Source organism: Delftia sp. WSY_16, from assembly GCF_043104415.1.
GTDB lineage: Bacteria > Pseudomonadota > Gammaproteobacteria > Burkholderiales > Burkholderiaceae_C > Comamonas > Comamonas tsuruhatensis.
The window spans coordinates 57374-113337 of record NZ_JBICKS010000041.1 but is presented as its reverse complement, the minus strand read 5'-3'; the positions used below and the strand labels follow the sequence as shown (position 1 = coordinate 113337).

Below are 55964 nucleotides of genomic sequence, written 5' to 3'. Positions count from 1 at the left end.
TGGCATGCCGCCTGGCTTCGGAAGTGCTGGACTACATCACCCCCCACATCAAGCCCGGCATCACCACGGCCGAGATCGACCGGCTGGGCGCCGAATGCATGGCGCAGCAGGGCACGGTCTCCGCCACCATCGGCTACCAGCCGCCTGGCTACCCGCCCTATCCCGGGCACCTGTGCACCTCGGTCAACCATGTGGTCTGCCACGGCATCCCCAACGACAAGCCGCTCAAGAAGGGCGACATCGTCAATGTGGATGTCACGGTCATCACCAAGGACGGCTGGTACGGCGACAACAGCCGCATGTTCCTGATCGGCGAGTGCTCCATCGCGGCCAAGCGCCTGTCGGCGCTGACCTTCGACGCCATGTGGCTGGGCATCCAGCAGGTCAGGCCCGGCGCCACGCTGGGCGACATCGGCAACGCCATCCAGACCTTTGCCGAAGGCCACGGCCTGTCGGTGGTGCGCGAGTTCTGCGGCCACGGCATCGGCCAGAAGTTCCACGAAGAGCCCCAGATCCTGCACTATGGCCGCCCCGGAACGGGCACCGTTCTCGAAGAGGGCATGGTCTTCACCGTCGAGCCCATGCTCAACCTGGGCAGGCGCGAGATCAAGGAACTGGGCAAGGACGGCTGGACCATCGTGACCAAGGACCACAGCCTCTCGGCCCAGTGGGAACACACCCTGGTGGTGACCAAGACGGGCTACGAAGTCATGACCCTGTCGGCCGGCTCGCCCGCGCTCCCGCCCTTCGTGACTGCCACGAGCTGCTGAGGCTCGGCATGTTTCTTGCGTGATGCGCAGGCAAAATGGCACTGCGCCCAGGGCACCCGCTCCAGGCGCCTCCCCTGCCCTGGCCGCGCATGAAACAGATCACTGACCACACTCCTTCCAACTCTGCGCCCGCAGCCCCGGATTCGCTGGAGCAGTTGCGCGCGCAGTACGCCCTCGATCGCGGACGCTGGATAGGCTCGCTGCTGGCGCCCACCATGGGCCGGCGCGGCGTGCGCCTGGTGCTGCAGCACCTGAGCGATCTGGCCGACACGCTGCTGCGCGCGCTGTGGCACCGCGCCGGCATGCCTGCCGAGGCCTGCCTGGCCGCCGTGGGAGGCTATGGCCGCGCCCAGCTGTTTCCCTACTCCGACATCGACGTGCTGGTGCTGCTGCCGGCCACCGGCACGGCAGCCCCGGAGCTGACCTCGCGCATAGAAAAGTTCATCGGCAGCTGCTGGGACGCGGGCCTGGAGATCGGCTCCAGCGTGCGCACGCTGGCCGAATGCCTGCAAGAGTCCGGGCGTGACCTCACCGTGCAGACCGCCTTGCTGGAGTCGCGCCGCATCTGCGGAAACGAGCCGCTGTTCGGCGAGTTCCAGCAGCGCTACCAGGCACAGATGAATGCGCGCGCCTTTCTGTCCGGCAAGCTGCTGGAAATGCGCCAGCGCCACAACAAGTACGAGAGCACGCCCTACTCGCTGGAGCCCAACTGCAAGGAATCGCCCGGCGGCCTGCGCGATCTGCACACCATGATCTGGCTGGCCCGCGCCGCAGGCCTGGGCCACAGCTGGCAGGCCCTGGCGGAAAAGGGACTGATCACCGATTTCGAGCGCCAGCAGCTCGAAGACAACGAGGCCATGCTCAGCCTGATACGCGCGCGCCTGCACGCCGTGGCGGGCCGGCACGAGGACCGCCTGGTCTTCGACCAGCAGACCGCCGTGGCCGAGGCCTTTGGCTACCGCTCCACCTCGGCCGAGGGCCGCAAGCTGGCCATGCGCGCCAGCGAGACGCTGATGCGCCACTACTACTGGGCAGCCAAGGCCGTGACCCAGCTGTGCCAGATCCTGCGCCTGAACATCGAGGAGCGCCTGAACCCACGCCCCACGCCGCGGATCCGGCTGAACTCCCGCTTCTACGAGAAGGCCGGCACCATCGAAGTGGCCAGCGACGATCTGTACGAGCGCGAGCCGCATGCCATCCTCGAAACCTTCCTGATGTACGAGACCCATGTGGGCCTCACCGACCTGTCGGCACGCACGCTGCGCGCGCTGTACGGCGCGCGTGACCTGATGGATGCGGCCTTCCGGCGCGACCCGGTCAACCGCGCCACGTTCATGAAGATCCTGCAGCAGCCCAGCGGCATCACGCATGCCATGCGGCTGATGAACCAGACCTCGGTGCTGGGGCGCTACCTGTGGCCCTTCCGGCGCATCGTGGGCCAGATGCAGCACGACCTGTTCCACGTCTACACGGTGGACCAGCACATTCTCATGGTGCTGCGCAATGTGCGGCGCTTTTTCATGGCCGAGCATGCGCATGAGTACCCGTTCTGCTCCCAGCTGGCCAGCGGCTGGGACAAGCCCTGGCTGCTGTACGTGGCCGCGCTGTTCCACGACATCGGCAAGGGCCGCGGCGGCGACCACTCCATCATCGGCGCCGTGGAGGCCAAGCGCTTTTGCCGTGCCCACGGCATTGCGCGCGCCGACGCCGAGCTGATCGAGTTCCTCGTGCGCGAGCACCTGACCATGAGCCAGGTCGCGCAAAAGCAGGATCTGTCGGATCCCGAAGTGATCCAGGCCTTTGCCGAGCGCGTGGGCAACGAACGCAACCTCACGGCGCTGTACCTGCTCACCGTGGCCGACATCCGTGGCACCAGCCCCAAGGTGTGGAGCGCCTGGAAGGGCAAGCTGCTGGAGGACACCTATCGCCTGACCCTGCGCGTAATGGGTGGCCGCGCGCCCGACGCGGCCGCCGAGATCGAGGCGCGCCGGCGCGAGGCTCTGGTGCAGCTGGCGCTGACGGCCCAGCCCTTCGAGTCCCACAAGAAGCTCTGGGACACGCTGGGCGTGGACTACTTCATGCGCCATGAGGCCGCCGACATCGCCTGGCACACACGCCACCTGTCGCGCCACGTGGGCACCACCCGCCCCGTGGTGCGTGCGCGCCGCTCACTGGCGGGCGAGGGCCTGCAGGTGCTGGTCTACGCACCCGACCAGCCCGATCTGTTCGCGCGCATCTGCGGCTACTTCGACCGCGCAGCGTTTTCCATCCTGGATGCGCGCGTGCACACGGCCCACAACAGCTATGCGCTGGACACCTTCCAGGTGGTGGCGCCCGCCATGCAGGAGCAGTACCGCGAACTCATGCACATGGTCGAGAACGACCTGGTCGCCGCCTTGATGGAGGGCGGACCGCTGCGCGAGCCCTCGCCCCGGCGCCTGTCGCGCCGCGTCAAGAGCTTCCCCTTCGCGCCGCGCGTCACGCTGCGACCCGACGACAAGGCCCAGCACTGGCTGCTGTCCATCTCGGCCACGGACCGCGCCGGCCTGCTCTACACCGTGGCGCGCATCCTGGCCCAGCACCACCTGAGCGTGCAGTTGGCCAAGGTCAGCACGCTGGGCGAGCGCGTGGAGGACAGCTTCCTCATCGAGGGTGCGGAGCTGCAGAACAACCAGCGCCAGCTGCTCATAGAGACCGAGCTTTTGCAGGCCCTGGCAGTCTGAGCCGATTGCGCAAAAAAAGCCCGCCCTGTTGTGCAGGGCGGGCTCGTCGGGTTCATGCGCTGGCAGGCGGGGATGCAGCCATCAGTGCATGGCGGACGCAGGCGCCGACACCGTGGCCACTTGCTTGCCCTCGCGGTCATAGAGCTTGCCGTCGACCACCCGGTCGCCATCGGCCAGGGCAGACAGCACAGCCTCGCTGAGCACGCGCTCCGATCCGGCGCCGAACACCGATGGCTCTTCGGGGTTGCCCTGCTTGAAGTGATTGAAGACCAGGTTCAGCAGCAGCACGGTCACCGCAGTGGAGCTGATGCCCGAATGGAACATGGTGGCGAACCAGTCCGGGAAGTGGTGATAGAAGTCCGGCTTGACCATGGGCAGCACGCCCATGCCGATGGACGCCGCCACGATGATCAGGTTCATGTTGTTGTGATAGTCCACCTTGGCCAGCGTGCGGATGCCGCTGGCTGCCACCGTGCCAAAGAGCACCAGGCCCGCGCCGCCCAGCACCGAGGGCGGCACGCAGGCCACGATGCGCCCCATGATGGGCAGCAGTCCGAAGGCGATCAGGATCAGCCCGCTGAAGGCCACCACATAGCGGCTCTTGATGCCCGTGACCGCGACCAGGCCCACGTTCTGGGCAAAGGCGCTCTGCGTGAACGAACCGAAGAACGGGGCCACCACGCTGGACAGCATGTCGGCACGCAGGCCGTCGGCCAGGCGGCGCGAATCCACGCGGGTGCCCACGATGTCGCCCACGGCCAGGATGTCGGCCGAGGTCTCCACCAAGGTCACCAGGATCACGATGGACATGGAAAGCGTCGCCGCCAGGCTGAAGGTCGGCCAGCCGAAGTGCAGCGGCATGGGCACGGCGAACCACGCACCGCTGCCCACCTCGGAAAAGTCGGACTTGCCGATCATGGCCGCCACCGCCGTGCCGATGACGATGGCCAGCAGGATGGACAGGCGCGAGATCATGGCGTTGCCCAGCTTGCTCAGCGCCAGCACGATGACCAGGGACAGCCCGGCCAGGCCGATGTTGCCCATGCTTCCGTAGTCGGCCGCCTGGGGATTGCCACCCATGGCCCAGTGGGCGGCCACCGGCATCAGCGACAGGCCGATGATGGTGATCACGCAGCCATTGACCAGCGGAGGAAAAAAGCGCGTGAGCTTGGAGAAGATGGGCGCAATGATCAGGCCGAACACCGAGGCAAAGAGCACAGCGCCCAGCACCCCCTGCATGCCGCCGCCCGTATGTAGGATGCTGACCATGGTGGCCACGCCCGAGAAGGACACGCCCTGCACCAGCGGCAGGCGCGAGCCGAAGAACGGAATGCCCAGCGTCTGCAGCAGCGTGGCCAGCCCGCCCATGAAAAGGCAGGCCGTGATCAGCAGACCTGTGTCGGCCGCCGACATGCCCGCCGCATTGGCCATGACCAGGGGCACGGCCACGATGCCGCCGTACATGGTCAGCACATGCTGCAAACCATAGAGGGTGTTGGCCGTGAGGCCGAGTTGCTCGTCCTCCGGGCGGATGTCTGCGCCCAGGGCCGGCGCATTGCCAGAACTTTTTTCCATCGCTGTCTCCTTGTCCTCTTGTTCACAGAACGCCGGACAAGTACGCGGCAGCCGGATGGCGGCAGGCGCGCCCCCGCGCACCTTTTGCCGCCGACCCGATAGGCCGCGCTCTCCTGCATCCTGCATCGCGAAGCCCGGTGGCTGCTTGGCAGCTCTTGGCGGGCGAACGCACACAATCCCCGCCTTGGCGGGAAGTGCCAATGTACGGCGCCAGCATGGAAAAATTGTCTACCGATTTGTATACAAAGACCTGACCGAAGATCCTTGAATACGGGCAGCGCCCGCCCGCTCAGTCGTCCTCGGCCGCGCTGATGCCAGGGAACAGCACATCGGTGAAACCGAACTGGCTGAAGTCACGCATGCGCATGGGATAGAGCTTTCCCCAAAGGTGATCGCACTCATGCTGGACCACACGCGCATGAAAGCCATCCACCGTGCGGTCGATGGCATCGCCAAACACGTCGAAGCCCGTGTAGCGGATATGGTTCCAGCGCGGCACCATGCCGCGCATTCCGGGCACGGACAGGCAGCCTTCCCAGTCCAGTTGCTCTTCCTCGCCCATGGGCGTGATGACCGGGTTGATGAGCACGGTGCGCGGCACCACGGGCGCATCGGGGTAGCGCGGATTGGGCAGGCCGGAGCCGAACACCACCATCTGCAGGTCCACGCCAATCTGCGGCGCGGCCAGCCCCGCGCCATTGGCGGCATGCATGGTGTCCAGCAGGTCGCTGAGCAGCAGGTGCAGTTCGTCGGTGTCGAATTCGGTCACGGGCTGGGCGACGCGCAGCAGGCGCGGATCACCCATTTTCAATATGGTGCGTACAGTCATGGCAGTGCACGGTGATGCAGGAAATGCGGGTCGCCAAGCATAGCGGGCGCACCGCGCACCTTGACCACACCCACCTGCTTCGCCCCCCCGATCACCCCCTCTCGGCCCCCTTGGCCGCCATGGCCACACCGCGCTGGCACAATCGCAGCATGCCCAGCACCGCCAGAGAGTCAGCCGCCGCGTCCCCAGAGGACCGTGACACAGGCGCGCAGCAAACACCCGCGGCACAGGCCCGGCAGCCGGATGCCACTGCGCAGGCAGGCATGGCGCAGGCGCAGGCGCAGGCCTTCAATGATGATGATCCCCCTCCCCTGCACCGCATGCCGGCCGCGCCGTTGCGCTGGGCGCTGCAGCTGTTTGCCTGCCTGAGCCTGGCGACGGGCATTGCCGGCATCTTCATTCCAGGATTGCCCACCACGGTGTTCGTGCTCATGGCCGGATGGGCCGCGGCGCGCAGCTCGCAGCGCATGCACACCTGGCTGTGGCGCCATCGCCTGTTCGGGCCCATGCTGCGCAATTGGGCGCGGGGTGGCTGCGTGAGCCGGCGCGCCAAATGGAGCGCCAGCGCCATGATGAGCCTGTGCGCCGTCATACTGCTGTGGACACGCCCGCCCGCCTGGGTACAGGCCGTGGCGCTGACGTCCATGGGCTGCGTGCTGGTGTGGCTGTGGTTCAGGCCAGAGCCCTGAGAATGAAGGCCTGCGGCAGGCCTGCTGAAAAAAATTCCCCGAGTTTTCTGTGACGTGTTTTTTACGTCATATAATCTAGGTCTTGTTCCTCAATAGCTCAGTTGGTAGAGCGCCGGACTGTTAATCCGTAGGTCCCTGGTTCGAGCCCAGGTTGAGGAGCCAAAGAATTTCAAGACCCTGCAATCGCACAGGATCTTTGTCGATAGACACGTATTCCTCAATAGCTCAGTTGGTAGAGCGCCGGACTGTTAATCCGTAGGTCCCTGGTTCGAGCCCAGGTTGAGGAGCCAAATTTCAGCGGCCTTGCAATCGCACAGGGCCCAGCACCAACATATTCCTCAATAGCTCAGTTGGTAGAGCGCCGGACTGTTAATCCGTAGGTCCCTGGTTCGAGCCCAGGTTGAGGAGCCAGATGAAAAGCCCGCATGCCAGCGCATGCGGGCTTTTTTGTTTGCTCAGGCTGCGCGCACCATGCCGACAGTCGGCGTGCTCGGCGCTGCGGCAGGGGCGGCCGACTCCACGGTGACAGGCTTGCCGTGCTTGGCATGTGCGCGACGCGCACCGTGCGCAGCGCGCGCTTGCTCCACGCCCTCTTCCCATGCACGCAGCTCTTCTTCCAGCCGCGCAGCCCGCTCCGCATACATGTCCGCAGAGGACTTGTAGTATTCGGCAGCAATGGTGTGCTCCAGCATCGCCATGCGTGCCTCCTGCAGGTAGGCCCGGGTGCGACGGATATAGCGCGGCTCGGCAAGGCTTGCGCCAAAGATTTTGCTGAAAAACATCGCTCATCCTCCTTCGATGTCTTCGCAGCGAAAGCCATGCATCCGCAAGAAGACAAGCCCAGGATAGCCAACCCGGCCTGGCGGCGCTGTCCCCTGGCGGGACAAGGCCGCGTAGGAGGTTCACTTACCCCGGCCAGGCGATGCTCTCGCATCCACGCAACCCTCTTCACCATGGTTTGTGCAAGACTGCGGCTGCAGAGAAGCACGAATCCATTATTTTTCAGTCCGCACCCGATCATGTCCCACCCCCTCCCATGGCTCATTCCCCACCAGGCCTTCCCTCCTGTGGAAACGGCATGGGGCCCCAACGACCCGATTCCGGGCCTGCTGGCCGCAGGCGGCACGCTGGATGCGGCGCACCTGCGCATCGCCTACAGCCAGGGCATTTTTCCCTGGTTCAGCGAAGGCCAGCCCACGCTATGGTGGTCGCCCGATCCACGCATGGTGCTGCAGACATCGCAGTTCCGGCTGCACCGCAGCCTGCGCAAGACATTGCAGCGCTTTCGCTCCACCGCCGGCTGCGAGATCCGCATCGACAGCGCTTTCGAGGCCGTGATGCAGCACTGCGCCCAAACGGTGCGCCGTGATCAGGATGGCACCTGGATCGTGCAGGAAATTCTCGACGCCTATACCGAACTGCACCGCCAGGGTGCAGCCCACAGCGTGGAAACCTGGATCGACGGGCGCCTGGTGGGCGGCCTGTACTGCGTGGCGCTGGGCCGCGCCGTATTCGGCGAGTCCATGTTCGCGCATGCCACAGACGCATCCAAGATCGCACTGTCGGCACTGGTGGCGCTGTGCCGGCACCAAGGCGCCGCACAAATCGATTGCCAGCAGGCCACGCAGCACCTGGCTTCGCTGGGCGCGCGCGAGATGCCCCGCTCCCAGTTCCTGCGCACCGTGGCAGAGCAAAGCCAGCTGTCGCCCATGCACTGGCAATTCGAAAACGTATACTGGAACGAGTTGCTGCCGCCGTCCGGTGACGCCGGCAGCACATCACCGGCTGCCGCCAGCACACCATGACGCACCCGAACGATCTTCCGCTGCAGGCCCTGCAGTTCTACGCCACAGCCGCCTATCCCTGCAGCTACCTGGATGGCCGGCTGGCGCGTTCGCAAGTGGCCACGCCCAGCCACCTGATCCAGAACAGCGCCTATTCGGAGCTGGTCTCCCTGGGTTTTCGCCGCAGCGGAATGTTCACCTACCGGCCGTATTGCGATGGTTGCCGGGCCTGCGTGCCCATGCGCATCCTGGTCCACGATTTCCGCCCGGACCGCAGCCAGCGCCGCGCCGCCGTGCGCCACGCCGATCTCACGGCATCGATCCAGCGCCTGCATTACTCGAACGAGCATTACCAGCTGTACCTGCGCTACCAGCAAAGCCGTCACAGCGGCGGCGGCATGGACCACGACAGCGTGGACCAGTACACGCAGTTCCTGCTGCAAAGCCGCGTCAACTCACGGCTTGTGGAGTTCCGCGCACCGGCGGCCGACGGCGCAGCCGGCAGGCTGAAGATGGTCTCCATCCTCGATGTGCTGGAAGACGGGCTGTCCGCCGTCTACACCTTCTACGAGCCCGATGACCAGGCCAGCTACGGCACGTTCAACGTGCTGTGGCAGATCGATCAGGCACGCTCCATGAGCCTGCCCTATGTCTATCTGGGCTACTGGATCGCCGACAGCCGGAAGATGAATTACAAGGCGCGCTTTCTTCCCCATGAAGTGCGCGTGGACGAGCGCTGGCAGCGCGTGGATCAGCTCCCACGCTGATATGGCGCCACCGCGCCCTTTTCAGCGACATTTCTTATGCACATGGCCGCTGTTTGCAGGCGGCACATATGCCGCCAAGCCATGCCCGCCGCTAGAATGACCGAATCCCGAAATCCCCTTGCGCCTCATGAAAAAAGACGATAACGCGGCCTCGCCCAAGCCCAGCGTCCAGGTCCTGGAACGCATGTTCACGTTGATCGACGTGTTGGCCTCGCGTGAGGAAGCGGTATCGCTCAAGGAGATCAGCGAGCGCACCGGCCTGCACCCCTCCACCACGCACCGCATTCTCAACGACCTGGCCATCGGCCGCTTTGTCGACCGCCCCGAATCGGGCAGCTACCGGCTGGGCATGCGTTTCCTGGAGCTGGGCAACCTGGTCAAGGCCCGCCTGAGCGTGCGCGAAGCGGCCCTGATTCCCATGCGCCAGCTGCACAAGCAGATCCAGCAGCCGGTCAGCCTCAGCGTGCGCCAGGGCGATGAAATCGTCTATGTGGAACGCGCCTACAGCGAGCGCTCGGGCATGCAGGTGGTGCGCGCCATCGGCGGCCATGCGCCGCTGCACCTCACATCCAATGGCAAGCTGTTTCTGGCGGCCGATGATGCGCAGCAGGTGCGCGCCTACGCCACACGAACCGGCCTTCCCGGCAAGACGCACTTCAGCATCACGCGGCTTGCCGACATGGAAAACGAGCTGGACAAGGTACGCCACCATGGCGTCGCCCGCGACAACGAGGAGCTGGAGCTGGGTGTGCGCTGCATGGCCGCCGGCATCTATGACGACCAGGGCAAGCTGGTGGCCGGCCTGTCCATCTCCGCTCCCGCCGACCGGCTGGACGAAAGCTGGTTGTCCAAGCTCCAGGCCACCGCGCAGGAGATCTCGGGCGCCCTGGGCTTCAATGCGGTCCGCCCTGCAGCCCCGCCCCCCAATCCCTACGCGCGCAGCAGCCACTGATCTGCAAGCAGCCATCCGCAAGCAGCAAGACCGGTCATCAAAAACAACAAAGGCGCCCAGGGCGCCTTTGTTGTTGAGGGGAAGAAACTCAGCCCTTGACCTTGTGGATCATGGAATCGCCGGCCACCTGCCCCATGGATTCCACCCAGTGGCGTACGCGCTCGGCATCGCCCAGGCGGCTGAACTTTCCGGCGGAGTCCAGGAAGACCATGATGATCTTGCGGCCAGCCACCTGCGCCTGCATGACCAGGCAACGACCCGCTTCGGAGATGTAGCCGGTCTTTTGCAGGCCGATATCCCAGGTCGGGCTCAGCACCAGGCGGTTGGTGTTGTTGTACTGCAGCGTGCGGCGGCCCACGGCCACTTCATAGCCGGGCGAAGTGGTGTACTCACGCACCAGCGGATCACTGTGCGCCACATTCACGAGCACGGCCAGATCACGGGCGCTGGACTGGTTGCGGCTGGACAGCCCGGTGGGCTCCACGTAACGGGTATCGGTCATGCCCAGCAGGCGCGCCTTGGCATTCATCTGCTGGACGAAGGCATCCAGGCCACCTGGGAAGGTGCGACCCAGCGCATGGGCAGCACGGTTTTCGCTGGACATCAGGGCCAGGTGCAGCATTTCGGCACGGGTGAGCGTGGTGCCCACGGCCAGGCGCGAACTGCTGCCCTTTTCGGTATCCACATCATCCTGCGTGATGGTGATGGATTCATCCATGGGCAGATGGGCCTGGGAAATCAGCAGACCCGTCATCAGCTTGGTCAGCGAGGCGATGGGCAGCACGGCATGGTCGTTCTTGCTGAGCAGCACTTCGTGGGTGTCCTGGTCCATGACCAGGGCCACGCTGCTCTTGAGATCAAGAGGATCGGCCACTGCATGCAGCCCGGCCATCTGTCCGAACGACAGGCGTGGCTCGTAGGCAACGGCACGAATGGGGCTGGCAGCGCTGCGTGCGGCCACGCGGCTGGGCTGGCGCGCGCTCTTGGCAACGCGCTTGCCCTGGGGAGCCGCCGTGGCGCGCTCCTTCACGGCCTTCTTCTTGACAGGGGCCACGGCCACCTGTTTCTTGGCAACTTTCTTGGCCGGTGCGGCATGCGCGCCCGGGGCAGTGAGAGCACAACTCAGGGCCAGCAACGAGAGAACCTGAGCAAATCGACCGAGGCGGGCACGGCGTAGGGTGGGCATGAGAAATGCTCCAAGCAGCAAGAATTTGTGACTAGACCTTACATTAATCGAAAAAGTCGCACTGTGACAATAACTTGTGCGACTTTTCGATAATTTAAATGAAATTATAAGGCGAGTGCTTACCCCTGCGCAGCCACGACCTCTGCATTGCTGTGTAATTTGTTCAACGCGCTCAGATAGGCCTTGGCCGAGGCCACGACAATGTCCGGGTCCGCGCCCACGCCGTTGACCACGCGCCCGCTGCGCTGCAGGCGAACGGTCACTTCGCCCTGGCTCTCGGTGGAGCCGCTGATGGCGTTGACCGAGTACAGCAGCATCTCGGCACCGCTCTTCACCTCGGACTCGATGGCCTTGAACGAGGCATCGACCGGGCCATTGCCATCGGACTGGGCCTTGATCTCACGGCCATCGCGGCTGAACACCACCGACGCGTGTGGGCGCTCACCTGTTTCGCTTTGCTGGGCCAGCGAGATGAACTGGAAGGGATCGGCCTGCTGATGCGCATCCTGCTCGGTCACCAGGGCCAGGATGTCCTCGTCGAAGATTTCACTCTTGCGGTCGGCCAGTTCCTTGAAGGCCGCAAAGGCAGTGTTGATCGCGGCCTCGCTGTCGAGTTCCACGCCCAGCTCCTGCAGGCGCTGCTTGAAGGCATTGCGGCCGCTGAGCTTGCCCAGCACGATCTTGTTGGCGCTCCAGCCCACATCCTCGGCACGCATGATTTCGTAGGTGTCGCGCGCCTTGAGCACGCCATCCTGATGGATGCCCGAGGCGTGGGCGAAGGCGTTGGCGCCCACGACGGCCTTGTTGGGCTGCACCACGAAGCCCGTGGTCTGGCTGACCATGCGGCTGGCGGCCACGATGTGCTGGGCGTCGATGTTGACGTCAAGGCCGAAGTAGTCCTTGCGCGTCTTGATGGCCATCACCACCTCCTCGAGCGAGCAGTTGCCCGCGCGTTCGCCCAGGCCGTTGATGGTGCACTCGATCTGGCGCGCCCCGCCAAGCTTGACGCCGGCCAGCGAGTTGGCCACGGCCATGCCCAGGTCGTTGTGGCAATGCACGCTCCAGACGGCCTTGTCGCTGTTGGGCACGCGCTCGCGCAGGTTCTTGATGAAGGCGCCGTACAGCTCCGGAATGGCATAGCCCACGGTGTCGGGCACGTTGATGGTGGTCGCACCTTCGGCAATCACCGTCTCGATGACGCGGCACAGAAAGTCCGGGTCGCTGCGGTAGCCGTCTTCGGGGCTGAACTCGATGTCGGCGATCAGGTTGCGCGCAAATCGCACCGACTGGCGCGCCTGCTCCAGCACCTGCTCGGGCGTCATGCGCAGCTTTTTCTCCATGTGCAGCGCACTGGTGGCGATGAAGGTGTGGATGCGCGCGCGGCTGGCGTCCTTCAGAGCCTCGGCCGCACGGGCGATGTCGCGGTCATTGGCACGGGCCAGCGAGCAGATGGTGGAGTCCTTGATGGCGCGCGCAATGGCCTGCACCGACTCGAAGTCGCCATTGGAACTCGCCGCAAAACCGGCCTCGATCACATCGACCTTCAGCCGCTCGAGCTGGCGCGCAATGCGCAGCTTTTCGTCGCGGGTCATGGAGGCACCGGGCGACTGCTCGCCGTCACGCAAGGTGGTGTCGAAAATGATCAATTGGTCGGTCATGGGAGTCTCGTCTTTCTTGTGGATGCGAATCTCCTGCCCACGGGCAGGTGATGAAAAAAGCCGGTGCGCTTGTGGCTGCACCGGCTAGGCAATGGAATTTAAGCGGCAACCGCCTCCTGCACCGTCACCTTCTCGGCAGAGGGCACGCGCTGCAAGCCCGACATGATGGCCCGGAACGAAGCGGAGACGATATTCGCATCAACCCCGACGCCGTAGCACACGTGCAACTCGTCCACGCGCAGTTCCACGTAGGCAATGGCCTTGGCATTGGCACCCTCGCCGATGGCATGCTCGTTGTAGTCCAGCACGCGCACGGCCCGGCCGCTGTGCTCGCTCAGCGCCTGCACGAAGGCATCGATGGGCCCCGTGCCTTGCGCCTCGACCGTGCGCTTGCCGCCGTCAACGGACAGATCGGCCGACAGGCTGACCACGCCGTCGTTCTCGCTGAGGCGGTAATGCGGGGCCTGCACGGATTGCAGGCCGTACTCGCGCTGGAACAGCGCCCACAGGTCGGCCGCGGCCAGCTCCTTGCCGCTGGCGTCCATCTCGCGCTGCACCACCTGGCTGAACTCGATCTGCAGGCGGCGCGGCAACTGGAGGCCATACTCGCTTTCAAGCAGATAGGCGATGCCGCCCTTGCCGGACTGGCTGTTGACGCGGATCACGGCCTCGTAGCTGCGGCCCAGGTCCTTGGGGTCGATGGGCAGATAGGGCATGTCCCAGATGTCGCCGTCCTTGCGATCGGCGAAGGCCTTCTTGATGGCATCCTGGTGCGAGCCCGAGAACGAGGTGTAGACCAGATCGCCCACATAGGGATGGCGCGGATGCACGGGCAGCTGGTTGCAATGCTCGACCGTGCTGCGGATGCCGTCGATATCGGAGAAATCCAGGCCAGGCGACACGCCCTGGATGTACATGTTCAACGCCACGTTGACCACATCGAGGTTGCCCGTGCGCTCGCCATTGCCGAACAGGCAGCCTTCAAGGCGGTCCGCACCGGCCATCAACGCCAGCTCGGCCGTGGCCGTGCCCGTGCCGCGGTCATTGTGCGGATGCACGGACAGCACGATGGAGTCGCGGCGCTGGATGTGGCGATGCGTCCACTCCACCATGTCGGCGAAGATGTTGGGCGTGGAGTGCTCCACGGTGGTGGGCAGGTTGATGATGCACTTGCGCTCGGGCGTGGGCTGCCATACATCGGTGACGGCATCGATGACGCGCTTGGAAAACTCCAGCTCGGTGTCCGAATACATCTCGGGCGAGTACTGGAAGGTCCACTGCGTCTGGGGATAGTCGGCAGCGATCTCGTTGAACATGCGGGCATTGGTGGTGGCCAGCTCGACGATCTCGTCCTCGCTCATGTTCAATACCACGCGGCGCATCACGGGCGCGGTGGCGTTGTAGAGGTGGACGATGGCCCGGGGCACGCCTTCGAGCGCCTCGAAGGTACGGCGGATGAGGTGCTCACGGGCCTGGGTCAGCACCTGGACGGTCACGTCATCGGGAATGCGGTTTTCCTCGATGAGCTTGCGCATGAAGTCGAACTCGACCTGGGACGCGGAAGGAAAGCCGACCTCGATTTCCTTGAAGCCGATCTTCACCAGTTGCTCGAACATGCGCATCTTGCGATCGATGTCCATGGGCTCGATCAGCGCCTGGTTGCCATCGCGCAGGTCCACGCTGCACCAGACCGGGGCCTGAGTGATCACCGCATCGGGCCAGCGGCGGTCTTGCAGGCGGACCGGAGCGAACGGACGGTACTTGGTCGAAGGGTTTTGCAACATGGCTGAAGTGCTTTCTATCGTCTAGGTAAAAACAAGACCCACCTGCTCCAGCGACCCCACAAACGCAAAACGGCCCGTCGCTGGTGCAAACGGGCCGTGAAAGTAGGAATGTACGCGCGCGCTACTGTCTCTGCCCGTGGGACATCAGTAGTAGAGCTAGCGACAGGTAATGCATGCGGGTCACTTTAGCACAGGTTCTCAGGCGCTGTGAAGATGCTGCGGCGCATCATTTGTGCAGGCCGCGCTCTTCAGGCTCATCGGTCGAGGTGCTGATGACGCTGGTGCGCTGGCCCTTGGCCTTGCGCCATGCATAGACGCCGTAGCCCGAGAAACCGTAGAGCAGGAACACGCCGAACAGCACGATGGGCGGATGGATATTGATGATGGCGATGCCCAGGGCGATCAGCACGATGGCCGCAAAGGGCACGCTCTTCTTGAAATGCACGTCCTTGAAGCTGTAGAAAGGCACGTTGGTGACCATGGTCAGGCCCGCGTACAGCGTCAGGAAGAACATGATCCAGGTGATCTGCGTCCAGCTCAGCCAGGCATCCTGGCCGCGCAGCAGGCCCGCCTCGTCCAGCAGCCAGATGAAGCCGGTGACCAGCGCTGCAGCGGCGGGCGAAGGCAGGCCCTGGAACCAGCGCTTGTCCACGGTGCCGGTGTTGACGTTGAAGCGCGCCAGCCGCAGCGCAGCGCAGGCGCAATAGACGAAGGCTGCAATCCAGCCCCAGCGGCCAATGCCCTTGAGCGCCCACTCATAGGCGATCAAGGCGGGAGCGGCGCCGAAGGACACCATGTCCGACAGCGAATCCATCTGCTCCCCGAAAGCGCTCTGCGTATTGGTCATGCGTGCCACACGGCCGTCAAGGCTGTCGAGCACCATGGCGCAGAACACGCCTGCAGCAGCCAGTTCGAAGCGGCCGTTCATGGCCATCACGATGGCGTAGAAGCCACCGAACAGCGCAGCCAGCGTGAACAGGTTGGGCAGGATGTAGATACCCTTGCGGCGCTTGCGCACCACCACGCCTTCGATTTCGTTGGACTCATTGTGGTTTTGCATCAATCCGGCCTCCAGCACAGCGCACGCAAGCGTGAGCAGCTATTAAAACGATAGTATTCTAAGGGAGCGGACAGTGCCGCCCCGAAAGGGGCAGTGTACCTGCGCGCTGCCCTTCTTCTGTGCACGAAAAAGGCCACCCGTCGGGGTGGCCTTGTCCTGCACCTTGCGTAGGCCGCATGCGCGACCCATGCAAGATGGAATGCAGCAATCTCAGTTGCGGCTTTGGTCAACCAGCTTGTTCTTGGAGATCCAGGGCATCATGGCGCGCAGCTGGCCGCCCACCTTTTCGATGGCGTGTTCGGCGTTCATGCGGCGGCGGGCCGTCATGCTCGGGTAGTTGGTGCGGCCTTCCTGGATGAACATCTTGGCGTATTCGCCGGTCTGGATGCGCTTGAGGGCAGCACGCATGGCTTCGCGCGACTTGTCGTTGATGACTTCTGTACCCGTCACGTACTCGCCGTATTCGGCGTTGTTCGAGATCGAGTAGTTCATGTTGGCGATGCCGCCTTCGTACATCAGGTCCACGATGAGCTTGAGCTCATGCAGGCACTCGAAGTAGGCCATTTCGGGAGCGTAGCCGGCTTCGGTCAGGGTCTCGAAGCCCATCTTCACCAGTTCCACCGCGCCGCCGCACAGAACGGCCTGCTCGCCGAACAGGTCGGTCTCGGTTTCTTCCTTGAAGTTGGTTTCGATGATGCCGCCCTTGCCGCCACCGTTGGCCATGGCATAGGACAGGGCCAGGTCACGGGCCTTGCCGGACTTGTCCTGGTATACGGCGATCAGCGAAGGCACGCCGCCGCCCTTGAGGTATTCGGAGCGCACGGTGTGGCCAGGGCCCTTGGGGGCGACCATGATCACGTCCAGATCGGCGCGCGGCACAACCTGGTTGTAGTGGATGTTGAAGCCGTGGGCAAAGGCCAGCGTGGCGCCTTGCTTGATGTTGGGGGCCACGTTGTTGTTGTAGACCTCGGGGATGTTCTCATCCGGCAGCAGGATCATGACCAGATCGGCGGCCTTCACGGCGTCGTCGACTTCAGCGACGGTCAGGCCAGCCTTGGCGACCTTGTCCCAGGAAGCGCCGCCCTTGCGCAGGCCGACCACGACCTTCACGCCGCTTTCGTTCAGGTTTTGAGCGTGTGCGTGGCCCTGGCTGCCGTAGCCGATGATGGCAACGGTCTTGCCCTTGATCAGGCTCAGGTCACAGTCCTTGTCGTAGAAAACTTTCATGTTGGCTCCAGGCTTCGTGTGTGTGTAGGGGTTGAAAGGGGAAGGGGACAGGTTTCAGGTGCGTTGCAGCGCATCAAACGCGCAGAATGCGTTCGCCGCGGCCGATGCCGCAGGAGCCGGTACGCACGGTTTCCAGAATGGCCGTGCGGTCCAGCGCCTGCAGGAAGGCGTCGTTCTTGGATTGGTCGCCGGTCAGCTCGACCGTGTAGCTCTTTTCGGTCACGTCGATGATGCGGCCGCGGAAGATGTCGGCCATGCGCTTCATCTCCTCGCGTTCCTTGCCCACGGCGCGGACCTTGACCATCATGAGCTCGCGCTCGGTATAGGAGCCTTCCGTCAGGTCCACGACCTTGACGACCTCGATCAGGCGGTTCAGGTGCTTGGTGATCTGCTCGATCACGTCTTCGGAGCCATTCGTCTGAATGGTCATGCGCGACAGCGATGCGTCTTCCGTGGGAGCCACGGTCAGCGATTCGATGTTGTAGCCGCGGGCCGAGAACAGGCCCACCACGCGCGACAAGGCTCCCGGCTCGTTTTCGAGCAGCACGGCAATGATGTGTTTCATGAAAGAAAGATTCCTCTTTTCGCTGCCCTCCCCCGGCGCCGGTAAACGTCGGGCTTGGCAGGCAATAGATTCGTCAAGGGGTTGCCGCCTTGAGGGCGGCTACTGAAGAAGATGCGGCAGGAACAGGCCCTGGCGACCCCGACCAAGGGTTCGCTCAGAGGTCGTCAGCTCCCAGCAGCATCTCGGTGATCCCGCGGCCGGCCTGCACCATGGGGAACACATTCTCGGTGGGATCGGTGCGGAAGTCCATGAACACCGTCCGATCCTTGAGCTTGCGGGCCTCGCGCAGGGCGGGCTCCACGTCCTCGGGGCGCTCGATCAGCATGCCCACGTGGCCATAGGCCTCGGCCAGCTTCACGAAGTTGGGCAGCGAGTCCATGTAGCTGCTGCTGTAGCGGCCCGAGTACTCGATCTCCTGCCACTGGCGCACCATGCCCAGGTAGCGGTTGTTCAGCGACACCACCTTGACCGGCGTGTTGTACTGCAGGCAGGTGGCCAGCTCCTGGATGTTCATCTGGATGGAGCCTTCGCCCGTGATGCAGAACACCTCGGATTCAGGCTTGGCCAGCTTGATGCCCATGGCGTAGGGCAGGCCCACGCCCATGGTGCCCAGGCCGCCGGAGTTGATCCAGCGGCGCGGCTCGTCAAAGCGGTAGTACTGCGCAGCCCACATCTGGTGCTGGCCCACGTCGGACGTGATGTAGGCATCGGCGTCGCGGGTCATGTTCCACAGCGTCTCCACCACGTACTGGGGCTTGATGACCGAGCCGTCGCCACGGCTGTACTGCAGGCAGTCGCGGCTGCGCCAGCCTTCGATGGTCTCCCACCACTGGCCCAGGGCCGCAGCGTCGGGACGGGCGCTGGCCTCGCGGATCATGGAGATCAGCTCGGTCAGCACTTCCTTGACGTCGCCGACGATGGGCACGTCCACCTTCACGCGCTTGGAGATGGAGGAGGGATCGATGTCGATATGGATGATCTTGCGCTCCACCGACATGAAATGCTTGGGGTTGCCGATCACCCGGTCGTCGAAGCGCGCACCCACGGCCAGCAGCACATCGCAGTTCTGCATGGCGTTGTTGGCTTCGATGGTGCCGTGCATGCCCAGCATGCCCAGGAACTTGCGGTCGCTGGCCGGATAGGCACCCAGGCCCAGCAGCGTATGCGTGACCGGGTAGCCCAGCATGTCCACCAGGGTGCGCAGCTCGTTGCAGGCATTGCCCAGCAGCACGCCGCCACCCGTGTAGATATAGGGACGCTTGGCAGCCAGCAGCAACTGCAGCGCCTTGCGGATCTGGCCGGCATGGCCCTTGCGCACCGGGTTGTAGGAGCGCATCTCCACCTTTTCGGGGTAACCGGTGTAGAGAGCCTTCTTGAAGGACACATCCTTGGGGATGTCCACCACCACGGGGCCGGGGCGGCCGGTGCGCGCGATGTGGAAGGCCTTCTTCATGGTGTCCGCCAGCTCGCGCACATCCTTGACCAGGAAGTTGTGCTTGACGATGGGGCGGGTAATGCCGACGGTGTCGCACTCCTGGAATGCATCGGTGCCGATGTAGGCCGTCGAGGTCTGGCCGCTGATCACGACCAGGGGAATGGAATCGGTGTAGGCGGTGGCAATGCCGGTGACGGCGTTGGTCAGGCCGGGACCCGAGGTCACCAGGGCCACGCCGACTTCACCCGTGGCACGTGCAAAGCCGTCTGCCGCATGCACAGCCGCCTGCTCGTGGCGCACCAGCACATGTTGAATGGTGTCTTGCTTGTAGAGGGCGTCGTAGATGTACAGGACCGCACCGCCCGGATAGCCCCAAAGCTGCTTGACGCCTTCGGCCTGCAGGGACTTGACGAGGATCTCGGAGCCCATCAGCTCCTGGGATGCATGGGACTGCGACGCCGCTGCTGCCGCGCTGGAGTACTCGGCTTTGGAAATTTCCATGATCAACCTTTGTGAATTTCTCTAACGAAAAACCTTGGGTGCCCCTTGCCTGAAGCCCTTGTGAGGCCGGTGCGGGACTTAGGACCAACAGACATGGGCGAGTGAGTAAACGCCGGACCGTGACCCGTTTGCCTTTTTGAATTGCAGCAGACATTATCGCACTGCAACAAGCCTGTGCGCCATCGTGCGAAAAAAATTGACACTGCGGTGCGATAATCGGGTCCCGCGTCCGTTCAGCCCCCTCAACGAGCCCCTCATCCGGGCCTGCGTTCCTTTTGGCAACCGAGCAAGAACTATCCGACTTCCTCAAAAGCGTAGAAAAGCGTGCCTTCAAGCGCAGCTTTTTCCACGTCCGGGACGAGGAGGCGGCGCTGGACATCGTGCAGGACAGCATGCTCAAGCTGGCGCAGCACTATGGCGACAAGCCCATCACCGAGCTGCCCATGCTCTTCCAGCGCATCCTGTCCAACAGCACACTGGACTGGTTTCGCAGGCAAAAGACGCAGAACGCCCTGTTCACCCGCATGAGCGATCTGGAGGCCTCGGCCGGCGACGATGCGGACTTCGACTGGCTCGAGACCTACGCCGACTCCGCACAGAACGGCGAAACCGCCCGCAGCGCCGAGGATCTGACCGAGCGGGCGCAGATTTTGCAAAGCATTGAAAAAGAGATACAGGAGCTGCCGGCGCGTCAACGCGAAGCATTCCTGATGCGTTATTGGGAAGAGATGGACGTTGCGGAGACCGCTGCCGCGATGGGGTGTTCCGAAGGAAGTGTAAAAACACATTGTTTCCGCGCCATCCAGACATTGAGCAAGGCACTGAAGGCCAAAGGAATCGAGCTATGAAGACTGCGCCCACTCTCACTCTCCACAGCGAAATGGCGGCCGACCGCATCGCACGCCGGATCACCGCGCGCCTGGGTGACGGCGAGGCGTTGCTGCCATACGACATCACCGAGCGGCTGCGCGCTGGGCGCGAGCGCGCCCTGTCCGTTCGCCGGCGCGAACTGCGCGCTGCGCCCGTGCAGGCTGCCAGCGCAACCCAGGCTCAGGGTGGCGCCATGACGCTGGGCTCTGGCGACGAAGGCGGCACCTGGTGGCGCGCGCTGATCTCGGCCGTGCCGGTGCTGGCCCTCATCATTGGCCTGGTGGTCGTCAACGTGCAGACCGATCAGATTGGCCTGACCGAGGTTGCCGAGGTCGATACGGCCCTGCTGACTGATGACCTGCCCCCTGCCGCCTATGCCGACCCCGGTTTCATCCAGTACCTGAAGACTTCGGCCACCAACACGGAACGCTGATACCCGCCTTGCCTGCCTGCATGCCCACTGATTCACGCGCCGCGTTCCACCGATCACCCGCCGCCATCCTGGCGGCGGTGCTGTTGATGGCGCTGGCCTGGACCGGCTGGCGCGTCGTGCAACAGGTGCGGCTGGCGCCCAGCACGGTGTCGCCGGCCACCATTGCGGCCTCCAAGACCCTGCATGGCGACGCAGCCACGCGCCAGCGCGCCACGGCCCTGGCCTCCGGCCCACGCTGGGCCGAGCTGACGCCTGCGCAAAGCAGGGTGCTCGAGCCCCTTTCCGAGCGCTGGTCCATGATGGACGCGCTGCAAAAGCGCCGCTGGATGGCATTGGCCGAAGGCTGGGACAAGCTCAGCGAAAAGGAGCAGGAAAAGCTGCGCGACCGCATGCAGACCTGGTCCAGCCTCAGCGCCCAGCAGCGCAGCCAGGCCCGCCTGAATTTCGCCCTGACCAACCGCCTTGCCACGGACAAGCGAGCCCAGTGGGAGGCCTACCAGGCGCTCAGCGACGAAGAAAAACGCCTTCTGGCTGCACGCGCCGCGCCCAAGGTCAAGGGCGCCGCCAATGCCATACAGCCCGTGGCGCCCAAGCGTCTGGCGCGGATTCCTGCGGCCTCGGTGGCACCGGCCACCATTCCGAATCCCCCCAAGATTCCACCAGCCACCATCTACAATCCGCCGCCTCCGGTTCCACCGGTCGCGCCGCCTTCGGCCGTGGAAACCCATCCCGTGCGCCCGCCTGCGCTGGTGGAGACAGCCCCGGTGGAAGTGCCTTCGGCCACACCCATGCCCTTGCCGCCCATGGAACTGCATGACGGCGCAGAGGCCACCCCACAGCCCTCGCACGGCGAAGCAGCCCCTTCGCATTGATGCAGCGCCCCGACACGCCCGCATGACGAACGCCACCTCCCCCGCCTCCACGGCAGCCGGCTCCGCCGCCGATCCACGGATGGCCCCGCGCCTGGCCCGGCGCATGGCCTGCTGGCTATATGAGGGCATGCTGCTGTTCGGCGTGGTCTTCATCGCCGGATATCTGTTTGGCACCTTGTCTCAGACGCGCAACGCCATGGACAACCGCCATGCGCTGCAGGCCTTCATGTTCGTGGTGCTGGGCATCTATTTCGTCTGGTTCTGGTCCAAGGGGCAGACATTGGCCATGAAGACCTGGCACATCCGCCTGGTGGATGCTGCAGGCCAGCCCGTCAGCCAGCTGCGCGCACTGCGGCGCTATGTGCTGAGCTGGATCTGGCTGCTGCCACCGCTGGCGGCCTACTCCACCGGCGTGCCGGCCTTGACCACCTTGGTGCTGCTGGTGCTGTGGGTGGCACTCTGGGCCCTGCTCAGCCGCCTTCATCCGCGCCGCCAGTTCTGGCATGACGCCTGGGCCGGCACACAGCTGATCCACCAGGCCCCGCCGCCCAGGAAAAAACGCTGAGCGGCAAAGGCAGCATCGCATCTCCTACACTCCCCAGCATGCCCGCCGCTTCACCCAAGTCCAACGACAGCACGCCTGTCAATCCCCAGAAAAGCCGCACGGGCCTGAACCGTGTCTGGCACGCTGCGGGTTATTCGCTGTCCGGCCTTCGTGCCGGATGGAATGAGAAAGCCTTCCGCCAGGAAGCGCTGGCCGCCATCGTGCTGGTCCCTGCCGCTTTCTGGCTGGGACGCAGCTGGATCGAGGTCTCGCTGCTGGCGGGCACGGTCTTGCTGGTGCTGATCGTGGAATTGCTCAACAGCGGCATCGAGGCCGTGGTCGATCGCATAGGCCCCGAATGGCACGCCCTGTCCAAGCAAGCCAAGGACATGGGCAGCGCCGCCGTGCTGCTGGCGCTGCTGCTGTGCACGGGTGTCTGGCTGGCGGCTCTCTATCAACGGTTCATTGCATGACAAATCCCACGTTTTCCATTTGTGTGTATTGCGGCTCGCGCCCCGGCGACCAGCCCGGATTCATCGAGGCCGCCCGCGCCACCGGCCGCTGGATTGGCGAGCACGGCGGCCAGTTGGTCTACGGCGGCGGGCGCAGCGGCCTGATGGGCGAGGTGGCCGAGGCCACGCGGCAGGCCGGTGGCCGCGTCGTGGGAGTGATCCCGCAGGCGCTGGTGGACAAGGAGCTGGCCAACCATGCCTGCGACGAACTGCACATCGTCCAGACCATGCACGAGCGCAAGGCCATGATGGCCGAGCGCAGCGATGCCTTCGTCGCCCTGCCCGGCGGCATAGGCACCTTCGAGGAATTGTTCGAGGTCTGGACCTGGCGCCAGCTGCGCTACCACGACAAGCCCATCGGCCTGCTCAATGTGGACGGCTACTACGACAGCATGCTGCAGTTCCTGCAGACCTGCGTGGGCCATGGCTTCATGGGCGAGTGGCAGATGGGACTGATAGAAAGCGGCAGCGACATCCCCGCACTGCTGCAATCCCTGGTGCAGAACGCGGGCACGGGCCTGGAAACGGCCCCCTTGCGCGCCGTGATCTGAAACGGAAACGGCCACCCGTTCAGGGGTGGCCGCTGGAATCCGGATGTCGAGCCCAGGGCGCCGCGTGCGCCCTGCACTGCTGCCGGGTTCAGATGGCTCCGTCGTCGAGTTCGCCGGTACGGATGCGCACCACGCGCTCCACGGCGGTGACGAAGATCTTCCCGTCACCGATCTTGCCCGTGCGGGCCACGTTGACGATGGCATCCACGCAGCGGTCCACGTCTTCCGTGCGGACCACCACCTCGATCTTCACCTTGGGCAGGAAGTCCACCACGTACTCGGCGCCACGGTAGAGCTCGGTATGGCCCTTCTGGCGACCAAAGCCCTTGACCTCGGTGACGGTCAGGCCGTTGACGCCGCAGTCGGCCAGTGCCTCGCGGACCTCTTCCAGCTTGAACGGCTTGATGATGGCGGTGATCATTTTCATGGGGTGAACTCCTCAGTGCATGCAATACGGGGCAAGACGGCTGGCCAGGAAACCCCGCCGCCTCAGGTGCTTCAAGCGCGAAAGCGGTTGGTGATCGGGTAGCGCCAGTCCTTGCCGAAGCTGCGGCGCGTCAGCCGCGGCCCCACGGGCGCCTGGCGGCGTTTGTATTCGTTGATCTGGATGAGGCGCGTCACTCGCTCCACATCGGCGCCGGCATATCCGTCGGCCACGATGGAGGCGATGCTTTCGTTATTTTCCATGTATCGGCGCACGATGGCGTCGAGCACCTCATAAGCGGGCAGGCTGTCCTGGTCTTTCTGGTCCGGGCGCAGTTCGGCGCTGGGCGGGCGCGTGATGATGCGATCCGGAATGGGGTCCAGCCCCGTGCCGAACGGATCGTTGGCATTGCGCCAGCGCGCCAGCGCAAAAACCTCGGTCTTGAGCACGTCCTTGATCACGGCAAAGCCGCCGGCCATGTCGCCATAGAGCGTGCAGTAGCCGGTGGACATCTCGCTCTTGTTGCCGGTGGTCAGCACCACGGAGCCGAACTTGTTGGACAGGCCCATCAGCAAGGTGCCGCGGATGCGGGCCTGCAGGTTCTCTTCGGTCGTGTCCTCGGCGCGGCCCGCGAAGGCCGGGGCCAGGGCGGCCTTGAAGGCCTCGAACTGGGGCGCGATGGAGATTTCGTCATAGCGCACGCCCACACGCTCGGCCATGTCGCGCGCATCGATCCAGCTGATGTCCGCCGTATAGGGCGAAGGCATCATCACCGTGTGCACCTTGTCCGCGCCCAGCGCATCGACCGCAATCGCCAGCACCAGCGCAGAGTCGATCCCGCCCGACAGGCCCAGCAGCGCGCCGGGGAAACGGTTCTTGCCCACGTAGTCGCGCACGGCCAGCACCAGGGCGGACCACAGCGCCGGCAGGTGCTCCACCGGTGGCTGCACATCGGCGGCCAGCGTCAGTTCCTTCGCGCCGGCACGCACTTCCACCAACGGCAGCGCCTCGCCAAAGGCCGCCGCGCGTGCGGCAATGCTGCCGTCGGCGTGCACGGCAAAAGAGCTGCCATCGAAGACAATTTCATCCTGGCCACCGACCAGATGTGCGTAGACCAGGGGCAGGCCGGTCTCACGCGCACGTGCAGCCAGCGTGGCTTCACGTTCGGCCTGCTTGCCCTCATGAAAGGGTGAAGCATTGATCACGGCCAGCAATTGCGCACCCGCCGCGGCAGCCGCGCTTGCCGGCCCGGGATGCCAGGCGTCCTCGCAGATCAGCAAGCCCACGCGAACTGCCTGGACCTCGACCACGCAAGGCGACTGGCCGGCCACAAAGTAGCGCTGCTCGTCGAACACGCCGTAGTTGGGCAGGCATTGCTTGGCGTAGCTGCATTCCACGCGCCCGTCGCGCAGCACGCTGGCTGCATTGCGCAACGCGCCACCAGCGCCGGGGTCGCGCCAGGGATGGCCCAGCACCAGCGCCAGGCCCGGCCATTGCGCGGTCTCCAGCGCCAGCTGCTGCACGGCCTGATCGCAGGCGTCCAGAAAGGCGGGACGCAGATAGAGGTCTTCGGCCGCATAGCCGCACAGGGCAAGCTCGGGAGTCAGCAGCAAGCGCGCTCCCGTGGCATAAGCTTCACGGGCTGCGGCAATGATTTTCTGGACATTGCCGGGCAGATCGCCCACGACAAAGTTGAGCTGGGCAGTGCAGATGGAGAGCGTCATGGAATGCAATGGAGCCAACAGGGCCGACAAGGCCACCCCACAGCGCAAGGCGGCAGCGCGCGTCACACGGGCCTGCAAGGAATGGCATGGCTGAAACCGCAATTATCACCCGCGTGCTGGACAGCGTGCAGCAGCTCGATGCCCAGGCCTGGAATGCGCTGCTGGCATCGCAGGCTGCGCCCACCCCCTTCATGCGCCACGAGTACCTGAGCGCGCTGGAATCCAGCGGCAGCGCCGTGCCGCAAACCGGTTGGGCCGCCCGCGTGGTCACGCTCTGGCAGGGCGGCGAGCTGGTCGCCGCCTGCCCGGTCTACGCCAAGGCGCATTCCTATGGCGAGTACGTGTTCGACTTTGCCTGGGCGCGCGCCTACGCCCAGCATGGGCTGGATTACTACCCCAAGGGCGTGCTCGCCGTGCCTTTCACGCCTGTGCCAGGCAGCCGGCTGCTGGCACGCACGCCGCTGCTGCGTGCGGCCCTGGTGCGCGCCGTGCGCGAATGGGCCCAGGCGCAGCAGCTGTCTTCCCTGCATTTGCTGTTCAGCGATGCCGAGGATCTGGCAGCCTGCGACGCCGACGGCTGGATGCAGCGCAGCACCGTGCAGTTCCACTGGAGCAACCAGAACGCCGGGGGCGCGGGCCACCGGGACTTCGACCACTTTCTGTCCACGCTGAACCAGGAAAAGCGCAAGAAGATTCGCCAGGAACGGCGCAAGGTGCACGAGGCCGGCGTGCGCTTTCGAGCAGTGCACGGCCCCGACATGAGCGCCCAGGACTGGGCCTTCTTCTACCGCTGCCACGAACGCACCTATCTGGAACACGGCAACGCCCCGTACCTCCAGCCGGCCTTCTTCGAGGCCATGGCGCACCAGATGCCCGAGAACTGGCTGATGTTCGTCGCCGAGCGCGACGGCCAACCCATGGCCTGCAGCCTGATCGCACTCGATGCGGCAGCCGCACGGCTTTCGGCCGGCAGTTGCGACCGCGACACGCCGCAGATCCCGCACATCCCGCAGGGTACGGCCTACGGCCGCTACTGGGGCGCGCTGGAGCGCGTGGACTGCCTGCATTTCGAGGCCTGCTACTACCAGCCTATCGCCTGGTGCATAGAACGCGGGATTGCGCACTTCGAGGGAGGCGCCCAGGGCGAACACAAGATGGCGCGGGCGCTGCTGCCCGTGGTGACGCCCAGCGCCCACTGGATTGCCCACCCGTCCTTCGCCGACGCCATCTCGCGCTTTCTGGACCGCGAAGGCGAAGGCATGGCCGGCTACCTGCAGGAGCTGCAGGCGCACAGCCCGCTGCGCCAGGACTGAGGCTCAGAAGGTTTCCCAGTCGTCATCGCCCTGACCGGGCTGGCGCGGAGCCGGCTTGCCTGTTGCTGCGGGCCCAGGGCGTGGCTGGATGGGAGGCGTGGCATCGCGCTCAAGCCGGCGGGCCAGTGTCTCGCCACCCGCTGCAGCACCGCCGCCCCCCAAAGCCGCAGGCCGTGCGGGGCTGGCCGGCGGGTTCGGCCGGACAGGCTGCGCTGCGGCGCGTGGCGCGGCGCCGGCCTGCGCCACCACCCTGTTGGGCACATGCGAATGGCTGTCCATGGCACCGCGCGGCAGCTGGAACACGGCCACGGCCTCGACCAGGTCCTGCGCCTGCTTGCGCAGCGAGGCAGCGGCGGCCGCGCTTTCCTCGACCAGGGCAGCGTTTTGCTGCGTGGTCTGGTCCATTTGCGTGACGGCTTCGCTGACCTGGGCGACGCCGGAGCTCTGCTCGGTACTGGCCGCGCTGATCTCGCCCATGATGTCGGTGACCTGGCCGATGGCAGCCACCACTTCGGTCATGGTCGTGCCTGCGCGGTCCACCAGTTGCGAGCCCTGCTCCACACGCTCCACGCTGGCCGTGATCAGCGCCTTGATTTCCTTGGCCGCCTCGGCGCTGCGCTGCGCCAGCGAGCGCACCTCGCCCGCGACCACGGCAAAGCCCCGGCCCTGCTCACCGGCACGCGCAGCCTCCACCGCGGCATTGAGCGCGAGGATGTTGGTCTGAAAGGCAATGCCGTCGATCACGCCGATGATGTCGCCGATGCGCCGGCTGCTGTCATTGATGCCCTTCATGGTTTCCACGGCCTCGGCCACCACGTCGCCGCCGCGGCGCGCAACGCTGGATGCATTGAGCGCCAGCTGATTGGCCTGGCGTGCGTTGTCGGCGTTCTGGCGCACGGTGGAGCCCAGCTCTTCCATGGATGCAGCCGTCTGCTCCAGCGCGCTGGCCTGCTCCTCCGTGCGGCTGGACAGGTCGGCATTGCCGGAGGCAATCTGCGCACTGGCCGAGGCCACGCCTTCGGCGTTCTGGCGCACGCTGCGCACGGTCTGCACCAGGCTGGACTGCATGCGCTGCAGCGCGCCCAGCAGCAGGCCGGTTTCGTCATGGCGGTCGATGTGAATGGTCCCGCCCAGATCGCCATTGGCCACGCGGTCTGCGGCATCGACCGCATGGGCCAGCGGCGTGCGGATGGAGCGCGTCAGCCACAGCCCGGCCAGCACGGCCAGCAGCACGGCGGCCAGCGCCGCCACGCTGAGGACGACGACCGAGCGCCCATAGACAGCCTCGGCATTGCGGCTTTCCTGCACGGCCGCATCGCTGTTGAGCTTGACCAGCAGATCCAGCGTGTTCGACGAATCGTTGTAGAGCTTCAGCGACTCGCCGCCCAGCACGGCCTGGGCCTTTTCCTTTTCGCCCTGGCGTGACAGCGCCAGCACCTGCTGGCTCAGTTGCTGGTAGCGCTCGCGTTCCTGGAGCAGCTGGGCGTAGAGCCTTCGCTCTTCGTCGGAAGACAGCAGCGGCTCGTAGGCCTTCTTGCGCTCGGCCAGGCGGCGCTGCAGTTGCTCCAGCTGCTTTTCCGAATCGGTCTTGTAGGCGACATCATCATTGTTGACGTGGCGCACCTCCAGCAAGCGGGTACGCACGACATCGGTGCCTATCTGGTTGATCACTTCCACGCTGGGCATGGCATTGCCGGTGATGACTTCCATGCTGGTGCGCATGGAGCGCAGTTGCACCAGGGCCGCGGCCACCACGGCCAGCAGCAGCAGCACCAGCAGGCCGAAGGTGCCCAGCATGCGCGTTGAAATCTTGAGGTTTTTCACATTCATCTCTCTTGTAGAGGTCCCGTCATCTTGTTGCGTCTTGCTCTGTCTCGCGCCATGGGCAGGCTATCAGCCAGGCCCGGCGCGAACCTTGCAGAAACAGGCCAGCCGCACCGGCCGATGGCAGCTGGCAGGCAAGGCTTGGAGAGGGGGAGGACGGGACCCCGCGGGAGCGCGGTCTGCTGGATGGCCGATGGCCGCCAGGCCAGGCGGCCATGAGAACAAGGTAATCATGGGATATCCCTTCGTTCCGAGCGAACGAGGCCAGGAGCGGCCGTTCCTCAATCTGTAAGAATAGGACTACATCTATTTACATTCTGCCAGTATCCAAGCATTGTTCAGGACAAGTTCAGGTACTTGCAGTAGGCAGAAACCTTCACTGGAGGATTTGCGCCACAGCCTCCTGCCACCCGGCGTGAGCAAGCTCAACGCAGCACGCAAAAAGAAAGCGGCCCCATGCAGGGCATGGGGCCGCCAGAGGATGGGGCGCAGCTGCGGGCAAGGCCTCAGAACGCGGCCCACTCCTCGTCGTCGGCGGTTGCGGTCCTGCTGACCTGGGCTGGCGTGGCATGTTTCGCTGGCCGGGCTGCGATGGGCGCCAGGACCGGCGGTGATGCCAAAGGGGCGGCCGCCGTTGCGCGCGGCACCGCCACGGCCGCCTTGGCGGTCTCAGCCACCTCGGGGACCGCTGTCGAGTCTTCCGGCGCCGTGCGAAACACCGATACCGATGCCACCATGGCCCGCGCCTGCTGCTGCAGCGACTGGGCAGCGGCCGCACTTTGCTCGACCAGGGCGGCGTTCTGCTGGGTGGCCTGGTCCATTTGCGTAATGGCATCGCCCACCTGGGCCACGCCCGCGCTCTGCTCGCTGCTGGCGGCGCTGATCTCGCCCATGATGTCGGTCACGCGCCGGATGGCGGCGACGATTTCGGACATGGTCTCGCCGGCCTTGTCCACCAGCTGCGTGCCCTGCTCCACACGCTGCTCGCTGGCCTGGATCAAGGCCTTGATCTCCTTGGCCGCCTCGGCACTGCGCTGGGCCAGCGTGCGCACCTCGCCGGCCACCACGGCAAAGCCCCGGCCCTGCTCGCCAGCGCGGGCCGCCTCCACGGCGGCGTTCAGCGCCAGGATATTGGTCTGGAAGGCAATGCCGTCGATCACGCCGATGATGTCGGCGATCTGGCGGCTGCTGTCGTTGATGCCCTTCATGGTGTCCACCACCTGGGCCACAACCTCGCCGCCACGCGCGGCAATGCCCGAGGCGGAGGCAGCCATCTGGTTGGCCTGGCGCGCGTTGTCCGCGTTCTGGCGCACGGTGGCGCCCAACTGCTCCATGGAGGCTGCGGTTTCTTCCAGAGCACTGGCCTGGCTTTCGGTGCGCGCCGACAGGTCCGCATTGCCCTGGGCGATCTCGCCAGCGGCCAGCGCCACGCCGTGCGCATTGCCGCGCACATCGCCCACCAGCTCGGCGAGCTTGCGGCGCATGTCCTCCTGTGCGTTGATGAGCTGGCCCATTTCATCCCGGCGCCGGCTGGTGACCGGCTTTTCCAGATGGCCGGCCGCCACATTGCGCGCCACGGCCACGGCCTGGGCCACCGGGCCGGTGACAGCACGCGTGATGGCCCAGCCCACCAGGGCCGCAATCGCCACCACCGCGGCCAGCGTGCCCAGCACCCAGATGCGGGCCAGGTCAAAGCCTGCCTGCGCCTGCTGTCGCGCCCGCTCACCCGCCTCGCGCTGCAGGGTCAGCAGGCGGCCGGCGCTTTCGGCCAGCTTGCCGAACTGCGCCTCGGACTCGCCGGCGAACATCAACCCCATCTCGTCGGCCATGAAGGCCTGCTCCTCGGTGGTGGAATAGTTGCCGGCGCGCGCACGCTCCAGCAATCGCGCATGCATGGCCAGGAACTGTTGCTTGAAGCCGAGGTAGTCGTCGAAGGCCGCGCGCAAGGCCTGCTGGTCGATCAGCGAACGCAGGGCCGTCTCATGCTCGCCAATGGTCTGCAGCCGGTCCTGCACCTGCTTGGCAAAGCCATCGACCTCGGCCAGGCTGCGCGCGGAGGCAATGCCGGCCTCGTGGCGGCGCAGGCGGTTGTATTCGGATCGCATGGCGCCCGCATGGAACATGCTGGGCAGGGCCACATCCGACAAATGCAATGCGTTGCGGTGCATCTGCGCCAGTTGCAACCAGGCTACCGCCCCCAGAACCGCCGAGAACAGGACCATGACGAGGAATCCCATGCCCAGCTTCGTGCCCATGCGCCAATCTGCCACCTTCATTTGCTCGCTCCCGGGCCGATGTCCCCATCAGCGCCTGATTGATCTGTCCAAACCCTGATCCATGACAAAACAAAAAACGCACCCGGCGCCTAGGCACCGGGTGCGTTTCAAATTGTATCAATTGCGAAGCGGGCATTTACCTCAGCGCAGTTGAGACTCCCTCGACGGGAGTGAAAGGGATCAGCCCTTGTAGTTGGCGATGCCGTCCACGACTTCCTTCTTGGCCTCGTCCACGCCCTTCCAGCCCAGAACCTTGACCCACTTGCCCTTTTCCAGGTCCTTGTAGTGCTCGAAGAAATGCTGGATCTGCTTGAGGGTGATCTCGTGGATGTCTTCCAGCGTGTTGATCTTGTCGTAGGCGGGCAGCAGCTTTTGCGTGGGCACGGCCAGGACCTTGCCATCCACGCCGGACTCGTCTTCCATGAGCAGGATGCCGATGGGGCGGCAGGCCACGACCACGCCTGGGGGCAGCGGGAAGGGCGTCATCACCAGCACGTCCACCGGATCGCCGTCGCCGGACAGCGTCTGGGGCACATAGCCGTAGTTGGCCGGGTAGTGCATGGCCGTACCCATGAAGCGGTCCACGAAGACGGCGCCGCTTTCCTTGTCCACTTCGTACTTGATGGGATCGGAGTTGGCCGAGATCTCGATCACGACGTTGAAGGATTCAGGAGCGTTCTTGCCCGGTGTGACTTTGTCGAAAGACATGATGGATAAGCAGAGTTGAAACGAAAGAGCCCCCGCAGGGGATAGCAGCGTGATTTTAGGCGCAGGCACACGCCCCCACGGATGGCTCCGCAGGAACGCCCGCCATGCTAAGGGCGCAAGCCTGCGCCAAGCTTGCAGCGCCCGGTCTCAGGCGTGTGCCCCGCCCGCGCGCCGGCGCACGGGGCCGCTGCGCTGCTCCACCGCATACTGCACTTCGCGGCGCAGGCCCAGTGCAAAGCCCAGCTCGGCCAGCACGAACAGGGGTCCGATGACCAGGCCCAGGATGTCGTCCAGGAAGGCTGGCTTGCGGCCCTCGTAGTAGTGGCCCACGAACTGGATCACCCAGCCCACGGCAAAGATGCCCAGCCCCCATCCCAGCCAAGCCCCCAACGGCAGCATGGCGATGGGCTGTGCCAAGGCCAGCATCAGGGCAAGCACCACAGCCATGGCAATGCCGTAGCGCAGGTCCAGCAAACAGTAGTAGATGCCTGCCGCCAGCGCCGCCAGCAAGGCCAGGCTCAGCGGCAGGGCAGGCAGGCCGTCGCCCAATGGCATCGCCCATTGCAGACGTGCCAGCAGGATCACCACGGCCCACATGATCAGCGGCACGCCAAAGAAGTGCGTGAGGATGTTGCGTGGATCACGGTGATAGTCCGCGTACTGGGACAGTTGGTCGATGAGGGTTTTCATAGGCTGCACCGGCAGTGGATGTTGCGCAACCATGGTGGTGTCATCAAGGATTGGCGTCTGTCATGGATCCGACACAAGCCTCATCGCACACCTCGGGCTTACCCGCACCGGCAGCTCCGGCAGCCACGGCAACTGCCGCCGCCACGCGCGGCGTACGGCGCCGCGCAGTGGCCGGTCCGCCGGGCATGGCCGATCTCTGGGCCACCGTCGAGGCAGGCCGCTGGTTCCACGCCCTGCCGCCAGAGCTGGCCGCGCAGCTCAAGGCACTGGCCCAGCCCCGCACGCTGGCCGCAGGCGACTGGCTGTTTCGCCGGGGCGACCCGCCCTGTGGCCTGTACGCGGTGGCGCGTGGCGCCCTCAGCATCTCGGGCACGGCCGCCTGCGGCGAGCAGGCCCGCACGGCGCTGCTGGCCCTGGTGGAGCCGCCGATGTGGCTGGGAGAGATTGCCCTGTTCGATGGCGCACAACGCACGCACGATGCCCAGGCCGCCACGGCCTGCATCGTGCTTCACGTGCCCCAGGCACCGCTGATGGAGTGGCTGGCCGCCCACCCCGGACACTGGCAAGCGCTGGCGTTACTGCTGACGGACAAGCTGCGCGTGTGCCTGGTGGCGCTGGAAGAGCACACGCTGCTGCCGGCCCCCCAGCGCCTGGCGCGGCGCCTGGTGCGCATGGCCGAAGGCTTTGACCAGTGGCAGCCCGACGGCCAGGGCCGCCAGCGTTGGCGGCGCGAGCTGGATGTATCCCAGGAGCAGCTGGCGCGCATGCTGGGCCTGTCACGCCAGACCACCAACCAGATCCTGCAGGAGCTGCAACTGGCCGGCTGCCTGCAGTTGCGGCGCGGCAAGATGGAGGTGCTGGACCGCCAAGGCCTGCGCGACGCGGGCTGGCCTGCGCAGTAGGCAGGCGCGCTGCAACGCCCGGGACTGGACAAGCGTCCCGGGCGCCCCACAATCGGGCTCCATGCAATACCACCACATCGGCAATGCGTCCGTGCCTACGGAATCGGGACGCACGATCCCCGTGCTGGACCCGTCGGACGGGCAGGCTTTCGACGAGCTCCAACGCGGCTCGCCCCAGGACATCGACCTGGCCGTGCGCTCTGCGCGCGAATGCCAGGACAGCGTCTGGAGCAAGCTCTCGGCCGCCGAACGCGGGCGCCTGCTGATGCGCCTGTCGGGCAGCGTGCTGCAGCATGCCGATGAACTCACGGCCATCGAGCAGCGCGACTGCGGCAAGCCCACGCGCCAGGCCCGCGCCGATGCGCTGGCGCTGGCGCGCTACTTCGAGTTCTATGCAGGCGCCTGCGACAAGCTGCACGGCGAGACCCTGCCCTATCAGCAAGGCTACAGCGCCCTGACCTGGCGCGAGCCCCACGGAGTGACCGGCCATATCGTCCCCTGGAACTACCCCATGCAAATCCTGGGCCGCAGCGTGGGCGCGGCGCTGGCCGCGGGCAATACCTGCGTGGTCAAGCCCTCGGAAGACGCCTGCCTGTCCGTGCTGCGCGTGGCGCGGCTGGCCACCGAGGTCGGCTTTCCGGCAGGCGCCTTCAACGTGGTCACCGGCCTGGGGCACGAGGTGGGCGAGGCCCTGGCGCGCCATCCAGGAGTGGACCACCTGAGCTTCACGGGCAGCCCCGGCGTGGGCACGCTGATCCAGCAGGCTGCGGCCGAACGGCACTGCCCCGTCACGCTGGAGCTGGGCGGCAAGAGTCCGCAGATCGTGTTCGCGGACGCGGACCTGGACGCCGCCGTGCCGGCCATCGTCAACGCCATCGTGCAGAACGCCGGCCAGACCTGCTCGGCAGGCTCGCGCGTGCTGATCGACTCGCTGATCTACGAGCCGCTGCTCGAACGCCTGGGCCAGGCCTTCGAGGCGCTGCGCGTGGGTCCGGCCGCCATGGACCTGGACCTGGGTCCGCTGATCCGCGCCAGCCAGCAGCAGCGTGTCTGGGATTTCCTGTCCGACGCCCAGGTGGCAGGCATTGCCGTGGTGGCGCAGGGCCAGATCGTGGAGCATGCGCCCGACAGCGGCTTCTACCAGGCGCCCACCCTGCTGCGCGACGTGCCACCCGAGCACCGGCTGGCGCAGGAAGAGATCTTCGGCCCCGTGCTCTGCGCCATGCCCTTCCATGACGAGGACCATGCCGTGCAACTGGCCAACGGCACGGCCTACGGCCTGGTGGCCGGCCTGTGGACCCGTGACGGCGCGCGCCAGCTGCGCCTGGCGCGGCGCCTGCGCTGCGGCCAGGTCTTCGTCAACAACTACGGGGCGGGTGGCGGCGTGGAGCTGCCCTTCGGCGGCGTCAAGTCCAGCGGCCATGGCCGCGAAAAGGGCTTCGAGGCGCTCTATGGCTTCACCACGCTGAAGACCGTCGCCATACGGCATGGCTGATCCTGGCGCATGACGGAAAATCGCAAGGTGCCCGGCGCCAGCCGGCCGCACGCGACAGAAAGAAGAATTCCCCATGCCCTTGTCTCCCGTTCCCGACCGCACGCCCCAGCATGAACGCGACGTGCGCTACCGCAGCTACGCCCGCGCCGATGGCCTCTGGGACATCGAAGGCGAGCTGCGCGACAGCAAGACCCATGACATCGAACTGAGCGGCGGCCGCCACATGCCGGCCGGCACGGCCATACACCACATGTGGATACGCACCACGGTCGATGCCCGCCTGGCGGTGCAGGCCATCGAGGTCGTCATGGACTCCCATCCGCTGGGCCACTGCCCCGAGGCCACGCGGGCCCTGCAGAAAATGGTCGGCTGCAGCATGGCGCGCGGATGGCGCAAGGCCATCAACGAGAACCTGGGCGGCGTGGCCAGCTGCACGCATCTGCGCGAGCTGCTGTTCAACATGGCCACGGCAGCCTTCCAGTCCGTGCCCGGCGTCTTTGGCGATGCCGACCCCAGCCAGCCGCCACGCCACCTGGGCCAGTGCCTGGGCTGGGACTTCAATGGCCCCGGCGTGGCGCGCTACTACCCGCAGTTCGTGGGCTGGCAGCCCGGCACAGGCGGCGTGACCCCGACCCCGGCGACCACAGCAACCACCGAAACCCAGGGGGCCTGACCCCCGACCGAGGAGCAAAGCCCGATGCGTGTCCAGGACAAATCCATCATCGTCACAGGCGCCGGCAGCGGCATAGGAGCCGGCATCGCCATGCGGCTGGCCGCCGAAGGCGCGCATATCGTCGTCAACGACATCGACCGCGAGGCCGGCACGCGCGTGGCACAGGCCATCAACGCCGTGGGCGGCCGCGCGCTCTATGTGCAGGCGGACATGACGCAGGGCGAACAGGTCAAGGCCCTGGTGGCCGCCACACTGCAGGCCCACGGCCGGCTCGATGTCTTCGTCAACAACGCGGGCTGGACGCACCGCAACCGTCCCATGCTCGAAGTCAGCGAGGCCGAGTTCGACCGGGTCTATGCCATCAACGTCAAGAGCATTTATCTCTCGGCCATCCACGGCGTGCCGGCCATGCGCGCCAATCCGCCGATGGCCGATGGCCGCCCCGGCGGCGGCAGCTTCATCAACATCGCCTCCACGGCAGGCCTGCGCCCGCGCCCGGGGCTGACCTGGTACAACGGCTCCAAGGGCGCCGTCATCGTGACCAGCAAGTCCATGGCCGCGGAACTGGGCCCGGAGAACATCCGCGTCAACTGCATCAACCCCGTCTTCAACCCCGACACAGGCCTGGCCGCCGAGTTTGCCGGCGGCCCCGTGGACGAGGAGCGCCGCGCGCGCTTTCGCGCGACGATTCCGCTGGGCCGCTTTTCCACGGCGCTGGACGTGGCCAATGCCGCGCTGTATCTGGCCAGCGACGAGGCGGCCTTCATCAGCGGCACCTGCATCGAGGTGGACGGAGCGCGCTGCGTCTAGACGCAGATCAAGATCTGCAGGCTTGCGCAGAGCCTGGACATAGGCATTCGGGCAAAATCGCGGGCATGGCAGAACGAGTGATCCCCCTGGTCGACGAGCGCGCCCCCACGCGCCCGGCCACCGTGCCAAGACTGCTGCAGGCGCCCACCGGCGATCTGCGTGACAGGCTTGGCCGGCCGCTGCGCGACCTGCGCATCAGCATCACCGACCGCTGCAACTTCCGCTGCAGCTACTGCATGCCCAAGGAAGTCTTCGACAAGAACTACCGCTACCTGCCGCACGGCTCGCTGCTGAGCTTCGAGGAGATCACGCGCACGGCCCGCCTGTTCGTGCAGCATGGCGTGCGCAAGATCCGCCTGACCGGCGGCGAGCCGCTGCTGCGCAAGAACGTGGAAACGCTGGTGGAGCAGCTGTCTGCCCTGCGCACGCCCGACGGCCATCCGCTGGACCTGACGCTGACCACCAACGGCTCGCTGCTGGCGCGCAAGGCCCGGGCGCTCAAGGCGGCCGGCCTGAACCGCGTCACCGTCAGCCTGGACGGGCTGGACGACGCGGTGTTCCGCAGCATGAACGACGTGGACTTCCCGGTCTCCGACGTGCTGGCCGGCATCGAGGCGGCCCAGGCGGCAGGCCTGGGCAACATCAAGGTCAACATGGTGGTCAAGCGCGGCACCAACGAGGACCAGATCCTGCCCATGGCGCGCCACTTCCAGGGCACGGGCGTGACCTTGCGCTTCATCGAATACATGGACGTGGGCGCGACCAACGGCTGGCGCATGAACGAGGTCCTGCCCTCCGACGAAGTCATCGCCCGGCTGCGCGCCGAGCTGCCCCTGGTGCCGCTGCAGGCCAGCAGCCTGGGCGAGACCGCCGTGCGCTGGGGATATGCCGATGCGCAGGGCCTGCACGATCCCTCGCTGGGCGAGGTCGGCGTGATCAGCAGCGTCACTCACGCCTTTTGCGGCGACTGCAACCGTGCGCGCCTGTCCACCGAGGGCCGGCTGTACCTGTGCCTGTTCGCCTCCGAAGGCTGGGACCTGCGCAGCCTGCTGCGCAGCGGCGCCAGCGACGAGGAAGTGGCAGCCGCGCTGGCCCCCATCTGGCAGCAGCGCACCGACCGCTATTCCGAACTGCGCGCCAGCCTGCCGTCCAGCACGGACACGCAGCGCAGGCGCATAGAGATGAGCTACATCGGCGGCTGAGCCCGCGCGTCGCGCGCGGCTCCCTTTCCCTTTCCCCTCGGTTTCTCCATCACAAGCCACACATGCCCGTTTCCTCTCTGCCCGACACCCTGCCCTTGAGCGACATCACGGGCTGCGTGCTGGCAGGCGGGCGCGGCATGCGCATGGGCGGCATCGACAAGGGCCTGCAGCCCTTTCTGGGCCAGCCGCTGGCGGGCCACGCGCTCAGCCGCCTTGCGCCCCAGGTCGGGCATCTGATGCTCAACGCCAATCGCCATACCGAGGCCTATGCGCAACTGGGCGCCCCCTATGGCGCCCCGGTCTGGCCCGATGCCGAACCCGACTACCCCGGCCCGCTGGCCGGCTTTCTGAGCGGCCTCACCCATTGCCAGACACCCTGGCTGGTCTGCGTGCCCTGCGACACGCCGCTGTTCCCCCAGGACCTTGTACAGCGGCTCGCGCAGGCTGCGCTGGCGCAGCAGCCTGCGGCCGACATCGTCGTCGCCCATGGCTGGGAACGCTCGCTTGATACAGATCAATCCAGGCTGCGTGCCCAGCCCGTGTTCTGCCTGATGCGGTCATCGCTGCGTGATAGCCTGCAGTCCTTCATACGTTCGGGCGGCCGCAAGATCGATGCCTGGACGGGCCAGCACCGCTGCGCCACCGCCCTCTTCGATCGCGCGGACGACAGCCCGCTGGCCTTTGCCAACGCCAACACGCAGCAGGAGCTGCAGGCCCTGGCGCAGGCCGCGGCCTGTGTGCCCGTGACGCCGCCGTGACCGGCCTTGCCCCACCGGATTCCGTTCTGATGACCGCCACCTTCCAGCCCGCCTCCGCCCCCATCGCCTCCGCCCAGGACCTGAGCGTTGATCAGGCACTGTCCCAGCTGGCCAGCCTGCTGCAGCCCCTGGGCCCGGTGGCGGATGTGGAAACACTGGCGCTGGCCGACGCGCTGGACCGCATGCTGGCCGAAGACATCGTCTCCCCCATCGACGTGCCCGCACATGACAACGCCGCCATGGATGGCTATGCCTTCGACGGCAGCCAGCTGCAGGCCGGCGCCCCGCTGGTGCTGCGCGTGGTCGGCCAGGCCCTGGCCGGCAAGCCCTGGCATGGCACGGTGCGGGCGGGCGAGTGCATCAAGATCATGACGGGCGCCGTGCTGCCGCCCGGTCTGGACACGGTGATCGCGCACGAACGCACCGAGCCCGCCGATGCGGCCTCGCCCGACCATGTACGCATCCCCGCCGGCAGCGTGCGCACCGGAGACAACCGCCGCAGGCGCGGCGAGGATCTGAGCCAGGGCTGCGTGGCGCTGGCGGCGGGCCAGCGCCTGCATCCGGCAGCCCTGGGCCTGATCGCCAGCCTGGGCCAGTCTCAGGTGCATGTTCGCAGGCGGCTGCGCGTGGCCTATTTCTCCACGGGCGATGAAATCCTGCACCCCGGCACGGCGCTGCGCGAAGGGGCGGTCTACGACAGCAACCGCTTCAGCCTCATCGGCCTGCTGCAGCGCATGGGCGTCAAGGTGCTGGACCTGGGCGTGGTGGCCGACCAGCCCGAAGCCTTGCAGGAGCGCCTGCGCGAAGCCGCCTCCCTGGCCGACGTGGTGCTGACCAGCGGCGGCATCAGCGCGGGCGAGGCCGACCATACGCGCGCCATGCTGCAACGCATGGGCAGCGTTCATTTCTGGCGCCTGGCCATGCGGCCGGGCCGGCCGCTGGCCGTGGGCCTGTTGCAGCCCGATGCGGGCACGCCATTTGCCGCCAGCCGGCCACCGGCACGCACCACGGTACTGATCGGCCTGCCCGGCAATCCCGTGGCTGCCATGGTGAGCTTTCTGGTCTTTGTACGGCCGGCGCTGCTGCAGCTCATGGGCGCCGCCGCCGTGGACGGTGAACCGGCCGCCCTGCCCCAGGCTGTGGCTGCGCAGGCCCTGTCCAAGCGGCCAGGCCGCACCGAGTACCAGCGCGGCATTCTGTCCAAGGGCGCCGATGGCCTCTGCATGGTGCGCACCACGGGGCCGCAGGGCTCGGGCGTACTCAGTTCCATGGCCGAGGCCGACTGCCTCATCGTGCTCGAACATGAGCGCGCTGCCGTGCAAGCCGGCGAAACCGTGTCCATCCTGCCGCTGCAGGCCTTTCCCTAACAGGAGATTGCCCCATGCCCTTCCAGTCCAAGCACCTGACCGACGCCCCCGATCGCAGCACCGTCGATACGCTGCCCGGCGCTACCTTGCTGGAGTTCGGCACCGCCTGGTGCGGCCACTGCCAGCGCGCGCAACCGCTGATTGCCCAGGCGCTGGATGCCGCCCCGCAGGTGGCCCACATCAAGGTGGAAGACGGCCCCGGCAGGGCCCTGGGACGCAGCTACCGCGTCAAGCTCTGGCCCACCCTGGTCTTTCTGCGTGACGGGCAGGAGGTGCAAAGGCTGGTGCGGCCCCAGCAGGCCCGCGAGATCGAGGACGCGCTGGCCCGCATCACCGCCCAGCCCTGACACTTGCGGCGCAGCCGCTGCCTGTGTATCGCCGACAATGGCCCGCATGCCGTCCCAAAAGAAGCCTGCCGATTCCGCGCCCAAGAAGCCCCGCCGCAACAGCGGCCGCCCGCTGGCCGACGATGCCGTCGGCCGGGACATCATCCTGCAGACCACGGTCAACCTGCTCAAGACCCGCACGCCGGAGCAACTGAGCATTCTGGAAATCGCGGCGGCGGCCGGCGTCACGCGGGCGCTGGTGCGCTACTACTTCAGCAGCCTCAAGGGACTGCTGCAGGAAGTGACGGAGTCCCTGATGCAGGAGCTGCAAAACCGCATGGAAGTGGCGCTCAGGACGCAGGGCACGGTGGAAGAGCGCGTCTACCAGCGCCTGCTGCTGCGGCTGGATTTCATGCGCGAGCACCCGCAGTTCGAGCGGCTGGCGCTGTCCGAGATCTACCACTATGAAAGCGAAGAAGAGCCTCCGCCCTCGGGCACGCCGCTGCAGCGCATCACGCGGCGCGGGCTGGAGCTGACCTCGACCATGCTGATGGACGGAGCGCAGGCCAGCCACCCGGCACAGGTGGACCCGCGCTTCATCCACCTGGCCATCCTCAGCATTTCGGCCTTCCTGCCCACGGCACGGCCGCTGCTGGCCGAACTGTTCGGGGAAGGGCCGCAGGCAGACCAGCAGGTCGAGCACTATCTGCGCTTCATGTCCCACCTGCTGGCCGAGCGCATCAGGCAGGATGCGCCGGCGCAAGACCACCCACCACACCCGGGCCACCACCCGGATTGACTTGCGCCGGCGCCCGCTGCTCCCTCCTTTCGTCCGGTGCGCCGCCCTCAGTCGGACTGTATGCCCAGCTCCTTGACCAGCCGCCCGAAGCGCTCGAAGTCGCTGGCATTGGTCTTGCCCAGGCGCTGCGGCGGGCCGCCCACAGGGACGGTTCCCAGCGTGGCCATGCGTGCCACCACGTCGGGCATCTTGAGGACCTCGTTCAGGTGCGTATTCAGCAGCCTGACCACGTCGGCAGGCATGTTCCTGGGGCCGAACAGGCCATACCAGGCCGTCAGCTCCACGTCCTTGTAGCCCAGCTCGGCCAGCGTGGGCACGTCAGGCGCAAGCGGCGAGCGCTGGGCGTCGGCCACGGCCAGCGCCACGAGCTTGCCGCCGGGCAGGTAGGGCGCGATGGAGCCCAGCGTGCTGTAGGTGAAGGGCACATGGCCGCCCACCACGTCCGTGACCGCAGGCGCCACCCCCTTGTAGGGGATGGACTCGAAGCGGGCGCCCGTGGCGCGCCGGACCATCTCGCCCAGAAAGTGCATGGGCGAGCCATTGCCCGGGGTGGCGTAGCCCAGCGAACGGCCCTGGCTCGCGGATACGGCCTCCTTGAGCGTGCGCACGCCCGCGCCGGGTCCGGCGACAAGGAACAGCGATGTGGAGCCGACCTCGATCACGGGCGTGAATCCGTTGAGCACGTCATATCCGTGGCCTGCGCCCAGCTTGAGCACCAGCTGGGCCATGGCAAAGGTATTGGGCGCCAGCAGCAGCGTATAGCCATCGGCCGGCGCCTTGGCCACATAGCTGCTGCCGATGGTGCCGCTGGCGCCTGCGCGGTTGTCCACAAGCACCGACTGTCCGATACGGGCCGACAGCTTCTCGCCCAGCAGGCGCGCCAGCGCATCGGTGTCACCGCCTGCGGGATAGGCCACGACGATGGTGACGGGCTTGTGGGGATAGGCCTGCGCCTGGGCAGGACCGGCCAGCAGGGCCATGGCCAGGGCCATGCCTAGGGCAAGCGTTTTGCGTTTCGCTTTCATGGGGTGGGCTTTCATCGTGGGTTTTGTCATTTTCAGCAAAGGCCGGGGCCGGGCTCACGCCTGGCGTATCGCCACACGGTGCATGCGCCGCGCTGCGGGGTGGTAGTCGTTGACCGCGTAATGCTGCGTGGCCAGGTTGTCCCAGATGGCCACCGAGCCCTTGCGCCAGCGAAAGCGCACCTGCCATTCAGGCACCTTGGCCAGGCCGCTGAGCATGGCGATCAGGGCCGCGCTCTCGTCGCTGGTCACGCCCTCGATGTGCGTGGTGTAGAGCGAGTTCACAAAGGCCACGGGCAGCCCGGTGACCGGGTGCACCAGGACCACGGGCTGCTCCAGCGGCGGATGCTTGAGGCGCGTGGCCCGATAGGCCTCGCCCGAGGGATCGCGGCGCATCAGGCTTTGCCTCAGGGCCGGCGCCTCCCAGTTGTGGGTGGCGCGCAGCGTGCGCAGATAGGCCTGCAGCTCGGGCGCCAGCGAAGCAAAGGCCGTGGTCATGCTGGCCCACATGGTGTCGCCGCCCGTGGGCGGCACGTCCACGGCGTAGAGGCAGGCACCGGCGGGCGGCTTGGTCTGCCAGGTCAGGTCGGCATGCCAGATGTCGGTGCCGGTGCGCGTGCCCTGGCTGATCAGCAGCTCGACATGGGGATCGTCCGGGTGCGAGGGAAAGGTGGAGGACACGGGCTCGACCTTGCCGAACACCTGGGCCACGCGCACCTGCTGCGCAGGGTCCAGCGTCTGGTCGCGGAAGAAGATGACCTGGCGCTCGGCCAGCAGCTTGCGCAGCGCGTCCGCATGGTCATGCACCTGCGCCGGGTCCGAGAGATCGATGCCGTATATCTCCGATCCTATGCACGGGGTGATGTGTTCGACTTGCATGAAATTCCTTTTCTCAAAAAAAGCGGGTTGGGGGGTGATCAGGTGGACGCGATGTCCTGCGGCAGCGGCATGGAGCGGAACCGCCGGCCCGTGGCATGGAACATGGCCGTGGCCACGGCAGGCGCCGTGGGGCCCAGGGCCACTTCGCCGCAGCCCTGGGGCGGCCGGTCGCTTTCGACCAGGACCACCTCCACGCGGGGCATTTCGGACAGTTGCAGCAGCGGGTAGTCGTGGAAGTTGCTTTGCTGTACCGCGCCCTTGTCGAAGTCCAGCCGGCTCTTGAAGGTGTTGGTCAGCGCAAAGCCGATGCCGCCTTCCACATTGGCCTTGACCAGGCCCGGATTGACCACGCGGCCCGCATCAATGGCGCAGATGGCACGCTCCAGCCGCACGCGGCCTTGCACAACACGCAATTCCATGACCAGTGCGACAAAGGTCTGGAAGCTCTCGCCCCGCCCCGTGTAGACGTTGAAGGTCATGGCGCGGTGCAGGCCTGCCGGCGCGGGCTGCTCCCAGCGCGCGGCGCGCGCCGCCGCATCCAACACGCCCAGCGCCAGCGGCTGGCCGGCCAGCAGGCGGCGCCGGTACTGGTAGTCGTCCACGCCTGCGGTGTGGGCCAGCTCGCTGATGAAGCTTTCCAGGAAGAACACGCTGGACGTGGTGCCCACGCTGCGCAGGTAGCTCAGCGGTATGGGCTGCTGCACGTCCACGGCATCCACCAGCAGGTTGGGCACGCCGTAGATCAGGTCGTAGATGGACTCGACCATGGTCTCGTCCCAGCCGCCGGCATCGGCCATCTTCTTGGGGTTGATGGCCCCGTACAGCGACTGTCCCGAGATGCGCGCATGCAGCGCGGCCGGCAGGCCGTCGGCGCCGAGCACGGCGCTCAAGCGCCCCGATGCGCCGGGCCGGTAGTAGGAATGCCGTATATCGTCCTCGCGCGAGCGGATGACCTTGACGGGCCGGCCCACGGCCTTGGACGCCGCCGCCGCATGCAGGGCGAAGTCGGGCATGTACTTGCGCCCGAAGCTGCCGCCCAGGAACGTGGTGTGCACGATCACCTTGTCTGCAGGCACGCCGCAGGCCTTGCCGAGTTCGCCGCGCAGGAAGTCCTGGCCCTGGTAGGGTCCCCAGGTCTCGACCTCGCCGTCGCGCACATGCACGGTGGCGGCCAGCGGCTCCATGGTGGCGTGCGTGATGTAGGGCGAGTGGTAGTCGGCCGTGATGGTCTTGCCGGCCGCCAGCACTTCACGCGGCTTGCCCAGGCTGCGGGCAACGACGGCCTTGTCGTTCGACAAGCCTGCGACGAACTGCGCATGGATGCGCTCGCTGTCCACACCGGCCGCCGCGCCGGCGTCGAATTCGATGTCCAGCGCATCGGCAGCCTGCTTGGCAATCCAGTACGAGTCGGCCACCACGACCACGGTGCTGGGCTCGGGGTCGGGCCACTGCGTGGTGCGCACGACGGCATGCACGCCAGGGCGCGCGCGCACCTCTGCCTCGTTGCGGATGCGCACGATGCGCCCCGTCACGCTGGGCGCCATGCGCACGGCGCCGATCAGCATGCCGGGCACCTCGACATCGATGCCGAACACCGCGCTGCCGTCGACCTTGGAAGGCGTATCCACACGGCGCAGGTTGCGGCCGATCAGGCCCTGCTCGGAAGCCGACTTCATGCGCGGCCGCGCGGCCAGGGGCAGCCTGGAGGCATCGGCCACGATCTCGCCATAGCCTACGCTGCGGCCCGTCGCGGGGTGCAGCACGCGGCCGGCACGCGTCATGCACTGGGAGGCACGCACACCCAGGCGGCTTGCGCCGGCGCGCAGCAACACATCGCGCGCCTGGGCGCCGGCCAGGCGCATGCGTTCATAGAAATAGTTCATGGACATGGAGGCACCCACGAACTGCTGGAACGGCATCTCGCCCGCATCGTTGCGATAGGCGTCGCGCCCCGTGACGAAGCGCACGGTCACGCTGGCCCAGTCGGCATCCAGTTCATCGGCCAGCACCTGGGGCAGGCCTGTGTAGATGCCCTGGCCGACCTCGCACTGCGAAACGCCGATCACCACCTGGCCCGAAGGCTCGATCCAGACCCAGTCGCCGATGGCTGCTGCCGCCGCCGCACCGGCTGCCGGCGGCGCGGCCTGCGCCAGCGGAATCAGCAGGCTGCCTGCAGCAGGCGCCACCAGCAGCGCAGCGGCGCTCTGGAGCAGGTGCCTGCGCCGCAGCGAGATGGCCGAATCGGCCACGCGGCCCCGTTCATTGCTTGGACGCTGCGGCATGGATGGCCTCCCGGATGCGGTGGTAGGTGGCGCAGCGGCACAGATTGGTCATGGCCTCGTCGATCTGCGCATCGGTGGGCTGCGGATGGGCCTTGAGCAGTGCTGCAGCGGCCATGACCATGCCGGACTGGCAGTAGCCGCACTGCGGCACGTCCTTGTCCATCCAGGCCTTCTGGATGGGGTGGGAGCGGTTGCTGGACAGTCCTTCGATGGTCGTGACCGCCTTGCCGCCCACCGTCGAGACGGGCAGCACGCAGGAACGCACGGGCTCGCCATCGACATGGACCGTGCAGGCCCCGCACATGCTGATGCCGCAGCCGAACTTGGTGCCCGGCAGCTTGAAGTGGTCGCGCAGCACCCACAGCAAGGGGGTCTGCCCGTCGCCGTCAAAGGCCACGCTTCGGGAATTGAGGGTGAATTTCATCGTGGGGTCTCCAATGCGCCCGCATCGACCGGGCTGCATGTCTCATGCCTCTCAGAACGAGTGGTGTATGCCTGCTGCAATCACGGTCTGCGTGCGCCCGCTGGCAACGCCCACGGAATTCATCGCCGCCACGCCATCGGAGGCGCGCTGGTGCGTGACCGAGGCATGCAGCTGCGTGCGCTTGGAGAAGGCGTAGCGCGCGCCCAGGTGGACCTGGTTCCACTTCGTCTGCTCGAAACGGCTGAAGGAGTAGCCGGTGTTGATGGTCACCGCCTGGCTGGTCTGCCAGGCAAGGCCCAGGTCGAGCGCGCTCATGTGGCTGGAGGCTGCGCCATACTTGAGCGTGGAGCGCGTGAGCAGCGCGTTGAGCCGTACCGGAAGCGCATCGAGCTGGTAGCCGCCGCCGATGCCCAGCACCTGGAAGGTATCGAGCACCAGCGGCCGGCCCGCCACCAGGTCCTGGCCCAGCGCGTTCGCCAGGCCCGTGCGCCCGGCGATATCGAAGGCACGGCCACGCGCATCGGTGTAGGCCACGGCCAGATTGAGCTTGGCACTGGAATAGCTGCCCATGACGCTGTAGGTGCGGTTGGCCTGCGAGCGGCCCGGCACCTCGCCAAATCCATACTGCGCGCCGAACTGCATCCCGCCCATGCGCGGCGTCAGGTAGACCACGGAGTTGTCCACGGGGAACTGGCTGGACAGGCCGTCCAGGTTGCCCGGGTGGTACAGATAGAAGTTGTAGAGCTGGTAGCCATTGCCCCATTGGCTCAGCGTGCCGGCCGTGAAATCGACCTGGCGCCCCAGCCGCAGCGTGCCCAGCGAAGCGCTGTCCAGGCCCACCCAGGAAGCCCGGTTGAAGTAGCTGGTGGGCGAGATCGGCGAGCCGATGTCCGTGAGGAATCCGTTTTCCAGCTGGAACGAGGCCTTCAGGCCGCCCCCCAGGTCCTCGGAGCCGCGCAGGCCCCAAAGGTCAGGCTGGGAGATGGCCGAATCCATGCGCGTGAGCCGGCTCCCGCGCACATCGCTGATCCAGGGCATGGTCAGGTCCATGCTGCCGTACAGCGTCACCGAACTCTGGGCAAGCGCCGCTCCCGCGCCGCCCAGCATCGCCAATGCGGCAATTGCTTTGTATTTCATCGCAAGGCTCTTTCATCGTGAGATGGTTTAAAAATTCCACAAGTGGCAATTTCAAACACCACGCCACGGAAGATGCCTGGCAGGGCGCACATTAATTTCCACTTATGGAAATATTAGCCGCACCCATCGAGTCCTGTGTCTGGGGTTTTCATCTACCGCGTTTGAGGTAGTCCTCGGGAAGAGGAGCAAGGGACAGGCATTGCACCTGTCCCGCACAAGGCGTTCAGCGTCCCAGCGCCTGATCCACGCCCATGTTGGCCAGCGCGTCGGCGCGCTCGTTGCCGGGATCGCCCGCATGGCCCTTGACCCAGCGCCAGTCGATGCGGTGCCCGCCACCCTGCACCAGGGCGTCCAGCCGCTGCCACAGCTCCACGTTCTTGACGGGCTCCTTGGAGGCCGTCTTCCAGCCCTTGGCCTTCCAGCCGTGGATCCACTCGGTGATGCCCTTGAGCACGTACTGGCTGTCGATGTAGAGCACCACGTCGCAGGGCCGCCTGAGCGCAGACAGCGCCTCGATCACGGCCATCATCTCCATGCGATTGTTGGTGGTGTTCAGCTCACCGCCGAACAGCTCCTTCCTGGCGCTGCCAGCCTCCAGCACCACGCCCCAGCCGCCAGGACCCGGATTACCCTTGCAGGCACCGTCCGTATAGATAACAACTTGATTCAAAAAAAATCCTTGATATGAATGGCCCGGCCGCCAGGCCGGTTGGAATGCAGATCACCGTCCGGCGCGGCCTGTGCCGGCATGCGGCGGGCGACCGGCACCGGGGCGCCCGACACGACCGCGCGGCCGCGCCAGGCAGGCTCCAGCATGCGCGCACCCGGCACACGCTTGACGGCCACCACGCAGTACACACCGCCCAGCATGGGCCAGCCCAGCCGTCCCACGCGGTCCATGAACTGCCAACGGCGCAGCCAGCGATCCGTCTGCACGGCGGGACGATAACAGCCGAATTGCACGGCCTCGATCTCGAAGGCCAGCAATCGCAGCCAGTCGCGCAGCCGCCAGTAACCCACGCCCCAGCCCACATCGGGCAGGTACACGCCACGCTCGGCACGCCGCTGCACGCCCAGCAAACTGGCAGGATTGAGTCCGCACACCACGATGCGGCCTTCAGGCATCAGCACCCTGGCCGCCTCGCGCAGCACGGCATGCGGGTCCGGCGAGGTCTCCAGCGTATGAGGCATCACGACCAGGTCGAGGCTGGCCTCGGGAAATGGCAGCGCGGCGGGATCGGCCAGCAGCGCCACGGGAACCTCCAGCGGGGCGGCGCCGTCCGCTGGCGCCGCATCCTGCGTGGAATCCAGCGCCAGCCAGCGGTGCGGCATGCGGTTGGCACGCAGCCCCTGGAGCATGGGCATGCCCAGCTGCAGGCTGTGATAGCCGAAAATATCGGCCACCGCCTCGTCGCAGCGCTGCTGCTCCCATTCCAGCAGGTAGTGGCCGAGGGCAGATTGCGTCCAGTGATGCATCCCTATAATTTTGCTGCTCATGAACCTGTTGCCCATTCCTGCTTTTTCCGACAACTACATCTGGCTGCTGCATGACGCCGGGCAGGCCCTGGTCGTCGATCCCGGCGATGCAGCGCCCGTGCTCGCCACGTTGCACCGGCTGGGCCTGCAGCTGCAGGGCATTTTAGTCACCCACCACCATGCCGATCATGTCGGTGGCGTGGCCCAGCTGCACCAGGCCACGGGCGCCCAGGTCTGGGGTCCTGCCTACGAGCAGTTGCCCGAACCCGTTCAGCGCGTGCAGGGAGGCGATGCCGTGCAGGCGCTGGGCGGCCCCTGGCAGGTCATCGATGTGCCAGGCCATACCAGCGGCCACATTGCCTTCTACAGCACGGCGGCACAGGCACAGCCCGTGCTGTTTTGCGGCGACACGCTGTTTTCCGGGGGATGCGGCCGCCTGTTCGAGGGCACTGCGCAGCAGATGCAGCAATCGCTGGACGATCTGGCCTCGCTGCCGGGCAATACACTGGTGTGCTGCGCACATGAGTACACAATGTCCAACCTGCGCTTTGCCCAGGCCGTGGAACCAAACAACGAAACCCTGGCTCACTACCAGCGGCATTGTCAGGCGTTGCGCGAGGCCGGTCGGCCCACGCTGCCATCCCTGATGGAGACCGAGCGCTCCATCAATCCCTTTCTGAGAACGCGCGAATCCGCGGTGGCTGCGGCCGCCGCAGGCTTCGACGCACAGGTGAGACAGCAGGACCCAGCCAGCGTGCTGGCCGGCCTGCGCCAATGGAAAAACGTCTTCTGATGAAACTGCTACACACCCTGCTGCTGGGCAGCCTGCTGGTTCTTGCCGGCTGCGCCACCACCAGCGGCCCGGACTTGGCCGGCACGACGGATACCTCCCCCAGCCCCGCACCCCACTCCCCCATGTATCCCAAAGGGCCGCTGAGCCCGCTGGGCACAGGCAGTGCCAGCAACGGCGACGTGGCCTCGCTGGAGACCACGGGCGATCTGTGGGTACGCATACGCCAGGGCTTTGCCATGCCCGACCTGGACCAGGATCTGGTCAAGGACCGCGAGCAGTGGTACGCCAGCCGTCCCGACTACATACAGCGCATGACCGAGCGCTCCAGCAAATACCTGTTCCACATCGTCGAGGAACTGGAGCGGCGCAACATGCCCACCGAGCTGGCGCTGCTGCCCTATATCGAGAGTGCCTTCAACCCGCAGGCCGTCTCCACCGCCAAGGCGGCCGGCATGTGGCAGTTCATGCCGGCCACCGGCACCTATTTCGACCTCAAGCAGAACGCCTTCCGCGACGACCGCCGCGACGTGCTGGCCTCCACGCGCGCCGCGCTGGACTACCTGCAAAAGCTCTATGACATGTTCGGAGACTGGCACCTGGCCCTGGCCGCCTACAACTGGGGCGAAGGCAGCGTGGGCCGCGCCATCAAGCGCAACGAGAAGCTGGGGCTGCCCACGGGCTACACCGACCTGCAGATGCCGGCCGAGACCCGCATGTACGTGCCCAAGCTGCAGGCCGTCAAGAACATCGTGGCCAACCCCGATGCATTCAACACCGAGCTGCCGGTGATCGAAAACCACCCCTACTTCCAGACCGTCACCATCACCCGCGACATCGACGTGGAACTGGTGGCCAAGCTGGCCGACGTATCGACCGAGGACTTCAAGGCGCTGAATCCCAGCTTTCGCAAGCCGGTGATCTTTGCGGCCGGCACGCCGGAGATCCTGCTGCCCTGGGACAACGCCAAGGTGTTTCGCCGCAACATGCAGGCCTTCGACGAAGGCCAGTACGCGAGCTGGACCGTCTGGACCGTGCCCTCCACCATCAGCGTGGCCGAGGCGGCCCAGCGCGTGGGCCTGGGCGAGTCCGACCTGCGCGCCCTCAACAACATTCCGCCGCGCATGCTGATCAAGGCCGGCTCCGCGCTCATGGTGCCGCGCGGCGCCAACGTGCGTGCCGACGTGGCCGGCCACGTGGCCGACAACGGCCAGATCAGCTTTGCCCCCGAGATCATCACGCGCCGCACCACCATCAAGGCACGCAAGCGCGACACGCTGATCAGCGTGGCCAACCGCTACGGCGTCAGCGTGTCCAACCTGGCGGACTGGAATGACCTGAAGTCCTCGGCCACGCTGCATGCAGGCCAGTCGCTGGTGGCCTATCTGCCGGTACGCGCCAGCAGCGGCGGCAACGCCCGCGCAGCCAAGTCCACGGGAACCGCACGCAAGGTGGCCGTTCAGCCGCAAAGCCGCAACGCCAAGACGGCCGTCACCACGGCACAGCGCGGCGGCAAGCCATCCAAGGTGAAAAAGCGCTGAGGAATCCCTCTGGCACCCGCGTCACGGAGCCCGCTTTCGCGGGCTTTTTTGCGTGCGGCCGCCGGGCTCAGGTGTGAAAGCGCTGGCGGGACTGGCGCACGAATTCGTTGGTGTACGAGCGCTCCAGGTCAATGCCGCCGCGCGCCAGCGCAGGGTCGAGCCGGACCAGCGCACGCAGGGCCGTGGCGGGCCCGTCATCGGGCATCATCCCATCGGGCGAAATCGTGGTGCGCATGTGCTCGAATGCCGACAGATAGGCGCGCCGGGAGCCCAGCAGATAGGGCGCAGGCACGGCCCGCAGCACATCCATGGGCGCGGCAGTCTGCAGCCACTTGAGCGAGCGCACCATGGCGTTGCTGAGCGCCTGGGCCTTGGCCGGGTTCCTGCGCAAGAAGGCCTGTGTCGCATACAGCGTGCCCGAGGGCATGGAGCCGCCGTACAACTGCGCGCTGCTGCGCAGATCACGCAGGTCCCGCACGATGCGCACGGCGCCCTTGTCCTCCAGCACGCTCATCAGCGGGTCCGCATGGCACAGCGCATGCACACGCCCGGTGCGCAGCGCCTCCATGGCATCGGGCCCCGAGCCCACGCCCACCAGTTGCACCGCAGCGGGATCCAGGCCATCGCCCAGCAGCATCAGCTGCATGGCCCGGGCCGTGGATGCGCCCAGCGAGGAAACACCCACGCGCCGCCCGCGCAGATCGGCCAGCGTCTGGTAGCGCGGCATCCAGCGCGCAGCCACGCCCAGCGCGATCTGGGGTGCACGCCCCTGCACGACGAAGGCCCGCAGCTGGCTGCCGCGCTGCTGGGCAAGAAGCGTGTGTTCATAGGCGCCCGCGCAGACATCGGCGGCGCCCGACTCCAGGGCCTGCAGCGACTGCGATCCGCCTGGATAGTCCTCAATGCGCACGGCCAGGCCTTCGGCCTCGAAATAACCCAGCTGCTGCGCAATCACCAGCGGCAGGTAGTACAGCAGGCCCTGGCCGCCCACGGCAATCGTCAGCAGCTCGGCCGAGCCGAGCACAGGGAGCGACCAAAGAGGAGCCAGCCCCAGAAGGCTCAACAAGGTTCGGCGATCAAGCACGTGGGAAGACATGATGGTTATTTTGCTGCAGTGCAACACGATCATGCCCAGAGCCCGCATACGCAGCATCGGTGCTTGCCCGTACGTGAAACACCGCAGGGCCTGTGGTGCAGGCCCTGCGCGGGACGAGGGCGCCGGATGCGGCCGCAGGCCTCAGCGGTAGCCTGCGAAAAACAGCAGCAGATTCACCACCAGGGCCAGGGCCCAGGCCAGACTGCGCAGCGTGGCGCGGTCCATCACATAGAAGGCGATGTAGGCGATGCGCAACACCACGAAGGCCGCGGCAAGGCCATCGACCCGCGCCGCTGGCGCGCCCAGTTGCCAGGCAACCAGCAAGGCGCCAATGAAGAACGGCAGGCACTCGAAACTGTTGGCCTGCGCCGCATTCGCCCGCGCCTGGTAGCCGGTCTGCTGGGCGAGCCAGGCGCGGGGGTCGTGGTTGTCGAAGCCGCGCTGCCCCGGCCGGTGCTTCATTCCGGGCGCCTTGGCGATATAGGCGCAGACCAGCGGCAGCAGGGCCGCCACCAGCAGGCACCAATGGGCAAGGGAAAAACCGCCGGGCGGCAGGACGACAGAGGTCGGCATACAGGCTCCTGATGAATAGACAAGAAACGCCAGCCGCCTCGGCCACTACCGGCGGTCCACCAGCGCATGGGCGATCGTACCCAGGTCCACGTATTCGAGTTCGCTGCCTATGGGCACGCCGCGCGCCAGCCGCGTCACATGGATGCCGCGCGCTTTCAGGGCCTCGCTGATCGCATGGGCCGTGGCCTCGCCCTCGGCCGTGAAACTGGTGGCCAGGATCACCTCCTGCACCTTGCCGTCGCCGGCGCGCTCCAGCAGGGATGACAGATTCAGGTCGCGCGGACCTATGCCGTCGAGCGGAGACAGCCGCCCCATCAGCACGTAGTAGTAGCCGTTGTAGGCCCCCGTGCGTTCCATGGCCCCCATGTCGGCAGGCGCCTCCACCACGCACAGCCGGGCCGAGTCGCGCCCTTCGTCCTGGCAGATGGAGCAGATGCGGCCTTCGGTGAAGGTATGGCAGCGCTCGCAATGGCTTACCGACTCCACGGCCGTGGTCAGGGCACGGGCCAGCTGCCGCGCGCCGTCCTGGTCGCGCTGCAGCAGGTGAAAGGCCATGCGCTGCGCAGACTTGATGCCCACGCCCGGGAGCCTGCGCAGGGCTTCGATCAGACCATCGAGCGATTGCACATCCGACATGGCGGCTTCCTTTCAATGAAGAAGATTCTCAGAAAAAAAGCGACCTGCAAGGGCAGATCGCTCGATGGCCGCTCAACGCAATTGAGTGGCTGGGGAAACCGTCACGGCCTCTCCAGGCTGTTCGGCACAACCTCTCGGGGCCAGCCTCAGAAAGGGAACTTCATGCCGCCCGGCAGGCCGGGCATGCCGGCCGTGAGCTTGCCCATCTTTTCGTTGGAGGTTTCTTCTGCCTTGCGCACGGCAGCGTTGAAGGCGGCAGCCACCAGGTCTTCCAGCATGTCCTTGTCTTCGGCCAGCAGGCTGGGGTCGATGGTGATGCGCTTGACGTCGTGCTTGCAGGTCATGACCACCTTCACCAGGCCCGCGCCGGACTCGCCTTCCACCTCGATGTTGCCCAGTTCATCCTGGGCCTTCTTGAGGTTGTCCTGCATGGCCTGGGCTTGCTTCATCAGGCCGGCCAGTTGTCCTTTGTTGAACATGTGAGTTCCTTCTTCTGTAGGGTAAAAACGAAACGCTCTAGAGCGTGTCAGGGCTGAATGGATACGGGCTTGATACTGCCAGGCACGATTTTCGCGCCATGGCTGCGGATCAGGGTCTGCACCAAAGAATGATTCATCACGATGTCTTCGGCAATGCGCTGACGCTCATGGCTGGCCACCGCATTGCGCCGCGCGGGGCTGTCCACCACGGCGCCCTGCTCGACATGCAGCTGCCGGGCCAGGCCGGCAGCCTCCAGCGCCGCACGCAGGCGCTCGCGCGTGGCGGGCTGGGCCAGCGAGCTGCTTTCCACACGCAGCGTCCAAGTATCGCCCTCGCGCGCCACCAGCTGCGACTGCAGCGCCAGCTGGCGCGCCAGCGCAGTGACGGCCTCGGCCTGCACCAGTTGCTGGACGGCAGCGTGCCAGACATCGCCCTCGGCCGTGCGCTCCACGGTCGGCGCGGGAGGCGCATCCGGGGACTGGCGGCCACGTTCGGGAGCGAAGTCCTGCACATCGATCTGAGTGTCGATCTGCGGTTCGGACTGCCGTGCCACGGCAGCGGCAGGCGGCTCCAGGGCCAGATCTCCGTCATCGCTCCAGCGGCCTTCGTCGGCCCAGCCTTCATCGGGCATCCCGGCCCAGGCACCCTCGTCCGGCGCATCGGCATCCTGCACCGGCGGCGCCTCATCGGCAGAAGAGTCTTCGTCTTCCTGCACATCGTCCACAGGCTCGTCCAGGGGCTCCTGGGCGACACCGGCGGCCGGCTTCAGCTCTGGAGCAGCGGAAGGCCTGGCCTCCTGGACAGGCGCAAGCACAGGTTCCGGCCTGGCAACTGCGGCCACGGCCACGGGCGCCTGAACAGGCGCTGGAGCCGCAACGGCTTGCACCACGGGAGCGACCACGGCGGGCGCAGCGGTCACGGGAGATACGACAGGCGCGACAGGAGCAGGAGGCGCGACCGGGACGGGCATGGCCGCCTTGGCTGGGACAACGGGGGCCTCGGGCACAGCGGGCTGTGCGGGCCGCGTCTGCGCAACGGTCGCGGGAGATTCAGGCTTCGCCGTGGAGGGGGTCAGCGCTGGAGTTTTTTTTTCAGCCGCGCCCGGGGCGGGCTCTGCAGATTGCGGCTTGAACGCCAGCAGCCGCAGCAGCGCCATGGTCAGCGCCGCGTACTCGTCGGGTGCCAGGCCCAGTTCGGCCCGACCATGCAGGCAGATGCTGTAGAGCAGCTGGGTTTCGTCGCGCGGCATCAGCAGCGCAAGACGGGCAATTTCAGCGGCCTCCGGATCGCTGGCGTCGGCGGCCATCTGCGGCACAGCCTGCGCCACAGCCATGCGCTGCAGCACGGCGCACATTTCCTCCAGCGTGGAGGCTGCAGACAGACCATTGCGGCGCAGCGCCTCGGAGGTTTCCACCACCACCTGGCCATCAGCCTGGGCGAGTGCCTCGATCAGGCGGAACACATGGCTGCGGTCCACGCTGCCCAGCATCTGGCGCACCATGGACTCCTGCAGCTGGCCGCTGCCAAAGGCAATGGCCTGGTCGGTCAGCGACAGCGCATCGCGCATGGAGCCGCGCGCGGCGCGAGACAGCAGGCGCAGGGCCTGGGGTTCGGAAGCCACGCCTTCCTGGCCGAGCACCTGGCCCAGATGCTCCAGCACGGTCTCGGGCGCCATGGGCCGCAGGTTGAACTGCAGGCAGCGGCTGAGCACGGTCACGGGCACCTTCTGCGGATCGGTGGTGGCCAGCACGAACTTCAGGTACTCGGGTGGCTCTTCCAGCGTCTTGAGCATGGCGTTGAAGGCCGTGTTCGTGAGCATGTGCACTTCGTCGATCATGAAGACCTTGAAGCGTCCCTGCACCGGCTTGTAGACGGCCTGCTCCAGCAGGCTTTGCACCTCGTCCACCCCGCGGTTGGAGGCGGCGTCCAGCTCGGTGTAATCGGGAAAGCGGCCGCTGTCGATTTCGGTACAGGCGGCGCAAACGCCGCAGGGCGTTGCCGTGATGCCGCCCTGGCCATCGGCGCCCTGGCAGTTGAGCGACTTGGCCAGAATGCGCGAGACCGTGGTCTTGCCCACGCCGCGCGTGCCGGTGAACAGATAGGCATGGTGCAGGCGCTGCTGCGTCAGGGCATTGGTGAGCGCCTGAACGACATGCTCCTGCCCCACCATTTCGGAGAAATTGCGGGGGCGGTATTTGCGGGCCAGCACAAGATAAGACATCCCACGATTCTACGGGGCTGAGCACCCTCGCCCGGTGCGCCCGGGTTTGGCCGGCCTTGTCGCCCGGGCAGCCCGGTGTTTGCCCCTATAATCGAGAGTGACGGGCCTCCTCGCATGGGGAAGCGGCCAACCGGGTCAGGTGGGGAACCAAGCAGCCCTAACCGTGAAACCAGTGCCGAGGGCAAGGCTCGTCACCTTCCATTGAACAGCAGGCCCTGCGGGCGCCTGCCCCGTCCACGCCCGCAGCGGCCCCTTCTCTCCTCAACGCGTCTCGCCATCCACCTTCAGATAGCGGGCAACGCCCTGTGCCGCGTGCACGCCGCTGGCCATGCATGCCGTCAGCAGGTAGCCACCCGTGGGAGCCTCCCAGTCCAGCATTTCGCCGGCACAGAAAACGCCGGGCGCAGCCACGCACATGCCATTGGCATCCAGCGCCTGCAGCCGCACGCCACCTGCGGTGCTGATGGCCTCGTCGATGGGCCGGGCCGCCACCAAGGTGATGGGCAGGGCCTTGATGGCCTGGGCCAGCCGCGCGGGATCGGCCACGCCGTCCTTGCCCAGCACCTCATGCAGCACGGCGGCCTTGATGCCGTCCAGGCCCAGGCGCCCCTTCAGATGGCTGGCCAGGCTGCGTGAGCCGCGCGGATGGCGCACCTCCGCCAGCACGCGCTCGGGTGTCAACTGGGGCAGCAGGTCGAGATGGACGGTGGCATGCCCGTCGCGCGCAATGGCTTCGCGCAGCGCGGCAGAGACGGCATAGACCAGGCTGCCCTCCACGCCCGTGGTCGTGGCCACAAATTCGCCCTTGCGCGAGAAAACGTTGCCCTGG

Annotated in this window: 53 protein-coding genes, 3 tRNA genes and 1 other RNA gene (2 of these 57 running past the window's edge); 28 read left to right on the top strand and 29 right to left on the bottom strand. The window is 66.3% G+C overall.

Annotated features, from left to right (window positions below):
- Both map and ACF8O7_RS25265 read left to right on the top strand, forming a co-directional pair.
- On the top strand, positions 1–770 hold the 3' portion of the coding sequence (gene map / locus ACF8O7_RS25270; protein WP_016450769.1) for a type I methionyl aminopeptidase. Its footprint begins 46 nt before the window's first position; 770 of the gene's 816 nt are visible here — the last part of the coding sequence; its start codon lies beyond the left edge, outside the window; its stop codon occupies positions 768–770.
- A gap of 89 nt (positions 771–859) precedes the next feature.
- Positions 860–3493 (top strand): [protein-PII] uridylyltransferase, encoded by a 2634-nt coding sequence (locus tag ACF8O7_RS25265; RefSeq protein ID WP_193615978.1) that lies wholly within the window; start codon positions 860–862, stop codon positions 3491–3493.
- A gap of 81 nt (positions 3494–3574) precedes the next feature.
- Here ACF8O7_RS25265 and ACF8O7_RS25260 read toward each other — a convergent pair whose 3' ends face one another.
- Complete coding sequence (locus ACF8O7_RS25260; protein WP_016450767.1) at positions 3575–5068, bottom strand: nucleobase:cation symporter-2 family protein; 1494 nt, start codon at positions 5066–5068, stop codon at positions 3575–3577.
- A 289-nt stretch (positions 5069–5357) separates the two neighbouring features.
- Positions 5358–5897 (bottom strand): peptide deformylase, encoded by a 540-nt coding sequence (gene def / locus ACF8O7_RS25255; RefSeq protein WP_126312140.1) that lies wholly within the window; start codon positions 5895–5897, stop codon positions 5358–5360.
- Between the two features lie 263 nt (positions 5898–6160).
- On the opposite strand from def, the gene ACF8O7_RS25250 reads away from it, so the two are divergent.
- From ACF8O7_RS25250 to ACF8O7_RS25235, 4 genes are all read left to right on the top strand, one after another.
- Positions 6161–6586 carry a YbaN family protein gene (locus tag ACF8O7_RS25250; RefSeq protein WP_392444557.1) on the top strand — a complete coding sequence of 142 codons (426 nt, stop codon included), beginning with the start codon at positions 6161–6163 and terminating at the stop codon, positions 6584–6586.
- Between the two features lie 86 nt (positions 6587–6672).
- Positions 6673–6748, top strand: a tRNA-Asn gene (locus tag ACF8O7_RS25245).
- A gap of 52 nt (positions 6749–6800) precedes the next feature.
- Positions 6801–6876, top strand: a tRNA-Asn gene (locus tag ACF8O7_RS25240).
- A gap of 45 nt (positions 6877–6921) precedes the next feature.
- Positions 6922–6997, top strand: a tRNA-Asn gene (locus ACF8O7_RS25235).
- A 44-nt stretch (positions 6998–7041) separates the two neighbouring features.
- On the opposite strand, the gene ACF8O7_RS25230 is transcribed toward ACF8O7_RS25235, so the two are convergent.
- Positions 7042–7368, bottom strand: coding sequence for a hypothetical protein (locus tag ACF8O7_RS25230; protein WP_016447407.1), 327 nt, complete (start codon positions 7366–7368; stop codon positions 7042–7044).
- A 237-nt stretch (positions 7369–7605) separates the two neighbouring features.
- Here ACF8O7_RS25230 and aat point away from each other — a divergent pair, with 237 nt between their 5' ends.
- From aat to ACF8O7_RS25215, 3 genes are all read left to right on the top strand, one after another.
- The gene (gene aat, locus ACF8O7_RS25225; RefSeq protein WP_026062764.1) at positions 7606–8391 is read left to right on the top strand and encodes a leucyl/phenylalanyl-tRNA--protein transferase; all 786 of its coding nucleotides are present in this window, start codon (positions 7606–7608) and stop codon (positions 8389–8391) included.
- A complete protein-coding gene (locus ACF8O7_RS25220) occupies positions 8388–9137 on the top strand; it encodes an arginyltransferase (RefSeq protein ID WP_126312142.1) in 750 nt (249 codons plus the stop codon). The genes aat and ACF8O7_RS25220 overlap by 4 nt, the downstream gene beginning before the upstream one ends.
- Positions 9138–9264: 127 nt before the next feature.
- Positions 9265–10089 (top strand): IclR family transcriptional regulator, encoded by an 825-nt coding sequence (locus ACF8O7_RS25215; RefSeq protein ID WP_016447410.1) that lies wholly within the window; start codon positions 9265–9267, stop codon positions 10087–10089.
- Between the two features lie 88 nt (positions 10090–10177).
- Here the strand turns inward: ACF8O7_RS25215 and ACF8O7_RS25210 are convergent, their stop codons facing one another.
- The 7 genes from ACF8O7_RS25210 to ACF8O7_RS25180 all read right to left on the bottom strand — a co-directional run bounded on the left by ACF8O7_RS25210 (position 10178) and on the right by ACF8O7_RS25180 (position 19505).
- Positions 10178–11275, bottom strand: a complete 1098-nt coding sequence (locus ACF8O7_RS25210; protein WP_016447411.1) for a serine hydrolase — start codon at positions 11273–11275, stop codon at positions 10178–10180.
- A 119-nt stretch (positions 11276–11394) separates the two neighbouring features.
- Positions 11395–12933, bottom strand: coding sequence for a 2-isopropylmalate synthase (locus ACF8O7_RS25205; RefSeq protein ID WP_016447412.1), 1539 nt, complete (start codon positions 12931–12933; stop codon positions 11395–11397).
- A gap of 98 nt (positions 12934–13031) precedes the next feature.
- Positions 13032–14717, bottom strand: coding sequence for a 2-isopropylmalate synthase (gene leuA / locus ACF8O7_RS25200; protein WP_126312143.1), 1686 nt, complete (start codon positions 14715–14717; stop codon positions 13032–13034).
- Positions 14718–14943: 226 nt separating this feature from the next.
- Positions 14944–15777, bottom strand: a complete 834-nt coding sequence (pssA, locus tag ACF8O7_RS25195) for a CDP-diacylglycerol--serine O-phosphatidyltransferase (protein ID WP_012206663.1) — start codon at positions 15775–15777, stop codon at positions 14944–14946.
- 210 nt (positions 15778–15987) lie between these two features.
- Positions 15988–17004 carry a ketol-acid reductoisomerase gene (gene ilvC / locus ACF8O7_RS25190; protein ID WP_034365514.1) on the bottom strand — a complete coding sequence of 339 codons (1017 nt, stop codon included), beginning with the start codon at positions 17002–17004 and terminating at the stop codon, positions 15988–15990.
- Positions 17005–17077: 73 nt separating this feature from the next.
- Positions 17078–17569 (bottom strand): acetolactate synthase small subunit, encoded by a 492-nt coding sequence (gene ilvN, locus ACF8O7_RS25185; protein WP_012206665.1) that lies wholly within the window; start codon positions 17567–17569, stop codon positions 17078–17080.
- A 154-nt stretch (positions 17570–17723) separates the two neighbouring features.
- The gene (locus tag ACF8O7_RS25180; RefSeq protein WP_016447415.1) at positions 17724–19505 is read right to left on the bottom strand and encodes an acetolactate synthase 3 catalytic subunit; all 1782 of its coding nucleotides are present in this window, start codon (positions 19503–19505) and stop codon (positions 17724–17726) included.
- Between the two features lie 275 nt (positions 19506–19780).
- On the opposite strand from ACF8O7_RS25180, the gene ACF8O7_RS25175 reads away from it, so the two are divergent.
- Genes ACF8O7_RS25175 through ACF8O7_RS25150 form a run of 6 tightly spaced genes read left to right on the top strand, consistent with a single transcriptional unit; the run spans position 19781 to position 23287 of the window.
- Entirely contained in the window at positions 19781–20353 is a 573-nt protein-coding gene (locus ACF8O7_RS25175; RefSeq protein ID WP_016447416.1) for an RNA polymerase sigma factor, read from the top strand.
- The gene (locus ACF8O7_RS25170; protein ID WP_016447417.1) at positions 20350–20808 is read left to right on the top strand and encodes a DUF3619 family protein; all 459 of its coding nucleotides are present in this window, start codon (positions 20350–20352) and stop codon (positions 20806–20808) included. The genes ACF8O7_RS25175 and ACF8O7_RS25170 overlap by 4 nt, the downstream gene beginning before the upstream one ends.
- A 20-nt stretch (positions 20809–20828) precedes the next feature.
- Positions 20829–21680 (top strand): DUF3106 domain-containing protein, encoded by an 852-nt coding sequence (locus tag ACF8O7_RS25165; protein ID WP_016451365.1) that lies wholly within the window; start codon positions 20829–20831, stop codon positions 21678–21680.
- A 22-nt stretch (positions 21681–21702) separates the two neighbouring features.
- On the top strand, positions 21703–22245 hold the full coding sequence (locus tag ACF8O7_RS25160) for an RDD family protein (RefSeq protein WP_016447419.1): 543 nt from the start codon (positions 21703–21705) through the stop codon (positions 22243–22245).
- Between the two features lie 38 nt (positions 22246–22283).
- On the top strand, positions 22284–22697 hold the full coding sequence (locus ACF8O7_RS25155; protein WP_017406875.1) for a diacylglycerol kinase: 414 nt from the start codon (positions 22284–22286) through the stop codon (positions 22695–22697).
- Complete coding sequence (locus ACF8O7_RS25150; RefSeq protein ID WP_016447421.1) at positions 22694–23287, top strand: TIGR00730 family Rossman fold protein; 594 nt, start codon at positions 22694–22696, stop codon at positions 23285–23287. The genes ACF8O7_RS25155 and ACF8O7_RS25150 overlap by 4 nt, the downstream gene beginning before the upstream one ends.
- A gap of 88 nt (positions 23288–23375) precedes the next feature.
- Here the strand turns inward: ACF8O7_RS25150 and ACF8O7_RS25145 are convergent, their stop codons facing one another.
- On the bottom strand, positions 23376–23714 hold the full coding sequence (locus ACF8O7_RS25145) for a P-II family nitrogen regulator (protein ID WP_012206673.1): 339 nt from the start codon (positions 23712–23714) through the stop codon (positions 23376–23378).
- A 71-nt stretch (positions 23715–23785) separates the two neighbouring features.
- Positions 23786–25435, bottom strand: coding sequence for an NAD+ synthase (locus ACF8O7_RS25140; protein ID WP_126312144.1), 1650 nt, complete (start codon positions 25433–25435; stop codon positions 23786–23788).
- Between the two features lie 86 nt (positions 25436–25521).
- Between ACF8O7_RS25140 and ACF8O7_RS25135 the strand changes: the two genes are divergently transcribed.
- Positions 25522–26748 carry a GNAT family N-acetyltransferase gene (locus ACF8O7_RS25135; protein ID WP_047218371.1) on the top strand — a complete coding sequence of 409 codons (1227 nt, stop codon included), beginning with the start codon at positions 25522–25524 and terminating at the stop codon, positions 26746–26748.
- Between the two features lie 3 nt (positions 26749–26751).
- Here ACF8O7_RS25135 and ACF8O7_RS25130 read toward each other — a convergent pair whose 3' ends face one another.
- The 4 genes from ACF8O7_RS25130 to ACF8O7_RS25115 all read right to left on the bottom strand — a co-directional run bounded on the left by ACF8O7_RS25130 (position 26752) and on the right by ACF8O7_RS25115 (position 32246).
- A complete protein-coding gene (locus tag ACF8O7_RS25130; RefSeq protein WP_126312145.1) occupies positions 26752–28578 on the bottom strand; it encodes a methyl-accepting chemotaxis protein in 1827 nt (608 codons plus the stop codon).
- Positions 28579–29078: 500 nt separating this feature from the next.
- A complete protein-coding gene (locus tag ACF8O7_RS25125; protein ID WP_392444551.1) occupies positions 29079–30848 on the bottom strand; it encodes a methyl-accepting chemotaxis protein in 1770 nt (589 codons plus the stop codon).
- A 180-nt stretch (positions 30849–31028) separates the two neighbouring features.
- Positions 31029–31556 (bottom strand): inorganic diphosphatase, encoded by a 528-nt coding sequence (ppa, locus tag ACF8O7_RS25120; protein ID WP_013801496.1) that lies wholly within the window; start codon positions 31554–31556, stop codon positions 31029–31031.
- A gap of 147 nt (positions 31557–31703) precedes the next feature.
- The gene (locus tag ACF8O7_RS25115; protein ID WP_047326773.1) at positions 31704–32246 is read right to left on the bottom strand and encodes a DUF962 domain-containing protein; all 543 of its coding nucleotides are present in this window, start codon (positions 32244–32246) and stop codon (positions 31704–31706) included.
- A 62-nt stretch (positions 32247–32308) separates the two neighbouring features.
- Between ACF8O7_RS25115 and ACF8O7_RS25110 the strand changes: the two genes are divergently transcribed.
- From ACF8O7_RS25110 to ACF8O7_RS25070, 9 genes are all read left to right on the top strand, one after another.
- On the top strand, positions 32309–33148 hold the full coding sequence (locus ACF8O7_RS25110) for a Crp/Fnr family transcriptional regulator (RefSeq protein WP_016447427.1): 840 nt from the start codon (positions 32309–32311) through the stop codon (positions 33146–33148).
- Between the two features lie 61 nt (positions 33149–33209).
- Entirely contained in the window at positions 33210–34643 is a 1434-nt protein-coding gene (locus ACF8O7_RS25105; RefSeq protein ID WP_016447428.1) for an aldehyde dehydrogenase family protein, read from the top strand.
- 73 nt (positions 34644–34716) lie between these two features.
- Positions 34717–35316: a DUF2889 domain-containing protein gene (locus ACF8O7_RS25100; protein WP_126312147.1), complete on the top strand. Its 600-nt coding sequence runs from the start codon at positions 34717–34719 to the stop codon at positions 35314–35316.
- Positions 35317–35340: 24 nt separating this feature from the next.
- Positions 35341–36126, top strand: coding sequence for an SDR family oxidoreductase (locus tag ACF8O7_RS25095; RefSeq protein WP_016447430.1), 786 nt, complete (start codon positions 35341–35343; stop codon positions 36124–36126).
- Between the two features lie 65 nt (positions 36127–36191).
- Positions 36192–37328: a GTP 3',8-cyclase MoaA gene (gene moaA / locus ACF8O7_RS25090; RefSeq protein ID WP_016447431.1), complete on the top strand. Its 1137-nt coding sequence runs from the start codon at positions 36192–36194 to the stop codon at positions 37326–37328.
- Between the two features lie 62 nt (positions 37329–37390).
- Positions 37391–38086 (top strand): molybdenum cofactor guanylyltransferase MobA, encoded by a 696-nt coding sequence (gene mobA, locus ACF8O7_RS25085; RefSeq protein WP_074921390.1) that lies wholly within the window; start codon positions 37391–37393, stop codon positions 38084–38086.
- 29 nt (positions 38087–38115) lie between these two features.
- Positions 38116–39453 (top strand): gephyrin-like molybdotransferase Glp, encoded by a 1338-nt coding sequence (gene glp / locus ACF8O7_RS25080; protein ID WP_126312148.1) that lies wholly within the window; start codon positions 38116–38118, stop codon positions 39451–39453.
- 14 nt (positions 39454–39467) lie between these two features.
- A complete protein-coding gene (locus tag ACF8O7_RS25075) occupies positions 39468–39800 on the top strand; it encodes a thioredoxin family protein (protein WP_034365530.1) in 333 nt (110 codons plus the stop codon).
- 46 nt (positions 39801–39846) lie between these two features.
- A complete protein-coding gene (locus tag ACF8O7_RS25070; protein WP_227472562.1) occupies positions 39847–40578 on the top strand; it encodes a TetR/AcrR family transcriptional regulator in 732 nt (243 codons plus the stop codon).
- 47 nt (positions 40579–40625) lie between these two features.
- Here ACF8O7_RS25070 and ACF8O7_RS25065 read toward each other — a convergent pair whose 3' ends face one another.
- From ACF8O7_RS25065 to ACF8O7_RS25035, 7 genes are all read right to left on the bottom strand, one after another.
- On the bottom strand, positions 40626–41603 hold the full coding sequence (locus tag ACF8O7_RS25065; protein WP_026062757.1) for a tripartite tricarboxylate transporter substrate binding protein: 978 nt from the start codon (positions 41601–41603) through the stop codon (positions 40626–40628).
- 54 nt (positions 41604–41657) lie between these two features.
- Positions 41658–42479: a TauD/TfdA family dioxygenase gene (locus tag ACF8O7_RS25060; RefSeq protein ID WP_047326769.1), complete on the bottom strand. Its 822-nt coding sequence runs from the start codon at positions 42477–42479 to the stop codon at positions 41658–41660.
- 38 nt (positions 42480–42517) lie between these two features.
- Positions 42518–44761, bottom strand: a complete 2244-nt coding sequence (locus ACF8O7_RS25055) for a xanthine dehydrogenase family protein molybdopterin-binding subunit (RefSeq protein WP_034365534.1) — start codon at positions 44759–44761, stop codon at positions 42518–42520.
- Entirely contained in the window at positions 44739–45185 is a 447-nt protein-coding gene (locus ACF8O7_RS25050; RefSeq protein WP_017404538.1) for a (2Fe-2S)-binding protein, read from the bottom strand. Before ACF8O7_RS25050 ends, ACF8O7_RS25055 begins: the two co-directional genes overlap by 23 nt.
- Before the next feature lie 51 nt (positions 45186–45236).
- On the bottom strand, positions 45237–46322 hold the full coding sequence (locus tag ACF8O7_RS25045; RefSeq protein ID WP_034365538.1) for a porin: 1086 nt from the start codon (positions 46320–46322) through the stop codon (positions 45237–45239).
- 223 nt (positions 46323–46545) lie between these two features.
- Positions 46546–46992, bottom strand: a complete 447-nt coding sequence (gene rnhA / locus ACF8O7_RS25040; RefSeq protein WP_016447441.1) for a ribonuclease HI — start codon at positions 46990–46992, stop codon at positions 46546–46548.
- On the bottom strand, positions 46989–47798 hold the full coding sequence (locus ACF8O7_RS25035; RefSeq protein ID WP_252652189.1) for a class I SAM-dependent methyltransferase: 810 nt from the start codon (positions 47796–47798) through the stop codon (positions 46989–46991). Before ACF8O7_RS25035 ends, rnhA begins: the two co-directional genes overlap by 4 nt.
- A gap of 19 nt (positions 47799–47817) precedes the next feature.
- Here ACF8O7_RS25035 and gloB point away from each other — a divergent pair, with 19 nt between their 5' ends.
- Together gloB and ACF8O7_RS25025 are read left to right on the top strand one after the other, a co-directional pair.
- On the top strand, positions 47818–48591 hold the full coding sequence (gene gloB / locus ACF8O7_RS25030) for a hydroxyacylglutathione hydrolase (RefSeq protein ID WP_016447443.1): 774 nt from the start codon (positions 47818–47820) through the stop codon (positions 48589–48591).
- On the top strand, positions 48591–50129 hold the full coding sequence (locus ACF8O7_RS25025; protein ID WP_070080956.1) for a transglycosylase SLT domain-containing protein: 1539 nt from the start codon (positions 48591–48593) through the stop codon (positions 50127–50129). Before gloB ends, ACF8O7_RS25025 begins: the two co-directional genes overlap by 1 nt.
- A gap of 67 nt (positions 50130–50196) precedes the next feature.
- On the opposite strand, the gene ACF8O7_RS25020 is transcribed toward ACF8O7_RS25025, so the two are convergent.
- The 5 genes from ACF8O7_RS25020 to dnaX form a co-directional block, all read right to left on the bottom strand.
- On the bottom strand, positions 50197–51282 hold the full coding sequence (locus tag ACF8O7_RS25020) for an ABC transporter substrate-binding protein (RefSeq protein WP_016447445.1): 1086 nt from the start codon (positions 51280–51282) through the stop codon (positions 50197–50199).
- 84 nt (positions 51283–51366) lie between these two features.
- Positions 51367–51798, bottom strand: coding sequence for an MAPEG family protein (locus ACF8O7_RS25015; RefSeq protein WP_392444547.1), 432 nt, complete (start codon positions 51796–51798; stop codon positions 51367–51369).
- 45 nt (positions 51799–51843) lie between these two features.
- Entirely contained in the window at positions 51844–52434 is a 591-nt protein-coding gene (recR, locus tag ACF8O7_RS25010) for a recombination mediator RecR (RefSeq protein ID WP_016451347.1), read from the bottom strand.
- 146 nt (positions 52435–52580) lie between these two features.
- A complete protein-coding gene (locus ACF8O7_RS25005) occupies positions 52581–52913 on the bottom strand; it encodes a YbaB/EbfC family nucleoid-associated protein (protein WP_012206701.1) in 333 nt (110 codons plus the stop codon).
- Between the two features lie 47 nt (positions 52914–52960).
- Entirely contained in the window at positions 52961–55135 is a 2175-nt protein-coding gene (dnaX, locus tag ACF8O7_RS25000) for a DNA polymerase III subunit gamma/tau (RefSeq protein WP_047326740.1), read from the bottom strand.
- 99 nt (positions 55136–55234) lie between these two features.
- Between dnaX and ffs the strand changes: the two genes are divergently transcribed.
- Positions 55235–55331, top strand: an RNA gene (gene ffs, locus ACF8O7_RS24995) — signal recognition particle sRNA small type.
- A gap of 65 nt (positions 55332–55396) precedes the next feature.
- Here ffs and ACF8O7_RS24990 read toward each other — a convergent pair.
- Positions 55397–55964 carry the end of a TIGR03862 family flavoprotein gene (locus ACF8O7_RS24990; protein WP_160851911.1) on the bottom strand. The gene runs 809 nt beyond the window's last position, so the window shows 568 of its 1377 coding nt (coding positions 810–1377); its start codon lies beyond the right edge, outside the window; the stop codon is at positions 55397–55399.

Coding starts and splice junctions, on each gene's coding strand:
- ACF8O7_RS25050 (WP_017404538.1), bottom strand. CDS start 45,185: ATGAAATTCACCCTCAATTCCCGAAGCGTGGCCTTTGACGGCGACGGG.
- def (WP_126312140.1), bottom strand. CDS start 5,897: ATGACTGTACGCACCATATTGAAAATGGGTGATCCGCGCCTGCTGCGC.
- leuA (WP_126312143.1), bottom strand. CDS start 14,717: ATGTTGCAAAACCCTTCGACCAAGTACCGTCCGTTCGCTCCGGTCCGC.
- ppa (WP_013801496.1), bottom strand. CDS start 31,556: ATGTCTTTCGACAAAGTCACACCGGGCAAGAACGCTCCTGAATCCTTC.
- ACF8O7_RS25100 (WP_126312147.1), top strand. CDS start 34,717: ATGCCCTTGTCTCCCGTTCCCGACCGCACGCCCCAGCATGAACGCGAC.
- ACF8O7_RS25220 (WP_126312142.1), top strand. CDS start 8,388: ATGACGCACCCGAACGATCTTCCGCTGCAGGCCCTGCAGTTCTACGCC.
- ACF8O7_RS25250 (WP_392444557.1), top strand. CDS start 6,161: ATGGCGCAGGCGCAGGCGCAGGCCTTCAATGATGATGATCCCCCTCCC.
- ACF8O7_RS25230 (WP_016447407.1), bottom strand. CDS start 7,368: ATGTTTTTCAGCAAAATCTTTGGCGCAAGCCTTGCCGAGCCGCGCTAT.
- ACF8O7_RS25115 (WP_047326773.1), bottom strand. CDS start 32,246: ATGAAAACCCTCATCGACCAACTGTCCCAGTACGCGGACTATCACCGT.
- ACF8O7_RS25125 (WP_392444551.1), bottom strand. CDS start 30,848: ATGAAGGTGGCAGATTGGCGCATGGGCACGAAGCTGGGCATGGGATTC.
- ACF8O7_RS25160 (WP_016447419.1), top strand. CDS start 21,703: ATGACGAACGCCACCTCCCCCGCCTCCACGGCAGCCGGCTCCGCCGCC.
- dnaX (WP_047326740.1), bottom strand. CDS start 55,135: ATGTCTTATCTTGTGCTGGCCCGCAAATACCGCCCCCGCAATTTCTCC.
- glp (WP_126312148.1), top strand. CDS start 38,116: ATGACCGCCACCTTCCAGCCCGCCTCCGCCCCCATCGCCTCCGCCCAG.
- ilvN (WP_012206665.1), bottom strand. CDS start 17,569: ATGAAACACATCATTGCCGTGCTGCTCGAAAACGAGCCGGGAGCCTTG.
- ACF8O7_RS25155 (WP_017406875.1), top strand. CDS start 22,284: ATGCCCGCCGCTTCACCCAAGTCCAACGACAGCACGCCTGTCAATCCC.
- ACF8O7_RS25110 (WP_016447427.1), top strand. CDS start 32,309: ATGGATCCGACACAAGCCTCATCGCACACCTCGGGCTTACCCGCACCG.
- ACF8O7_RS25065 (WP_026062757.1), bottom strand. CDS start 41,603: ATGAAAGCGAAACGCAAAACGCTTGCCCTAGGCATGGCCCTGGCCATG.
- ACF8O7_RS25170 (WP_016447417.1), top strand. CDS start 20,350: ATGAAGACTGCGCCCACTCTCACTCTCCACAGCGAAATGGCGGCCGAC.
- ACF8O7_RS25075 (WP_034365530.1), top strand. CDS start 39,468: ATGCCCTTCCAGTCCAAGCACCTGACCGACGCCCCCGATCGCAGCACC.
- ACF8O7_RS25095 (WP_016447430.1), top strand. CDS start 35,341: ATGCGTGTCCAGGACAAATCCATCATCGTCACAGGCGCCGGCAGCGGC.
- ACF8O7_RS25210 (WP_016447411.1), bottom strand. CDS start 11,275: ATGCCCACCCTACGCCGTGCCCGCCTCGGTCGATTTGCTCAGGTTCTC.
- ilvC (WP_034365514.1), bottom strand. CDS start 17,004: ATGAAAGTTTTCTACGACAAGGACTGTGACCTGAGCCTGATCAAGGGC.
- ACF8O7_RS25045 (WP_034365538.1), bottom strand. CDS start 46,322: ATGAAATACAAAGCAATTGCCGCATTGGCGATGCTGGGCGGCGCGGGA.
- ACF8O7_RS25055 (WP_034365534.1), bottom strand. CDS start 44,761: ATGCCGCAGCGTCCAAGCAATGAACGGGGCCGCGTGGCCGATTCGGCC.
- ACF8O7_RS25180 (WP_016447415.1), bottom strand. CDS start 19,505: ATGGAAATTTCCAAAGCCGAGTACTCCAGCGCGGCAGCAGCGGCGTCG.
- ACF8O7_RS25020 (WP_016447445.1), bottom strand. CDS start 51,282: ATGCTGCGTATGCGGGCTCTGGGCATGATCGTGTTGCACTGCAGCAAA.
- ACF8O7_RS25145 (WP_012206673.1), bottom strand. CDS start 23,714: ATGAAAATGATCACCGCCATCATCAAGCCGTTCAAGCTGGAAGAGGTC.
- ACF8O7_RS25130 (WP_126312145.1), bottom strand. CDS start 28,578: ATGAATGTGAAAAACCTCAAGATTTCAACGCGCATGCTGGGCACCTTC.
- ACF8O7_RS25205 (WP_016447412.1), bottom strand. CDS start 12,933: ATGACCGACCAATTGATCATTTTCGACACCACCTTGCGTGACGGCGAG.
- recR (WP_016451347.1), bottom strand. CDS start 52,434: ATGTCGGATGTGCAATCGCTCGATGGTCTGATCGAAGCCCTGCGCAGG.
- ACF8O7_RS25265 (WP_193615978.1), top strand. CDS start 860: ATGAAACAGATCACTGACCACACTCCTTCCAACTCTGCGCCCGCAGCC.
- ACF8O7_RS25005 (WP_012206701.1), bottom strand. CDS start 52,913: ATGTTCAACAAAGGACAACTGGCCGGCCTGATGAAGCAAGCCCAGGCC.
- ACF8O7_RS25140 (WP_126312144.1), bottom strand. CDS start 25,435: ATGACGCTCTCCATCTGCACTGCCCAGCTCAACTTTGTCGTGGGCGAT.
- ACF8O7_RS25150 (WP_016447421.1), top strand. CDS start 22,694: ATGACAAATCCCACGTTTTCCATTTGTGTGTATTGCGGCTCGCGCCCC.
- ACF8O7_RS25105 (WP_016447428.1), top strand. CDS start 33,210: ATGCAATACCACCACATCGGCAATGCGTCCGTGCCTACGGAATCGGGA.
- ACF8O7_RS25060 (WP_047326769.1), bottom strand. CDS start 42,479: ATGCAAGTCGAACACATCACCCCGTGCATAGGATCGGAGATATACGGC.
- ACF8O7_RS25035 (WP_252652189.1), bottom strand. CDS start 47,798: ATGCATCACTGGACGCAATCTGCCCTCGGCCACTACCTGCTGGAATGG.
- ACF8O7_RS25015 (WP_392444547.1), bottom strand. CDS start 51,798: ATGCCGACCTCTGTCGTCCTGCCGCCCGGCGGTTTTTCCCTTGCCCAT.
- ACF8O7_RS25165 (WP_016451365.1), top strand. CDS start 20,829: ATGCCCACTGATTCACGCGCCGCGTTCCACCGATCACCCGCCGCCATC.
- aat (WP_026062764.1), top strand. CDS start 7,606: ATGTCCCACCCCCTCCCATGGCTCATTCCCCACCAGGCCTTCCCTCCT.
- ACF8O7_RS25135 (WP_047218371.1), top strand. CDS start 25,522: ATGGCTGAAACCGCAATTATCACCCGCGTGCTGGACAGCGTGCAGCAG.
- moaA (WP_016447431.1), top strand. CDS start 36,192: ATGGCAGAACGAGTGATCCCCCTGGTCGACGAGCGCGCCCCCACGCGC.
- mobA (WP_074921390.1), top strand. CDS start 37,391: ATGCCCGTTTCCTCTCTGCCCGACACCCTGCCCTTGAGCGACATCACG.
- ACF8O7_RS25215 (WP_016447410.1), top strand. CDS start 9,265: ATGAAAAAAGACGATAACGCGGCCTCGCCCAAGCCCAGCGTCCAGGTC.
- ACF8O7_RS25070 (WP_227472562.1), top strand. CDS start 39,847: ATGCCGTCCCAAAAGAAGCCTGCCGATTCCGCGCCCAAGAAGCCCCGC.
- pssA (WP_012206663.1), bottom strand. CDS start 15,777: ATGCAAAACCACAATGAGTCCAACGAAATCGAAGGCGTGGTGGTGCGC.
- ACF8O7_RS25025 (WP_070080956.1), top strand. CDS start 48,591: ATGAAACTGCTACACACCCTGCTGCTGGGCAGCCTGCTGGTTCTTGCC.
- ACF8O7_RS25260 (WP_016450767.1), bottom strand. CDS start 5,068: ATGGAAAAAAGTTCTGGCAATGCGCCGGCCCTGGGCGCAGACATCCGC.
- gloB (WP_016447443.1), top strand. CDS start 47,818: ATGAACCTGTTGCCCATTCCTGCTTTTTCCGACAACTACATCTGGCTG.